This window comes from Pradoshia sp. TA40_28 (assembly GCF_059694525.1).
Genome location: NZ_JCATZO010000001.1, coordinates 346,030 through 403,700 on the forward strand (window position 1 = coordinate 346,030; position 57,671 = coordinate 403,700).

Genomic DNA, 57,671 nt, shown 5'->3' on the forward strand with positions numbered 1-57,671 from the left:
CTGGGTAGAGCTGTTTGGCATTTCTTGATAGTTTACTTTAATATTAGGATGCTTTTTCTCGAAGGCTTCTATAAGTTTTTCAGTACTGCCGGTTGTATCGGCTCCTCTGGCATATGTAATTTCGACTACCTTTTTGTTTGAATCTTTTTCATCTGTAGAGGTTTTTTCGGTATCCGAGCATGCTGTTAAGGCAATACCCAATAATGCAGCGGCAGAGATGGATAACCATTTTTTACGATTCATATTTCCCCTCCTATTTAATTGCTTACTACTTCTTTATAGATTCCTTAAGATATGGTTATCAAAACCTAATTATGGGATATATTTCTATTTTAGGTACTAAAGACCCATGTGTAATCCGCGATACAGGCGGTATTTCATTGGGTAATGGGGGATAATGGGTTTCTTGCTGGATTAATTAAAAGAAATGTACTATATTTGTAGCTGGATAGAGTTGCTGGAAAAAAGAAAAGGTTATCCAGAGGAAGCAGGTGAGACCGTAGATGAAGATATTAATAGCTCTTTTAGCTCCAGGATTATTAGTTGTCCTTTTTTCAAGAGTGACCTATAACTGTATAGTTGGTTTGTGTTTAACAGTTGCTCTGATTGCCGCTTCAGCATATAAAGGCTATACATCTTCGTGGCCTCTGATTATAATCGATGCCTTTTCATTAACAGCTGGGTATTGGTATTCCCAGCGTATGATAAAGAGAACACCTAAAAGTGCATAAATGACAGATAGAGTCTTCCGTATTTTCTAGGAGACTCTTTTATTTTTTTGTAGGATGGGCATAAATGATACTATGGAAAAATAAGAAAATGGGAATGTTTGTTCGCTTTTTGTTGGTTTGTTTATAGATGGTTGTGGTAAAATATTGTTATCAAATAAATCGAGACTTGAAACGGAAAGATGAAGGGGGCTTTTGTGTGAGTAAACAATTTGAGTTGGTTTCTAAGTATACTCCTCAAGGAGACCAGCCAGCTGCGATTAAAGAGCTGGTGAATGGAATTAATAATGGAGTTAAGCATCAAACGCTGCTTGGAGCCACAGGGACAGGAAAGACATTCACGATTTCAAACGTGATTAAAGAAGTTAATAAGCCCACCCTTATCATTGCTCATAATAAGACGCTTGCTGGACAGCTGTATAGTGAATTTAAGGAGTTCTTTCCGAATAATGCAGTGGAGTATTTTGTCAGTTACTATGACTACTACCAACCTGAAGCTTACGTCCCTCAGACTGATACGTTTATAGAGAAGGACGCAAGCATTAATGATGAGATAGATAAACTCCGCCACTCTGCGACATCCGCCTTATTTGAACGGAAGGATGTCATTATTATTGCCAGCGTATCCTGTATTTACGGCTTGGGTTCTCCAGAAGAATACGGGGAAATGGTTTTGTCCATTCGTACAGGTATGGAAATGGAACGGAACCAGCTGTTGCGTAAATTGGTTGATATTCAATATGAACGAAATGATATTAATTTTCAGCGTGGAGCATTTCGGGTAAGAGGAGATGTAGTAGAGATTTTTCCCGTTTCAAAAGACGAGCACTGTATACGGGTTGAATTTTTTGGCGATGAAGTAGAACGGATCCGAGAAGTAGATGCGCTGACCGGTGAAATTATTGGAGAAAGAGACCATGTGGCCATCTTCCCGGCATCCCACTTCGTTACACGAGAAGAAAAAATGAGAATCGCCATTCAAAATATCGAGAAAGAATTGGAAGAGCAACTGACCTTTTTAAGAGGGGAAGGGAAGCTCCTTGAAGCACAGCGGTTGGAACAAAGATGCCGCTATGATCTCGAAATGATGAGAGAAATGGGCTTTTGTTCAGGGATTGAGAACTACTCCCGCCATCTTACATTAAGGCCGCCGGGTTCTACCCCTTACACCCTTATCGATTATTTTCCGAAGGACTTTTTAATGGTGATTGATGAGTCTCATGTTACCGTTCCGCAGGTTCGTGGAATGTACAACGGTGACCGCGCTCGTAAAGAGGTACTGGTTAATCATGGCTTTCGGCTGCCGTCAGCAATGGATAACCGACCTTTGCATTTCCAAGAGTTTGAGGAGCATATCAACCAGATTGTCTATGTATCTGCTACGCCGGGTCTTTATGAACAGGAGCATTCACCGGAAATGGTCGAGCAAATTATTCGTCCAACTGGGCTATTGGACCCTACTATTGACGTTCGCCCGATTGAAGGTCAAATCGATGATTTATTAGGGGAAATCAACGAGAGAATTACACGAAATGAGCGTGTCCTGATTACAACACTGACGAAGAAAATGTCAGAGGATTTAACAGATTATTTAAAAGAGCTCGGCATCAAGGTTCAATATTTGCATTCTGAGATTAAAACGCTGGAACGGATCGAGATTATCAGAGACCTGCGTCTTGGAAAATATGATGTTTTAATTGGAATTAATCTGTTGCGTGAAGGGATCGATATTCCAGAAGTCTCACTTGTAGCTATTCTGGATGCGGATAAAGAAGGATTCCTGCGTTCCGAACGATCTCTTATTCAAACGGTCGGACGGGCAGCTCGTAATTCAAACGGTCATGTTATCATGTATGCAGATAAAATAACGAATTCAATGGAGATCGCGATATCAGAGACGAAACGACGTCGTGCTATTCAGGAAGAGTATAACAGGAAACACGGCATCACTCCTCAGACAATCCAGAAGGACATCCGTGATGTCATTCGTGCCACTCATATAACGGAAGATGGCGAAGAAGAAAAAGCTGCAAATAAATTTGAGAAACTATCTAAGAAAGAACGCCAAAAAGTTATTGCCAATATGGAAAAAGAAATGAAAGAAGCAGCCAAAGCGCTTGATTTTGAACGGGCTGCCGAACTTAGAGATTTAATTTTAGAGTTGAAAGTGGAAGGATGAACATAGGATGGCACTTGATAAAATAGTAATAAAAGGGGCCAGGACTAATAATCTAAAAGATATTGACGTGACAATCCCGCGCGATAAGCTGGTTGTACTGACCGGTTTATCAGGTTCGGGGAAGTCCTCCCTGGCTTTTGATACAATCTATGCGGAAGGACAACGCCGCTATGTGGAATCCCTTTCTGCCTATGCGCGTCAGTTCCTTGGACAAATGGATAAACCGGATGTTGACCTAATTGAAGGGCTGTCTCCGGCAATATCCATTGATCAAAAAACGACCAGCCGCAATCCGCGTTCGACGGTTGCGACAGTCACAGAAATTTATGATTATATGCGATTGCTGTATGCAAGGGTTGGTAAACCGGTATGCCCTATTCATGGGATAGAGATTACCTCACAAACGATTGAACAAATGGTAGATAGAATTATGTCCTATCCGGAACGTACAAAAATGCAGATTCTGGCTCCTATTGTTTCAGGACGAAAAGGAACCCACGTTAAAATGCTTGAAGATATTAAGAAGCAGGGCTATGTTCGTGTCCGTGTAAACGGCGAAATGTATGACTTGGATGATGATATACGTTTGGATAAAAATAAGAAACATACGATTGAAGTGGTGATAGACCGGGTTGTCGTAAAAGAAGGAATTAATGCCCGTTTATCTGATTCTCTTGAGTCTGCCCTTCGCTTAGGTGATGGCAAGGTCATTATTGATGTGATTGGCGAGGAAGAATTACTCTTCAGTGAGCATCATGCCTGTCCTTATTGCGGATTTTCAATTGGAGAACTAGAACCGCGTATGTTTTCATTCAATAGCCCATTTGGAGCCTGTCCTACTTGTGATGGGCTTGGCCATAAAGTAAAAGTGGATCCCGATGCGGTTATCCCTGACCCTGATTTAACATTGAGAGAGCATGCAATTGCTCCTTGGCAACCAACTAGTTCTCAGTATTATCCGAAATTGCTTGAATGTGTTGCTGATCACTATGGGATTGATATGGATGTTCCAGTCTCCCAGCTACCGGAAAGTCAGCTTAATAAAATTCTGAAGGGCTCCAATGGCGAGAAAATTTATTTCCGTTATGTGAACGAATTTGGCCAAGTACGTGAAAATAGAGTGGAATTTGAAGGTGTCCTGGCTAATGTAGAACGCCGATTTAAAGAAACGAGCTCCGATTATACACGTGATCAAATGGAAAAATATATGGCTGAGCAGCCGTGTCCAACCTGCAAAGGTTATCGTCTGAAGAAGGAAAGTATGGCCGTGTTGGTAGCCGGTCATCATATTGGAGAGATCACGGCGCTTTCAATCAAAGATGCTAATGAGTTCTTTGAAAATCTGAATCTATCCGAGAAAGATATGAGTATCGGTCGTTTGATTTTCCGAGAGATAAAAGAAAGAATGGGCTTTTTGATTAATGTCGGCCTGGAGTATCTGACACTAAACCGGACAGCGGGGACTCTGTCTGGGGGAGAAGCGCAGCGAATCAGACTGGCTACACAGATTGGCTCTCGCTTAACAGGCGTTTTGTATATTTTGGATGAACCTTCTATTGGTCTTCATCAACGTGATAATGATCGCTTGATTGCTACCCTAAAAAGTATGCGTGATATCGGGAATACACTCATCGTTGTTGAACATGATGAGGATACAATGCTGGCAGCGGATTATTTAATAGATGTAGGTCCCGGCGCTGGGGCACATGGCGGTGAGATTGTATCAGCAGGAACTCCTGAAGAAGTAATGGCTGATGACAATTCGTTAACTGGCCAATATTTATCCGGCGAAAAATTCATTCCACTTCCACTGGAACGCAGAAAAGGCGATGGCCGATTAATTCAGATCAAGGGTGCTAAAGAAAATAATCTCAAAAATGTGAATGTATCCTTCCCGCTTGGAACATTTATAGCCGTTACAGGTGTGTCGGGTTCAGGTAAAAGTACCTTGGTAAATGAGATTCTTCATAAATCATTGGCTCAAAAATTGAACCGGGCAAAAGCGAAACCTGGAAACTTTCGTGAGATAAAAGGTGTGGAAGAATTGGAGAAAGTGATCGATATTGATCAATCTCCTATCGGCCGTACCCCACGGTCTAATCCGGCAACCTATACAGGTGTATTTGATGATATCCGTGATGTGTTTGCTTCTACTAATGAAGCGAAGGTTCGCGGATATAAGAAAGGCCGCTTCAGTTTTAATATTAAAGGCGGACGTTGTGAAGCATGCCGCGGTGATGGAATCATAAGAATAGAAATGCACTTCCTGCCGGATGTCTATGTTCCTTGTGAAGTTTGCCATGGAAAACGGTATAATCGGGAAACGTTGGAAGTAACCTATAAAGGGAAGAACATTTCCGACATTCTGGATATGACTGTAGAGGAAGCACTTCAGTTTTTTGAGAACCATCCAAAAATCAAACGGAAAATCCAAACGATTTATGATGTCGGACTGGGTTATATTAAGATGGGTCAGCCTGCTACGACCCTATCCGGTGGAGAAGCGCAGCGTGTGAAACTTGCCAGCGAACTGCACCGCCGTTCCAATGGACGATCTCTGTATATCCTGGATGAACCGACAACAGGTCTGCATGTCGATGATATTTCACGTCTGTTAGTCGTGTTGCAGCGCCTGGTTGATAATGGTGATACCGTACTTGTGATTGAGCATAATTTAGATGTTATTAAAGCAGCCGATTATTTAATCGATCTTGGCCCGGAAGGCGGAGAAAAGGGTGGTACTGTTCTGGCTACCGGTTCGCCGGAAATCATTGCAGAGACACCTGAATCCTATACAGGCAAATATTTAAAACCCGTACTCGAACGTGACCGGGAACGTATGAAGAATAAAGTGATGGAAAGGCAAGCCTCCAGATAGATGGCTTGCTTTTTCTCCATATCTGCTTCTTTAGCTAAGGACTTCATTGCTCGCTTCTTATCTTTTGTCTGCCAAGGTGATTCCTATGTATTTGTTGGTCAATTAAGTAACGATAGATGATAGATGAGTTGACATAATTATAGAAACTTTCTTTTTTCCTATACGTATGAATAGGAAAGGAGAGAGTATCTATGACAACTACTAATCGATTCTTAGCTGCTATATGTTATTTTAGCATTTTCTTTTTAGGCTTCATCTTTCCGACGGTTGTTTATTTTGTCGCCGGTGATGATCGTGAGTTAAAAAGGCATGCTAAACGCGCTTTAATTTCACATTTACTTCCTTTCGTCATGGGCATTATTGTATTCTTTGTCTTTTTAGCTCAGCTTATTTCCACTCCGGAAATAACAATCTTTCCTATCACAGCCATACTAGCTATGATTCTTTTCGGATTAATTAGTTTTATTGTGATGATTTGGAATGTCATTCAGGGTATTACACTTTTAAAGGATTAACAGGTAACTATCATGTAAAGGGAGCTGGTATTGATGAATCAAGAGAAAAGACGAATTTTAGAAATGGTAAAAGAAGGTTTGCTTAACGCAGATGAAGCGCTCTTGTTGCTCGAACAAATAGAGAAGAAAGATAAGCTCATTAAAGAAGTGGACCAAAAAACAGAGACCAGTGAACTATCAACAGTCGTTAAATCAAGTGATTCGGATTATAAGGAAACCCAGGAAAAAAAATCTTCATCTACTATGGATAAGCTGTTGGGAATCGTAGATGATGTCGTGAAAAAAATTAAAGATGTAGATTTTGATTTGAATTTTGGCGCAGCGGTAGAGATTGAACATATTTATCATCAGGACAATGCTTCGGTGCGGAAAATAGATATTGACCTGGCTAATGGGAGTGTAAAGTTCCTTCCATGGGATAAGCAGGAGATTACGATTGAATGTCATGCAAAGGTATACAGAGCAGATCATACAGAAGAAGCGAGAACCAAACTTCTTAAAGAGATCACCTATTCATTGGAAGATGGAAGACTCCGATTTGCTTTGCAAGATAAATCGGTCAAATTACAGGCGATCATTCGTGTGCCTGATACGCGCTATGAAGAATTAAAAATTCGTTTATTTAACGGAACGATTACCGGTGAAAATGTTAAAGTTGATGCGATTATGACCAAAACGGGTAACGGACAGATTCAGTTTACTGATTTTAATGCTAGGGAAGCAGAATTTGAAACGGTCAATGGCGTTGTAAATATTAAAGGGTTTGATGTAGGCGAATTAGAAGTAGAAACCATGAATGGGGCTATTCAAATCCAGGGTGGATTCCGAAAAGGCGATTTGCAAACAATCAATGGAAGCATTCAATGTGAACAGACCAGCCGATATGCAGACACTATCCGAGCTAAAGCATCAGCAGGAAATATTAATCTTCAAATTCCAGCGAACACTGGTTGTAATGGAGAGTTAAAATCCAATCTCGGCAGTTTTAATATTGACCTTAAAGGAATTCATATTATTGAAGAGAAAAGTGACGTGGTTCAAAAGATGCTGCGTTTCCAATCGGAAGGTGAATATGAGCAATCCATTCAAATCCTGGCTGAATCAAGGGCGGGAAATATTAAAATCAGACATTAATTTTTTAAAACAATCAATTAATGGATTAAAGGAGCTGCAGAATTTTTGAAAGAGAAAAAGCGATTTGTTCGTTTGAGGTCAGATAAGATGTTAATGGGTGTTCTTGGTGGGCTTGCACAATATTTTGGTATTAAATCATCTCTTCTGCGTATCCTATTTGTAATCGGGCTTATTCCAACCAGCTTTTTGTTGATCATCCCCTATACGATTCTTAGTTATATTATGCCCAGAGAAGAATTGGAGGAGTTGAACGTATGAATTGGATCGTAAAAATCCTTGTTAATGCGGTTGTCTTTGTATTACTTACACAGGTATTTGAAGGTGTACATGTAACCGGGTTTGGTGCGGCAATCATTGCAGCCATTGTGTTATCTATCTTTAACGTCATTGTTAAACCAATTGTAACTGTCTTAACGTTACCTATAACGATTGTTACACTGGGCATATTTTTGCTTTTTATCAATGCAATTGTATTGAAGATTACGGATGCGGCAATGGGAGGCGCTTTTGACATCCATGGTTTCTGGCTGACCTTCCTAGTATCCATTATACTATCGTTTGTTAGTACTATTATGGAAAGTATAATGGACTAATAAAAAACCTGAAGCCTCTAGGTAACCCCTAAGAGGCTTCAGGTTTTTAGCGTTCTTGCTTTTCAACAATGATGGTGGTGTCAAAGCCAAGTCGTTTTAATTGTGTAGCTAGATTTGCAGCATTCTGCTTGTCCGAAAAGGCTCCGAGCTGTACCTTGTAAAGTGTTTTTTCCTGATCCGATTGTTTGGCAGGAAGTATGGCTCTCTTTTTTAATGAATAATGAGAAATGATGGTTTCAACAAGAGCTTGTGCACATTTTTTACGGTAATACGCACTTTTAAGCAGCTTCACTTCGTTTTTGTTTGTCATAAATCCGCATTCAACGAGCACGGCTGTCATTTTGGTTTCCCGCAGGACATGAAAATCAGCCATTTTTACCCCGCGATTTTGTAAGCCGGTTGTGGCAATCAAATTCTTCTGAAATTTTGAAGCCAGTGAGAAGGCTTCTGCAGGCTTGGATAAATGAACATAGGTTTCAATTCCCTCTGCTTGATGCCATTCCCCATTTCCGGTGGCATTGGCATGAATCGATAGGTATAAATCCGCATTGATCGAATTTGCCTGATTGGTTCTTTCCCCTAGAGGGACATCCGTTGAATCCGAATGGGCAAAATAGATCGATGCCTGATACGAGGTCAATAATTCTTTTACATATTGGGCTACTGCGCGATTAAATTCATATTCTTTCATGCCATCCGGAGATGATTTGCCTGGTGTTGTATAGCCGTGGCCTGCATCAATCATAATCTTCAACTTTGGATGCCCCCCTTGTCCTTTTCATACATAATATGAGACAAGCCATCAAAATGGACCATTTACGGGGCACTTATTGTTAAAAGATATTTTCTATTTAGCAAGGCTATTTTAACGAAAAGATGTTCTTCACTTTTTAGTAATCCATGAATAAGGTCTACAATCACCCTATATAAAAACGCTAGTGAAGTTTAATCAAGCATGGAAGCGGCAGCTTGATCGACAATGATCGTTACAGATGGATGCTGCTGTAGAATACTTGCCGGTAATTGTTCTGTTATATCCCCATTAATCAATTTGTATGTTGCTTCTGCCTTCGCTTCACCGGAAGCTAATAACAGGATCTCTTTGCTTTTCATAATAGTAGAAATCCCCATTGTTATCGCTTGTTTTGGTACCTCATCTATGTGATTGAAAAAGCGGGCATTAGCTTGTCGCGTGCTTTCCTTTAAGTCAATGATATGTGTTTTACTGGAAAACGGAGTCCCGGGCTCATTGAAGCCGATATGGCCATTTTCTCCAATTCCGAGTACTTGCAAATCTACATGGCCAAGTTCTTCAATGATAGTTTCATATCGCTCGCATTCCGCCATGAAATCATCTGCATCTCCATGAGGCAAATGGATATGATGATGAGGGATATCAAGATATTGAAATAAATTTTCCATCATATAGGAGTAATAGCTATTTGGATTCTCTTTTGATAGCCCAATATATTCGTCTAAATTAACAGTTTCAATTTGTTGATAGCTTGTCCCGTTTTTTTGATGGTCCTCAATCAAATGTTTGTAGAGACCAAGCGGGGTGCTTCCAGTAGCGAGGCCAAGAACAGCATTCGGTTTTTGCTTTATTTTGCCGATCACGATTTCGGAAGCCAGCTGGCTTAATTCATCATAGTTTTTTACTTTTATTACTTTCATGTTTGTTTGTGTCATTGTTGTTCACCTCTGTACGCTATTTTACCACGGCAGACTGTAGCGGATACATCGAAATTTGGATTCATGATGACAAGGTCTGCATCCTTTCCAACCGTAATGCTTCCTTTTCGATCAAATACATTCAGCTGTTTGGCTGGATTGACAGATGCCATCTGGACAACTTGCTGCAACGTATATCCAGTAAAACTGCATACATTTTTAATCGCTTCATTCATTTTAAGAATACTGCCTGCCAACGTACCATCTTCGAGACGTGCTTCACTGCCCTTCACCGTCACTTCTTGTCCACCTAAATCATATTGTCCATCAACCATTCCTTTTGCCCGCATCGCATCGGTAATAAGGATTGTCTTCTCTGGTCCTTTAACCTGTAGGGCAAGTTTAACCATTTCAGGTGAGACGTGAATCCCGTCCGCAATTATTTCGATATATACCTGGTCATGCAGTAAGGCTGCTCCTGCAGCACCAACGTCACGATGGTGTAATCCAGTCATTTGATTAAATAGGTGTGTAGCATGTGAGGCACCCTGTTCAATGGCTTCGGTTGTTTGATGATAAGTCGCATTTGTATGACCAAGGGAGCAAATAATAGATGATTTGTGCAGGTGCTCGATTAATTCGCTTGAACCAGGCTGTTCAGGTGCCATCGTAACGAGTTTAATCGCGTTTCCTGATGCTTCATTCCACTCTGAAAATAAACTCAATTGAGGATCAATAATGTGATGTAATGGCTGTGCTCCTGCTTTCAATGGACTTATGAACGGACCTTCTAAATGAACTCCCAGCATTTCCGTTTCTCCAGCAGGATTACCGTTATCTTTAAAGGAATCAATAGCTTGTAATGCTTTTTTAATATTGGATGGGCTTTGTGTCATTGTTGTAGCCAGAAAAGAAGTGGTTCCTTCTTTAGGAAGCTCTTTGACCATTACGCGCAGCGCTTCTTCTGTGCCGTCCATCGCATCGGCTCCAGCAACACCATGAATATGGATATCAATGAAGCCAGGTAAAACAAACTGGCCTTCTTTTAAGGTGAGAACTTCATCCGCGTGTTGGGGTGCATTTTCCACAAACCCAATTTCACTGATCTGATGATTTTCTATTAGTATGTAACCATTTTGGAGAATAGCGTTCTCTTGATAGATTGTTGCATTTCGAATTAATAGTGACATTTCTATTCAACTCCTAGGCTAGTTGTTCTATTCTAATCCTACCTATAACTTTTTAGAAAAACCAGAATTATATTATTGTTATTGTATGGTTATATAGGAAATAATGATAAAATGAAAGCACATTTATTAATCAAATAGTTCAGGGAGTGAATTTTTTGGCAAAAGTTAGAACAATCGACCTCATTGAGGAATTCCAGCTTGAATTGATTTGTGGCGAGGAAGGCATAAATAGACCTATCACAACGAGCGACCTTTCCAGACCTGGATTAGAAATTGCCGGATATTTTGATTATTACCCGGCTGACCGTATTCAAATCCTGGGGATGACTGAGTTATCGTTTTTTTCTAAGTTAACCAGTGATGAAAGAGTTTCGAGAATGAAAACGCTTTGCAGTGATATAACGCCGTGTATCATTATTACACGGGGATTAGAGGTGCCTAAGGAGTTACTAGTGGCTTCTGAAGCAGTATCTGTTCCAGTTTTGAGGACAAGCATGAAAACAACCAGGTTTTCCAGTAGATTAACTAATTTTCTCGAAAGCAAGCTAGCTCCTACGACTGCTGTTCACGGCGTTCTGGTTGATATATACGGTGTTGGCGTTATGATTACCGGGAAAAGCGGAGTTGGAAAAAGTGAGACTGCCCTTGAACTTGTAAAGAGAGGCCATCGTTTAGTTGCAGATGATTGCGTGGAAATTCGTCAAGAGGATGACGATACATTGGTTGGAAATTCCCCTGAGTTGATTGAACATCTATTAGAAATAAGAGGTGTAGGGATTATCAATGTTATGACGCTCTTTGGTGCGGGTGCAGTCAGAAGTCATAAAAAAATCTCCCTTGTCATTAATCTGGAGATATGGGATCAGCAGAAAAATTATGACAGACTGGGCTTGGAAGAAGAAAAAGTCCGGATCATTGATACAGATATCACACGGATGAATATACCTGTTCGTCCGGGCCGGAATATCGCAGTTATCATTGAAGTAGCAGCTATGAATTTCCGCCTGAAACGAATGGGCGTCAATACAGCTCAGCAATTTACGGAAAAATTGAATGAAGCGATTGAAAAGGAAAAATAAGTAGAGTGGGTGTAAGAATAAATGAATACGATTGATCGTGTTGCTATACAGATCGGTTCCATCCAGATTTACTGGTATGGGATTATTATAGGCTTGGGTGTATTTCTTGGACTATGGCTTGCTATGCGTGAGTCTGAACGCCGCGGGCTGGACAAAGACTTATTTGTTGACCTGTTAATCTATGCTGTGCCGATCTCCATTATTAGTGCGCGTATATACTATGTGATTTTTGAATGGTCCTATTATAAAGATCACCTCGGTGATATTTATAAAATATGGAATGGCGGAATAGCTATCCATGGTGCCTTAATTGGTGCGGTTATTACAACAATTGTCTTTGCGCGCTCCAGAAATATTTCCTTCTGGAAAATTGCTGATATTGCGGCTCCATCTCTTATTCTTGGGCAGGCCATTGGTAGATGGGGAAACTTCATTAACCAGGAAGCATATGGTGAGGAAGTTAGCCGTCAATTTCTTGAAAATTTAATGCTTCCTGACTTTATCATTGATCAAATGTATATCCAGGGAGTCTACCATCATCCGACTTTCTTGTACGAATCCCTGTGGAATTTCGTTGGATTTGCGTTATTACTTCTATTAAGAAGGGTTAATTTGCGTCAGGGTGAAATGTTCCTGACTTATGTAATTTGGTATTCAATCGGACGCTTCTTTATTGAAGGAATGAGAACGGATAGCCTCATGCTATTTGGCGAATTACGGATGGCACAGCTTATGTCTTTAACCCTGATTATTGGGGGAATTATTCTGTTTATCGTGAGACGGAAAATGGGCTATTCCGAGAAAAAATATTTAGATCTATAATGCTGATGGCTCATGTACCGCATCTTAGAAATTCATTTATCTGCAAGTTGTCCATCGTGAATGACTAAGGGGGTGGGATCATTGAAAAAAGAAACTGTATCAAAAGGTCTATTGGCAGGTTTACGTACAACCTGGATGCTCGGGAAAATTATCTTTCCCGTCACGTTTTTTATAACGATTCTGCAATATACACCGGTATTACCCTGGATTATTGAATTAATAAGCCCGGTTATGGAGTTGATTGGACTTCCTGGAGATGCAGCGATTCCATTGGTACTGGGGAACTTTTTAAACTTGTATGCCGGAATTGGCGGTATCCTAGCTTTGGATTCTTTGACTGTTAAAGAAGTCTTTATCATTGCCGTTATGCTTTCTTTTTCACATAATCTGTTTATTGAAACCGGTGTTGCTTTAAAGGTAGGCGTTAAACTATGGGTGGTTCTTCTTACCCGCATCGGGCTTGCTTTATTATCCGCAGTTGTCATTCATTTATTTTGGCAGGGTGGATCAGAGAGAATTTATTATGGCATCAGCGGCAATGAGGAAGCGGTTACCGGACTGATTCCGATTTTGTTGATGGCGTTGGAGAAAGCAGCTTATGGAACCATCAAGCTGGCGATCATTGTCATTCCTTTGATGTTAGTCATCCAGATTATGAAGGATTTGAATTGGCTAAATAAATTTTCAAATTGGATGAAGCCTGTCACAAGAATGCTGGGGATGAAAGAAAATACCTCTATGACATTGGTTGCGGGGCTCGTTATTGGTTTGGCTTACGGGGCAGGGGTTATGTTGGATGCCGTACGTGAAGATGGAGTTAGTAAAAAAGACATCACAATTGCTTTTATCTTCTTGATCGCTTGTCATGCAGTGGTTGAAGATACTGTTATTTTTATCCCTCTAGGCGTACCCGTTCTCCCATTGCTGCTAATCCGCCTGGTGACAGCCATTCTATTAGCTGTTATCATTGCCTATATTTGGAACAAAGTAGAATTAAAAAAGAGGAAGGAAGAACAGCGTGGAGCAGAAAATCACAACATTACTATTTGATTTGGATGGGACATTAATTGATACGAATGAATTAATTATTGCTTCCTTTTTACATACATTTGATCATTATTATCCCGGACAATATTCGCGGGAAGATGTCTATCCTTTTATTGGGCCATCACTGGCTGAAACATTTGGCGGCCTGGATCCCCATCGTAAGGATGAGATGATCGCCTTTTACCGCGAACATAATTTTGCAAATCATGATCTGCTTGTCCGCGAGTATGAAGGTGTGTATGAAACGATTGATATACTTAAAAAAAGCGGCTATAAAGTCGGCATCGTGACAACGAAGATGCGTAATGCAGTAAAAATGGGCTTGATTAAAGGTCGCCTTGACTCTTTCTTTGATGTGGTTGTTACACTTGATGATGTTAAAATGCCAAAACCGGACCCGGAGCCGATTCACTTAGCATTGGATAAGATTGGTTCAGTTCCATCAGAAACGATCATGGTTGGGGATAACAGTCATGATATTCTGGCAGGAAAAAACGCAGGAACGAAGACAGCTGGAGTCGCTTGGACGATAAAAGGAAGAGAATATCTCGAGCAATTTAATCCGGATTATATGCTTGAAAATATGCGCGATCTCTTAACCATCTTAAAGAAATGAGAAGAACCACTCGTTATCCGGTAAAAGGGGATGGCAATTCCCTCTGGTATGTTTATAAAACAGTTCCTTTTTGGAAGGTTGTTCGGAACTTTGTGGTTATACAACTTGCCAGATACACACCTTTTCTAGGCATGAAAAACTGGCTTTATCGGACATTTCTCGGGATGAAGGTGGGCAATAAGACTTCCTTCGCCTTGATGGTCATGCTGGATGTCATGTTTCCTGAAAAAATTTCGGTTGGACGTAACACAGTGATTGGGTACAATACAACGATTCTGGCACATGAATACTTAATAAACGAATATCGTTTAGGTAGTGTGGTCATTGGCGACGAAGTGATGATTGGAGCCAATTCCACCTTGCTGCCAGGGATTAAAATAGGCAATGGTGCGATTGTATCGGCTGGTACGCTCGTTCATAAGGATGTACCTGCAGGGGCTTTTGTAGGCGGTAATCCGATGAAAGTGATCTATAGTGCCGAAGAGATGAAAAAAAGAATACAAGAAGATACCTTTTTTCATTAAAAGAGTACCCCGTTCCTTTGGGAGCGGGGTTTTTTACTACCTACTTCAATAGGACTATTGAAGTAATCACTGGGTATAACATCCATATGACTTGAAATTTTTTAGTGAGAGCGATAGACTTTATTTAACTTCATCATATTAGCATATTAGCGAACTAAAGTATTTTAAAAATTACGATAAAGGACTGTTATATATGCCAAATCTATTTATGTTCGAAAAGCCCTTGGGCATGCGCGACACATTACCTGGTTTATTTAAGTTAAAACACACCATCAAACAAAGAATGATGGATGAAACAATCCAATACGGATATCGTTTTTTAGAAACTTCATCACTTGAATATTATGAGACAGTCGGGAAGGTATCAGCTATTCGCGACCTTCAATTATTCAAGTTATTAGATAAAGATGGTCATAGTTTAGTGTTGCGTCCTGATATGACTTCGCCTATTGCCAGGGTTGCTTCCTCCCATTTACTAAAGGAAGGTAATCCGATGCGGCTTGCCTATAGTGCAAATGTGTTTAGGGCTCAGGAGAAAGAAGGCGGCCGTCCTGCTGAATTTGAGCAATTTGGGATTGAATTAATTGGAGATCAGACCTTATCAGCAGATGCTGAAGTGCTTTCACTGCTATCCTCCGTATTAAAAGCTGCAGGGGTGGAACGCTATCATATTACGATTGGCCATATCGGATTTGTGCAGGATTTACTTCTTCATTTTGGCGGTTGCGAAGAAACGGCAGGAATCATGCGGAAATTCCTGTTTGAGAAGAATTACGTAGGTTTCAAAGAGTATGTTAATCAAATGCCGATTTCCTTAAAGGACCGTGAAATCTTACATCGATTCCTTGAATTAAAAGGAGGAAGAGAGATCCTGAAGTTGGCTGAAGAACTAACGGATCGGCAAATGGGTCAGGATGCTGTACAGGAATTGAAAAAACTAGCCGCTATCCTCCATTTAATCAATCATGATGAAATGATCACGTATGATTTATCACTAGTTAGCCATATGGACTACTATACTGGTATTCTATTTGAAGTTTTTGGGGAGAATGTAGGCTTTCCGATTGGAAATGGCGGACGGTATAACGAGCTTTATAAGCAATTCGGAACGGATGCTCCTGCTACAGGATTTGGTTTGCGACTAGATCGCATCCTAGAATCGCTTGACACAGTATTAAATGAAGAAACACCTACCTGTATCATTTATCATCCTGCTCAGCAATTAAGGGCAATGAAAAAGGCTGCTGAATTGAGGGGATCTGGTCAACGAGTCGTCTTGCAAAATGTAGATGGGATTAAGGAAGTAAATAAGTTTACAAGTAATTTTTCTAATATTGAGTTTATGATTGACATGACTGAAGAATCGAAGGGGGAAGGATGATGGATCAATTAACAATTGCCATGCCAAAAGGGCGGATATTGGATGAGGCCGTGGAATTACTAAGAAAAGCAGATTACCAAATTCCTTCTGACTTTGACGATTCAAGAAAGCTGATTATCAACGTAGAAAATGAAAATCTCCGCTTCATTCTGGCAAAGCCAATGGATGTTCCCACTTATGTGGAGTATGGAGTAGCTGATGTGGGGATCGCTGGAAAAGACGTACTTATGGAAGAAAAGCGTGACGTATACGAACTGCTTGATTTGGAGATCAGTGATTGCTATTTAGCGGTGGCAGGCCTGCCGAATACGGAAATGAGCAAGGTTGCACCAAAGATAGCCAGTAAATATCCCAATATTGCCTCTGAATATTTCCGTGAGCAGGGCGAACAGGTGGAAATTATTAAATTGAATGGTTCCATTGAGCTGGCTCCTATGATTGGTCTTGCTGATCGAATTGTCGATATTGTATCGACTGGACAAACCTTACGTGAAAATGGTCTGGTAGAGTATGCTACTATCCAAAATGTTACTTCACGATTTATTGCAAATCCGGTCAGTTATCGAATGAAAGAAAAAGTAATTGCTGAAATGGTCACTCGACTGGGAGCAGTTTTGCAACCCAAGGGATAACTGGAGGGAGAAAGCATGGAAATAAAATCGTTAACGAACGGAATATCGCTGAAACGAACGGTTGATGGCGGGAGCGATGCTCAACGAAAAGTGGTCCAACAAATCTTACAGGATGTAAACGATCAGGGAGATAAGGCTCTCTTTTTCTACACCAAAAAGTTTGATCACGCCGAGCTCGATTCTCTGAAAGTGACAAACGATGAAATTGAAATGGCCATTGCAAACATCCCGCCTGAGATGATTTCAATTATGAAGGAAGCTGCTTCTAATCTTCGAAGCTATCATGAAAAACAAGTACAAAATTCATGGATTGATATGTCTGCAACAGGGACCATGCTGGGATTAAAACGCACACCGCTCGATTCAGTCGGCATCTATGTTCCAGGCGGTACAGCTGCTTATCCCTCCTCCGTATTGATGAACGCTATTCCAGCTAAAGTGGCAGGTGTAAAGCGGATAGTAATGGTTTCGCCGGCGGGACAGGATGGTAAATTGCCTGATTCCGTGCTTGCTGCAGCCCACATAGCCGGCATCACAGAGATTTATAAAGTAGGTGGAGCGCAGGCGATTGGTGCCCTTGCCTATGGTACCGAGTCTATTGGAAAAGTAGATAAAATTACTGGTCCAGGCAATATCTATGTTGCTCTAGCTAAACGGGAAGTCTATGGAGATGTAGATATTGATATGATTGCCGGTCCGAGTGAAATAACGGTGCTGGCTGATGAAACGGCGGAGGCTCGGCATGTTGCAGCTGATTTGCTATCACAGGCTGAACATGATGAACGAGCATGCAGTGTACTGATCACCACGAGCCGAAAGTTGGCGTATGAGGTTAAAGCTGAAGTGGAGAAGCAATTGCTCTTGTTGCCACGCAAAGAAATTGCCCATGCTTCCTGGAACAATTTTGGTGGGGTTTATGTGGCAAACACAATGGATGAAGCAATTGAAGCAGTAAATGAGCTGGCACCTGAACATTTGGAAATACAAACAGCGGATGCAATGAATGTGGTCGGAGCGATTCGGCATGCAGGGGCCATTTTTATCGGTAAATATAGTTCTGAGCCAGTCGGGGATTATTTTGCGGGCCCCAATCATGTGCTTCCTACAAATGGAACAGCCCGTTTTTCAAGTCCTTTAAATGTAGATGATTTTCAAAAGAAAACGAGCTTAATTATGTACAGTCAACAAGATTTTGAAGCCCATGCCGCCAAGATTGCTGCTTTTGCCAGATTGGAAGGATTGGAGGCTCATGCCCGGGCTGTAGAATCAAGGTTAAATTCAAAGGAGGAAGGCCGATGAAACGAACAGCAGAAATAGACAGAAGAACAAATGAAACGAAAATCAAACTGGATTTTGGTCTTGACGGCGAAGGCAAGACAGAACTTTCAACCGGCGTTCCCTTTCTTTCGCATATGCTGGACCTGTTTGCCAAGCATGGTCACTTCGATTTACGCGTGGACGCTGATGGCGATATTGAAGTGGATGGGCACCATACAACTGAGGATATCGGTATTTGTTTAGGGCAGGCTCTTAGCCAGGCTCTTGGAGATAAACGAGGAATTAAGCGATACGGAAATGCTTTTGTACCGATGGATGAAGCGTTGGCACAGGTGGTCGTGGATTTGAGTAATCGGCCGCATCTTGAATTTAGAGCAGATATACCGGCACCTATGATTGGATCCTTTGATACGGAGCTTGTACACGAATTTTTATGGAAGCTTGCGATTGAAGCAAAAATGAATCTTCACGTCATTGTCCATTACGGCCGCAATTCTCATCATATTGTGGAAGCTATTTTTAAAGCACTTGGCCGTGCGCTGGACGAAGCAACATCGCATGACCCGAGAGTGAAAGGAATTCCTTCGACAAAAGGAATGCTTTAATGAGGGAGGATTAGCGTTTTGATTGGTATCGTTGATTATGGAATGGGAAATTTATTCAGTGTTTACAATGCGCTTGATAGGCTTGGAGCTGATGCTGTGATAAGCAGCGATCCGGCTGTGTTGGCCCGTTGTGAGGGGCTGATTTTACCCGGAGTGGGCGCCTTTCGTGATGCTATGACCGCTTTGAAGGAGCAAAAATTAGACGAGCTCTTAAAAGAATATGTGGAAAGCGGGAGACCATTGCTCGGCATTTGCTTAGGGATGCAGCTCTTGTTTGAAAGCAGTGATGAACATGGTTTCTCTGAAGGACTTCACTTTCTAGACGGACATATTGCGAAATTTACAGGGATCGATCAAACAGGCAAGACTTATAAAGTTCCACATATGGGATGGAATAAGCTTCGATTTAAGCAGGAGCATCCCTTGGTAGAGGGGTTAGAAGAAGATTATGTCTATTTCGTTCACTCCTATTATGCGCAAATAAAGGATCCCGCAGAATTAATGGCATCAGCCATGTATGATGTCGAGGTACCTGGAATAGTAGGAAAAGGAAATGTGATGGGGATGCAATTTCACCCAGAGAAAAGCGGTCAAATGGGAAAAGGCCTGCTTGAGAATTTCATCAAACTGGTAACGGAGAAGGCGGGGCGTTAGTGATGAGTACGAATTTTACAATCTATCCGGCAATTGATATGAGAGGTGGTAACTGTGTCCGCCTTCTACAGGGAGATTATGGACAGGAAACCGTTTATGGAGATTCGCCGTTTGATATGGCTATGTCCTTTGCTGACATGGGAGCCGAATGGATTCATATGGTTGATTTGGATGGTGCCAAAGATGGGAACCCAGTAAACGAACAACATGTCCTGAAAGCTGCCCAGGAATTAAAAGGTGTCTCCATTCAAGTGGGAGGCGGAATTCGGAATGAGAAACAAGTAGCCCGCTATTTGGAAAATGGGATTTCTCGTGTCATTCTTGGCAGCGTGGCTGTACGAGAGCCTGAATTTGCAACAGAGATGATTCAGAAATATCCTGGGCAGATTGCGATTGGTTTGGATGGGAAAAGCGGTAAGGTAGCAACGGACGGCTGGTTAAAAACCAGTGAATGGACAGTTGTGGATTTAGGAAAGTTTTTTGCGGATAAAGGAGCCGAATGGTTCATTTTCACAGATATCGCCAATGATGGTATGCTGACTGGACCAAGTGTGAAGGAAACAGCTGAATTGGCGCGTGAAACTGGAAAGCATATTATTGCATCAGGTGGAATGAGCCAGCTTGAAGATATTGTTTCTTTAAAAGCGTATCAATCAGTTGGAATCGAAGGAGTCATCATCGGGAAGGCTCTCTATGAAAATCGCTTTACCTTGCCGCAAGCATTAGCGAAGGCGGTTGAATTCAAATGATAACAAAGAGAATCATTCCCTGTTTGGATGTAAAAGAAGGCCGTGTGGTTAAAGGAATTCAATTTCTCGGGCTTCAGGATGCAGGTGATCCGGTTGAATTAGCTAAAATGTATGATGACCAGGGCGCAGATGAATTAGTGTTCCTCGATATTTCGGCCTCGCACGAAGGAAGAAAGACGATGGTTGAAGTCGTCCGGGAAGCTGCTTCTGTCCTGAGTATTCCATTTACAGTCGGCGGCGGTATTAACTCGGTTGCTGATATGAGAACCATCTTGCGCGCCGGCGCGGATAAAGTATCTTTGAACACAGCAGCCGTACTTCATCCCGAGCTGATTGCTGAGGGAGCTACTTATTTTGGTAACCAGTGTATCGTTCTGGCGATTGATGCAAAGTACGATACGGATCTGGAAGGGTTTCGAGTCTACACGCACGGCGGTCGAAAAGCTACCGAATTAAATGCGGTTGATTGGGCTAAACAAGCTGTAGCGCTCGGTGCCGGTGAGATTTTGCTGACAAGTATGGACCGTGATGGAGAAAAAAGCGGTTTTCATGTTGAATTAACTAAAGCAGTCAGTGAGGCTGTTACGGTCCCCGTGATTGCATCCGGCGGAGCAGGAAACAAGGATGATTTTGTGGAAGTTTTTACAGATGGAAAAGCGGATGCAGCTCTGGCAGCTTCCATTTTTCATTATAAAGAAACAAGCGTACAAGAAGTGAAACGCAGACTGCGAGAACAAGGAGTGCTTGTGAGATGAATATAATTCAAATTCAATATGATGTGAATGGCTTAGTGCCAGCTATTGTTCAGGATGAACAAACGAAAGAAGTTCTGACATTGGCTTATATGAATAAGGAATCGTTAGAGAGAACCATTCAAACAGGAGAAACTTGGTTTTACAGCCGTTCCCGCCAGCAGCTTTGGCATAAAGGGGAAACAAGCGGAAATACTCAAGAAGTCCGGGCCATTCGCTATGATTGCGATCAGGATGCATTGGTTGTATTGGTCAAGCCTGCAGGACCTGCCTGTCATACCGGGACAGTAAGTTGTTTTACTGAAACGTTATATCAGGCTGAAAAAGAAGCGACTCAACCTTCCGATGAGAAGGAAGACTTTTTGTTTGAACTTGAAAAAATCATTGCAGAACGAGAAGTGGAGCGCCCAGAAGGTTCTTATACAACCTATTTATTTGAAGAAGGGGTAGACAAGATTCTTAAAAAAGTAGGCGAAGAAGCAGCCGAAGTCATCATCGCTGCCAAAAACCGCGACTCGGAAGAACTGAAATGGGAAGTATCCGATCTATTCTTCCATGTCCTTGTCCTCTTAAAAGAACAGAATCTACCATTCTCCGAAATTCAAAAAACCTGCGTGACCGCCATCTTACCAAACAGAATGACGATAAAACTGACTCAAAAGGGTGAAAATACCTTTTGAGTTTTTTGTTTGTTTGGAGGAGTGTGGTGTTGTGGTCTTGGATGGGACGGGGTGTTTGGCTTTGATCCGTCTTTTCCACGGCTATGGTGTGGCTATGGACCGGCTATGCTGGGGGAAAGGCCGGTCAAAGGCGGTTGAAAGCCCGGGTAAAGGGACTATGCCTGGGCTATGGCGTGGCTATACCCGGGGAAAGGCCGGTCAAAGGCGGTTGAAAGCCCGGGTAAAGGGACTATGCCCGGGCTATGGCGTGGCTATCCCCGGGTAAAGACCGGTCAAAGGCGTGTGAAAGCCCGGGTAAAGGGACTATGCCCGGGCTATGGAGCGGCTATACCGGGGTAAAGGCCGGTCAAAGCGGGGTGAAAGCCCGGGTAAAGGGACTATGCCCGGGCTATGACCCACCTATACCGGGGTAAAGACCGGTCTAAGACCGGTCAAAGCCGAGGTAAAGGTGTGTCAAAGGCGTGTGAAAACTCCATGAAAGATCCCCTCCAAGCCTCTGTCTTATGCTCCTCACTCCTGTGCGAGGCCCTTCCGCTTTTCGTGAGATCCAGCTGCGGCTCCTAGTCCCTCGAGTCATAAGGATAGCCACTGCGGGATGGGAAAACGCCTCCCTACGTGCCTCTCCTTATGCTTGTCGGGCCTGACCAGTCGCCTCCGCTTTTCTTCCTATAATTCTCTTAATATGGTATAATTGTAGGGTTAAAGTATATGTGCTTGGAGGACTAGATGGGGAATAATTTTAATTTGACTAAGAAGGCAAAAGTTGTGTCGTTTAACCCCACGGGAGAGTTCTATTTTACAAAAGGAATTAAAGCTTTCCAGCGAAGGGAATTATATAGAGCTAAGAAATATATGAACCGTGCGCTACAGTTGGAGCCGGGTGAGCCGATGATTGCTTGCCAGTTGGCTGTGATTTGTACGGAATTAGGTGAATATCAGTATTCGAATGAGCTGCTTGAGAATATTCTTCAGGAGTTGGATCCGTTCATGACGGAGTGCCATTATTTCCTGGCGAATAACTTTGCTCATATGGGTTTATTTAAAGAGGCCTATAAGCATGCTAATGAATATTTAAATAAAGATGAGTTTGGTGAATTCAGTGAGGATGCAGAAGATCTCCTGGATTTAATTACTTTTGAGACGGACGAAACAGAAGAGACCCTGGAGGTTCAGGACGATTTGATGATGCGGCAGGAAGTTGCACGCGAATTGCTAGAAGCGGGTAATTTTGTGAAAGCCGTTGAGAAGATTGAAGAGTTGATTGAACTATATCCGGAGTTTTGGTCGGCCTATAACAACTTGGCATTGGCTTATTTTTATGTCGGTAAAACGGATGAGGCCTTTGCAACGCTTAATCGTGTACTTGAAAAGAACCCTGGTAACTTGCATGCCTTGTGCAATGGAATGGTCTTTCATCATTACCAGATGAATCAGGAAAAACTGGAAGAAGTTTTTGCGGTTCTAAAGAAAGTCCGACCGATTCTAGAGGAACATCGTCTGAAACTAGGAGCGACCTTTGCACTGACCGGTTATTATGAGGAAGCGTACAAGTGGCTTCGTCAACTGCAAAAGAGGGGCTATGAAGGAGACGGTACATTCTATTACTGGCTTAGTAAATCAGCTCATCAGATCGGACAGAAGAGAGTGGCAGAGCAGGCCTGGGCTAAAGTGGTCGAATACAGTCCAGACAAAGAAGGCTTTGAGCCTTGGGGTGAAATGGTCGATGATGTAGATTCCGGATTTGAGGAGCATATGCCTTCCATCATTAACAAGTTGGAAAGTGAGTATGTAGAGGAGAGATTGTTTGGTCTCTTTTTAGCCAATCATTCAGGAGATCTTCAAAAAATCAAAGTCCATGCCTCTTATTTAACTAACAATCGTTTCGGTGCGATGGAGCAAGCCTATAAAAACCATAGTGAACGTTCTGAAAGCCAACCATTTTTTGCGGCAGAAGTTGCTGAAACCTTATACAGGATCTACCAGCCTGTGAAACTGATTGAAGCTGGTCTTTATTTGTTATGGTTTTCTGTATATGCACAGGGGCAAGAAACAGGTGTTTCATTCTCTAACCCCCATGCTTGGTCAGCGGCCATTGATTATGAGTGGCACAAGCTGCGCGGAGAGAAGCAATCGCAAAAAGTAGTGGCTGATCGTTATGGTGTATCCATTTCTACACTTTCCAAGTATGTAAAACTTGTAGCCAATTTGTTGCAATGAGCAAATTTTTGGACTGTAGATGTATAGTTTAATACGATTAGTTCGAGGATAATACTTGAGATGAAATAAATGGATGTAACAGAGGTTACAAGTCCTATAATAGATGTTTGTGATGGAGGAGTGTTTCATAATGTCAGAGGAAAAAATCTATGATGTGATAATTATTGGAGCGGGACCTGCAGGTATGACAGCAGCTGTATATGCTTCCAGAGCTAATCTTTCCACTTTAATGCTGGAAAGAGGAATTCCAGGCGGGCAAATGGCGAATACAGAAGAAGTTGAAAATTACCCTGGATATGAAACTATTTTGGGGCCGGATTTATCAACTAAAATGTTCGAGCATGCGAAGAAATTTGGTGCTGAATATGCATATGGTGAAGTGAAAGAAATTATTGATGGAAAAGAATATAAAACGATTGATGCAGGTTCCAAGCAATATAAAACACGTACCATTATTATTTCTACCGGTGCTGAGTATAAAAAAATCGGTGTACCGGGTGAAAAAGAGCTTAGCGGTCGCGGTGTTTCCTACTGTGCCGTTTGTGATGGAGCTTTCTTTAAAAATAAAGAACTTGTTGTAATCGGTGGAGGAGATTCTGCTGTTGAAGAAGGTGTATACTTAACTCGTTTTGCATCTAAAGTGACGATTGTACACCGCAGAGATGAGCTTCGTGCACAGAAAATTTTACAACAGCGTGCTTTTGAAAATGAGAAAGTAGAATTCATTTGGAATTCTACGTTAAAAACCATTAATGAAAAAGATGGCAAGGTTGGGGGAGTAACGCTTGTGTCCACTGTTGATGGAACTGAGCGTGAGTATCCGGCAGATGGAGTATTCATTTATATTGGAATGCTGCCATTAACGAAGCCATTCCAAAGCATCGGAATTACGAATCAAGCTGGATATATTGAAACGAATGACCGTATGGAAACTAAAATCCCTGGTATTTTTGCAGCTGGAGATGTTCGTGAAAAGAATTTACGACAAATTGTTACAGCAACTGGAGATGGCAGCATAGCGGCTCAATCAGCTCAGCATTATATAGAAGAATTGATGGATCAATTAAAAGCAGAAGCTCAATAAAGATCGACTGGAAGTTGAGTAATAAATTTACATTTAGTCATTATTACTTAACCTGGTTGTAATCAAAGTGCAATACAGTTGGGGTAGAATGAGAGTAAGAAATTGACCCCCTTTTATATACTTTTTTTGGCATAGGTTATTAAAACCTATGCCGCTTTTTTTGTAGAATGTCGAAAAATATAAAGTACAAACCGAAAAATAACGATGATTACCGTACATTGTTCATGCACATCTAAAATAGTATAATAAGGATAAGTCTAATTAATTTGTGCTATTGCAATTGAGGTGAATAGTTTGCAAAGAGTAACCAATTGTATGTTAATGGCAAATGGGCAAGCCCTTATGCTCCAAAAGCCCAGAAGAAACTGGTGGGTTGCGCCCGGAGGCAAAATGGAATCTGGAGAATCGATACATGACTCTGTCATTCGTGAATTCTATGAAGAAACCAATTTGAAAATCGAGCGCCCTGAGTTAAAAGGCATTTTCACCATGGTTAATATCAAAGATGACGAAATCGTTCATGAATGGATGCTGTTTACTTTTCGTGCGTATGCATTTGAAGGAGAAGCTCTTCAGGAGAATGAAGAGGGTATTCTAAAATGGCACCGTTTAAATGATATTTTGACATTGCCGATGGCCGAGGGAGATCGCAAAATATTAGATCATATGATGAATGGACAAGGTATATTAATAGGAACTTTTAAATATACAGAAGATTTTACCTTACTTGATTACAAGCTGGAAAGAAACGGGGAATAAATAATGGAAGAAAAGAAAGTCGAAACTGCAGCATCAGAGAGTCGGCTGGTTATTATTACAGGTATGTCAGGGGCCGGTAAGACGGTTGCGATACAGAGCTTTGAGGATCTGGGTTTCTTTTGTGTGGATAACCTTCCTCCAACGCTTCTTCCTAAATTTCTGGAGCTTATGAATGATTCAGGTAAAAAGATGAATAAAGTAGCCTTAGTGATGGATTTAAGGGGAAGGGAATTCTTTGAACATCTGTTTAAAGCATTGGATGACCTCAATGAATCCTCCAAGTTTGTACCGGAAATCTTATTCCTGGATGCTGATGATTCAGTTTTAGTGAGAAGATATAAGGAAACAAGGCGGACTCATCCGTTGGCTCCGTCAGGGTTGCCACTGGAAGGGATTAAGCTTGAGCGCGATTTGCTGGAAGAATTAAAAGGAAGGGCTCAAACAATTTATAATACATCAAACTATAAGCCGAGAGAGCTGCGCGATAAAATTGCTAAGCAATTTTCTGTTAACCAACGGGTGGAATTCACCATCAATGTAATGTCATTTGGCTTTAAACATGGCATTCCTATTGATGCGGATTTAGTTTTTGATGTGAGATTCCTTCCAAATCCTTTTTATATAGAAGCTATGCGGCCGCAAACAGGGCTGGATGAAGAGGTATCCTCCTACGTATTGAAATGGAGTGAAACCCAGAAATTCATTGAAAAATGGGTGGATTTATTGGATTATATGATTCCTCAATATAAAAGAGAGGGAAAATCCCAATTAATTATCGCAGTCGGATGTACGGGAGGGCAGCATCGTTCTGTAACATTGGCTGAATATTTGATTAATCGATATAAAAATGAGTACCACACTAGTGTAACGCATCGTGATATTGATAAAAGGAAGGTACGTACAGATGACATCCAAATCAGCACAACCTAGGGTAGTCATCATAGGTGGAGGTTCTGGTCTTCCGGTTCTGCTAAGAGGGCTTAAAGTATATCCGCTTGATATTACCGCCATCGTGACGGTGGCTGATGACGGCGGTAGTTCCGGCAGGCTGAGAGAGGAACTTCATATTCCGCCGCCAGGTGATATCCGCAATGTTTTGGCAGCCATGTCTGATGTTGAACCATTGATTGAACAAATGTTTCAGCATCGATTCACGGGCTCTGAACAATTATCGGGTCATGCGCTTGGGAATTTGATTCTTGCAGCGATGACTTCTATTACTGGTGACTTTGTACATGCTATACAAGAGATGAGCAAGGTTCTGAATGTAAAAGGACAGGTGTTACCTTCGGCGAACCAAAGTGTCATCTTGCATGCAGAACTTGAGGATGGAACAATTGTTTCCGGGGAATCAAAAATTCCATACTCCGGAAAACGAATCAAGCGGGTATTTGTCAGTCCTGAGTATATTCAGCCGCCTAAGGAAACGATTCAAGCGATCAGGCAGGCAGATTTAATTTTGATGGGACCAGGAAGCCTTTATACAAGTATATTGCCTAATTTGGTTGTGCCAACGATTGCCTCTGAGATTGCAAATTCAAAGGCATCTAAAGTTTATATCTGTAACTTGATGACTCAGGCAGGGGAAACCTTGAATTATACGGCAAGTGATCATATGAGAGTCCTCAACGAGCATTTAGGTGAATCTTGTATTGATACCATTTTAGTCAATAAAGAGGATATCCCTGCGCATCTAAAATTAAAATATAAAGAAGAATATGCCCAGCCGGTTATCTTTGATATAAATAGACTGGAACAAATGGGATTACACGTGATTAAGGATAATATTGTAACGATCCAAAATAACCGAGTCAGACATGATACGGTCGTCGTGGCATCCATTATCTACAATTTATTGAAAGAAAAAGGTATTCAGGCAGTTAATATGAATAAATAACATGCAAGTTGTAAAGGGATTGAGGTGTAAAAAGGGATGTCGTTTGCGTCGGAAACAAAAAAAGAGCTAACGAATTTAGAAGTTAAAGATTGCTGCGCACGATCAGAGTTATCTGCGCTAATCCGGATGAACGGATCCTTATCCTTTTCCAATCGTCATCTTATTGTGGATGTTCAAACAGAAAATGCAGCTATTGCCCGGAGAATCTATACGTTACTAAAGAAGCTTTATAGCCTCCAGGTTGAATTGCTCGTTCGTAAAAAGATGAAACTGAAAAAGAACAATGTCTATATTGTACGATTTTCTGAGAAAGCGAAGGAAGTACTTACGGATTTGAATATCATCGAAAATGGCTTCAACATTGTTCATGATATATCGGAGGAGCTTATTCATAAGAAATGTTGTAAACGTTCCTATTTACGTGGCGCATTTCTTGCAGGTGGATCTGTTAATAATCCAGAAACATCCTCCTATCATTTGGAAATATCGTCTTTATATAAAGAGCATAATGATTCTTTGTGTGAGTTAATGAACTCATTCGGATTAAAAAGCAAAACGCTTGAAAGAAAAAAGGGATTTATCACCTATCTGAAGGAAGCAGAGAAAATATCTGAATTCCTGAATATTATTGGAGGGCATAATGCACTCTTGAAATTTGAGGATATTCGTATTGTAAGAGATATGCGAAATTCTGTTAATCGGCTTGTTAATTGTGAAACCGCGAACTTGAATAAAACAATCAGTGCATCTTTGCGCCAGGTTGAAAATATACGATATATAGAAAATACGGTAGGTCTTGATATTTTGCCTGATAAATTACGTGAAATTGCGAGGCTCCGGGTCGAATATCAGGATGTAACCTTAAAAGAACTCGGAGAAATGGTCTCCAGTGATAAAATAAGTAAATCAGGTATTAATCATCGTCTTCGCAAAATTGATGAAATCGCAGAAAGACTGCGAGCCGGTGAATCTAAATAAGTGTTTTATTTTAATATAAATAACTTAATATGGGGAGGAAATGGTTGTGGTTGAAAAAGAAGTAACTGTCCAGTTAAAAACAGGTTTACAGGCACGTCCGGCTGCCCAGTTTGTTCAAGAGGCAAATCGTTTTTCATCTGATATCTATATCATTGATGCAGAAAAAAAGGTCAATGTAAAAAGTATTATGGGGTTAATGAGCTTGGCAATCAATTCGGGCAAGACAGTAACCCTATCAGCAGATGGCCAAGATGAAGAAGAGGCAGTACAGGTTTTAGAAGCATTCATGACAGACACAAATTAATCATACATCCAAAAACCGAACCATGATTCTCAATAGAAAAGAGACGGCACTTTTATAAGCCGTCTCTTTTTTGTGTTTATTTACTTATTACAATTTTGCCAACAGTACGATCCTTACTTTGTCCCGTCAACTTGATTTTCACGCCAAATTCAGGAATGTTGCGGCCTGCATCCGGTTTGCCCGGGTTTGAATAATCCCTGCTGTCATCGAATACTGTATATGGCTTCGTATCGTAATCGGCCAATGTTAACCCACTTATGCTCTTATAATCCAGATACATTTTATCTGTTTTATCTAATCTAAATGCAGCATCATGAATTTGATATCGAGTTGCAGCTAAGGATTTGTCACTCCATTTTAATGTTCCTTGGTCAGCATCGACTACTCCCAGGAAGCCTTCGCCTGGGTGACTGCCTGTCCAGTTATCTGAATAGCTGTCATCCACATACCAAACGACTAATCCACCATCATATTTCATTAGACTGGCTCCGCGTTTGATATGAGCAAGTCCCAAATCAACTCCCTGATGATTTCGCCATTCTGCCAAATAGTATTGATCGCTTGTGTAAAAGCCTTCATTCTTTGTGAAGCCATCCAATGTAAAGGCTGAGGTTGAAGTATCTGCATTATCTTTTACAAGTTCCTGACCATCTGCAGTAACCGTGATATCGTCTACATAAAAGCCTTGTTCAATAGCAGCTACATCCGTCCAGTAATTAAAGCGTAATTCGATTTTCTTGCCGGCATAGGCAGTTAAATCAAATGTACCATCCACCCAGCCGTTAGATTCCCCGGTTATCCCATTACCAGGATTTTGTTTGTTAGGATTGGTAGTAGTGGTTAAATTACCTTGTATTCCTGTCCAATTTGTTTGCCCCTGTTCACGTACTTGAACAGACGCATAGTCCCAATCTTGTTCAATTTGGTACCATGTCTTGAAAGATAATTGGGCGGATGACTTATTTGTTAGATCAAGAGAAGTAACCAAAGAGTTATTTAGGTTATTACCTTTTCCGCTATGATATTCATACTTCCCGCTATAAGGAGTATTTACTGTGGTTTTCTTTTGTGGCAAATTAACTTTAAGCGCATCCAGATTTCTTCCCTTTGTATTGGCTTGGTCGAGAAGGAATTCAGATCCTCGTCTAGTCAGATCATCCACATCAACCTCTTCATAATTCAGCCAGTTTCCTCCAAGGCTGTTTTGGAGAGATTCTTTAGCGTATGGGCTAAAACCAGTTGGTTCTCCTCCGGGAACTTTACCTGCCCAGCTGCCGCTAGCCATGATTGACCAATAGCCAATGGCTTCACCGGAACCAGAGTATTGTGTATCATATTCATCTGGCAGGCCTAAATCATGGCCATATTCATGGGCGAATACTCCGGCAGCCCCATCAATTGGTTGAACTGTGTAATCGTAAGCTGACATTTGTCCATTACCAATTGGGAATACCGCACCCAAATTCGAACGATGGGACCAGATTGCATCTCCACCTAGTGTACCGCCGCCCGCTTCTTCACCTACAGCAGAGTGGACAATCATTAAATGGTCGACTAAACCATCTGGTTCACGTTTATTGCCGTCCCCATCCAAATCGTAGCGATCTTCCTGGTCATATTCAGTAAGGTCAATATTTGGATCGCTTCCTGCTGCTTCAAGTGCTTCCTTTACAAGGCTACGTGCATCCTTGTCATTTCCATCAGGAGTGGGATAATTACCGCCATACTCAGCGGCAGGTTTTTTAGCCTTATACCAACCTGCTACTTCACCTTCTACCGTATAGCTGCCGCCTGATTGCTGCTCATAATATTGCTTCATGGAAACTAGGGTTTCGCCATTAGGACCTTTATATCCTTTTTTGCCAAAAACCATTTGTTGATAATGATCCTTCGTATAGTCTTTATAGTACATATCGGTATCTTCTGGTCTAACATTGTCACCATTATAATCAGGGAATTCAATCATTAGGACTAAAACTTTATCTTTTACTACAGAGCCTCTATATTTCTCTTCTTTAACGGGTTGAACAACCTTATCGTTAGGATTGGTGCCTTTACCCGGTTTTTTACCTTTTTTCTTTTTGTTCCACTTCTTCTGTAACTCTTTCATTTGCTTATCGAATTTTTTTGATGAGTCCTTTTTAGCATTTTCTTCTTTTTTCTTTAAGTACTTTTTCAACTGTGCCTGTGCTTCTTTATCCGTTGCATTTTTCTTGATGGTACCTTCCTTTTTAAGCATTTTAATTAATCGTTCTTCATTAGCAATACTTAAATCAAAAGAGCTTCCTGTATAGGTAACTGAATGATTTTGATTGGCGTCAATTGCATGTTTACTTGTTGTCGAAATTTGGTGGGCAGAAGTGGCTGGTGCAAAGGCACTGAATGTTAAAGCAGCAGCAAAGGCTGATGCCAAAATTGATTTTCCCCTCAAATGGTTTCCTCCTCATAATTTTAGTTAACATTCTATATATTCTGAATATTTTATAAAAAACCTCTTTAATAATTAAAAATGGTAGAATAGAAGGAGGTTGGGGAAAGGGAAGTGGGTAATTTGGCATAAAAAAACCACCCTTTTGAAAGAGTGGCTTCGTCTTATGATTATCTATCTTCTGTCAAACTTCTAGCTAATTCTTTTGGTTTCTTGTTTTTCATCAGGATTGGATAGAGAACAAGTCCAAGGACAAATAATCCGATTCCGAGAGAGAAAGTTTTCAAATCTGCTGTACCAGTTTTAATAACCCATATTGTATAAACAAGAGCCAAAGTAGAAATGATGCCATCTACAATCCGAGATCTTTTCATCCCAATGTAGGTTTCCCCGGTGAAAATTAATTTTAGTTGATAAACTACACTAACAAAATACGGGATCAGATACGCTAATGTAGCAACGACCATTGCAAAATCGTAGGCTTCCATAATTGTCCCTGATATAGTGGAAAATAGAAAGAATTGAGTTAAAAGATTCGTAATTGTCAATGAGTTGACTGGGCTTCCCTTTTTATTGGTTTTACCGAAAAAGGCTGGGAATAGATTCGATTTAGCAGCCTGATAGGGAACTTCAGAGCTAACTACAATCCATCCGACCGTTGAACCAAATAATGAAATCAATGCTAGGAAACCTAGGATATAAGCGCCACTTGAACCAATTGCCGCCTGAAGAGCATCAACAAGTGGTTTTTGTGATTGTAGCAATTCTTCTTGTGATAGTGCCCCCATTGTTAACAGTGTTATACCAATATAAATGGCAATAGCGATAATCAGGCCAGTAATGGTTGCTTTTTTAACATCCGCCTGAGACTTTGCCCGATTCGATAACATAACAGCTGCTTCAACTCCGATAAAGGCCCAAAGAGTGGCAATGGCTGCATTATTGATTTGTCCACCTAATGAATAGGACGTGCCGGAAGCATCTATAAAATCTTTACCGTTCATCAAATTAGCAGAATCGAAGATAAATATTGTTACGACAATAAAGAGGGCAAATCCGAGTACTTTTGCGATGGTTGCCATCAAATTCATTTTTCCTGCACTATCGAAGCTTTTGCATAAAATAAAGTGAATTCCCCATAGCATAACTGTACAAACAGCAAAATTTAAAAATTTGCCTAGTTCCAGATCAAAATTGCCGCTTGAAAATAGGATGTACTGGCTCTGCATGATTGGGAAGAAAGTAGATAAATATCCGGCGAAAGAAATGATAACTGATGCCGTGGCAGCCCAGTTAGCAGCCCAATACCCCCAGGCAATACTGTAACCAGCAATTTTACCTTTCTTAGGTGAGCTAAACATAGCTTGTGCATAGCTTTGTGGTCCTGTTTTTAATTCGGGTTTTCTTACAGCCAAGTTTCCAAATACAAGAGCAATCATTAAGACCCCTGCTCCTGTTAAGATCCATGCCATAGTGGCTCCAATAGGACTTGAAACACCAGCCAGGTTCGCCGGCAGCATAAATATTCCTCCACCGACCATGTTGCCTACTACAAACATGGTTAAGATCCAAAATCCCCATTTTTTATTATTCATGATGAATGACTCCTTTGTTTTCAAGATAGGATAAACCATGCAAACCGTTGAAAAAACAGGATCCTGTTATAAACCTATACCCAATTTATCTATATTGTATGAAGGGTAGCTAATCGGTTGCTGGTCATGCATACACAGTTCGGATCACCTATATAAGCTCTTATCTAATTAATTTAATGACATTATCTTAACATCAAACCTTTACTTTGGTAAAGTGATAAACAATTAGAGAACTAAAATAAATACACGACTTTGAATGGAAATAAAAGGGTGAAAGAATTCGTTTCTCTTCATAGACAAAGAAAAAGTATGATAGCTAATCTTTTAGGGCAAATAAAAAAGCTGCCGATTAGATCGACAGCTCTTCGGGTTATGATTATTTTTTGTTTTCTTCAGTTACATTGCGAGTGATGATTTTATCAACTAAACCATACTCAAGGGCACGCTCAGCTGTCATAAAGTTATCACGCTCTGTATCGCGGGCGATGGTTTCAAGATCTTGGCCAGTACGTTCAGCTAAGATTTTATTTAAGCGTTCACGCATAAAGAGAATGCGTTTTGCAGCAATTTCAATCTCAGTTGCTTGTCCTTGTGCTCCACCAAGAGGTTGGTGAATCATGACTTCGCTGTTTGGTAAGGCAAAACGTTTACCTTTTTCACCTGCTGCAAGAAGGAAGGCGCCCATGGATGCAGCCATTCCGATACAAATAGTTGAAACTTTTGGCTTGATGTATTGCATTGTATCGTAGATTGCCATACCTGCTGTAATACTTCCACCTGGGCTGTTGATATAAAGATAAATATCTTTCTCAGGATTTTCAGTTTCAAGGAATAATAATTGAGCAACGATGGAGTTTGCAACATTGTCGTCAATAGCACTTCCAAGCATAATGATACGATCCTTTAACAAACGGGAATAAATGTCGTATGCGCGCTCCCCACGATTTGTTTGTTCAATAACTGTAGGAATTAAATTCATTTATTTCTCCTCCTTATATGTAAAAAAAATAATTAACACATTTAGCTTTGACTTTATCATACACTTTATGGTCAATAAAGGTCAAACAAAAGACGCTTACATTTACTATATGTTTTTTCGCCATGGCTGATGTCTCATTTATAGGGGTTAAGGACACAGTTTGAATGAAGAACAGCAGTTGATTGATTTATGTATAGAAGTAAAATAATCCCTGATATCCATCTTACCCAACATAAAGGCTTGTAAACCTAAGGAATAGTTCTTGCAAAAAGACTTTCCCTTCCTTATAATATAAATTTGTAGGCTAACATTTGCCCTCGTAGTTTAATGGATAGAACATAAGATTCCGGTTCTTACGATGGGGGTTCGATTCCCTCCGAGGGCGTATATAATTACTAGATAAGAAGTCCCTATGCTCGAGAAGAAGTCAGCATAGGGACTTTTTTTATTGTTTAACTCAAATCTGCTGTTGTTTCTTCAATAATTTGCAAAAACCCCTCTTTTTTCTTGCTCTGAGACTTTCTGTTTACTACTATTAATATAAGTGGATTGTAGAGTTTTTTGAAGGTGGGATACGACAAATAAAAGCAGAGCAGGATCAGTCTATTGCAAAGCAGCTGCTACAATCTTTTGGGATATTTATCTCAAGAAGGACAATCGCAATATATCTCAATCAGCTTCCTATTCCGTCCTCCTCAAAACGAAAACGTTATGAGCTTTAGTGAATAAATTAATTTAATAGGTAGATACTAGAAGGAGCAGGGGGAAGAAAAGTGAGTGTACCAATCATTCATTTCTATACAAAAAAGAATTGCCCGTTATGTGAAGAGGCAAAGGATCTTTTAAAGCTCCTGCAGAGAGAAATAACGTTTACTCTTCTGGAAGTCGATATCTATTCCAATGATAAGTTATTGGAACAATATGGGCTTATGATCCCTGTAGTCGAGATAAATGGTCAAGTTATTCAATACGGTCATGTAAATCTAGATGAGATTCGTTGCTATTTAACGTGATGTTCACATTTACATTCTTGCAACTATTCGAAACTCCTGATAGAATGGAATTACATCAGGAGCTATTTTTTTACATAATCAGGGACACCAAATGTCTCGCTAGGACATAAAATGACCAATGTATATTAAAGGAGTTTGAAGGGTATGGATGGAATGCTCCATTTACAGAAGAAATTAATTCCGGATATATTTGAGGTCATGCAAAAAAGATACAACATCCTAAGGACTATTCGCACCTTACAACCGGTTGGCAGACGCAGTTTATCGCTGACGCTAAACATCACAGAGCGTACTTTGCGCAGCGAGGTAGAATTTTTGAAAGATCAAAAACTTATCCTTATTGCAAGCTCAGGAATGACGGTTACAAAAGAAGGTGAAGAGATTCTGGATCATCTTGGTGGTGTAATAAGGCAATTATCGGGTATAGATGATATGGAGCGCCTTTTACAGGAAAAGCTTAATTTAGAGAAAATCATCATCGTTAACGGTGATAGCGATCACTCCCCGTGGGTTATAGATGAACTTGGACGTGCAGGTGCATCGCGTATGAAAAGTCTTCTAACGGGTAAAAATATCATTGCTGTGACAGGTGGAACAACAATGGCTGCAATAGGCAGAATGTTGCCGAGTGTATCCGAACTTCCTAATGTGGATGATATTTTGTTTGTACCAGCGAGAGGTGGTCTTGGTAAAGGTGTGCAGTATCAAGCCAACACAGTATGTGAACAAATGGCTGAAAAGATGCATTCACGATATCGTGTCCTGTATGTACCGGACAATCTTAGCGAAACAGCGTACAATACGCTAACCAGTGAACCTGCTATACATGAAGTATTGGAACTGTTGGAATCAGCCAATATTGTTCTTCATGGTATAGGAGAGGCCAAAACAATGGCCGAAAGAAGGAAATCATCCGATGATAGTCTCCAGGAATTAACAAATAAAAAAGCAATTGGAGAAGCATTTGGATATTATTACGATGAAAATGGCAACATAATACAGAAAGTCCATACAATCGGCCTTCAATTAGATGATCTGGTTAATGCGGAACATGTTATCGCGGTTGCCGGAGGAGCCTCAAAAGCAAAGGCGATAAAAGCCTATATTAAAATGGCACCTAAAAAACCGATTTTAATTACGGATGAAGGTGCAGCAATTCAGTTACTTAAGGGATAACACCCTTTTGAATATAATTTAAAATCTATTTCTAAGATTCCAAAAGGAGGAACCTTCTAATGGCAGTAAAATTAGGTATTAATGGTTTTGGTAGAATTGGACGTATCGTATTCCGTGCGGCGTTAAATAATCCGGAAGTAGAAGTTGTAGCAGTTAACGATTTAACTGATGCAAAAATGCTTGCGCATCTTTTAAAATATGATTCAGTTCATGGAACTTTAGATCAAGATGTAACAGTTGACGGAGACTACTTAGTAGTTGCTGGACAACGTGTAAAAGTTCTTGCTGAAAGAGATCCAGCTCAACTTGGTTGGGGAGATCTTGGAGTAGATATCGTTGTAGAATCTACTGGACGTTTCACTAAACGCGCAGATGCTGCAAAACACCTTGAAGCTGGCGCTAAAAAAGTTATCATTTCTGCACCTGCATCTGATGAAGATATCACAATCGTTATGGGTGTTAACGAAGATAAATATGACGCAGCTAACCATGATGTAATTTCTAATGCATCTTGTACTACAAACTGCTTGGCTCCATTTGCAAAAGTATTGAACGATAACTTCGGTATCAAACGCGGAATGATGACTACAATTCATTCTTACACAAATGACCAACAAATCTTAGACTTGCCACACAAAGACTACCGTCGTGCTCGTGCTGCTGCTGAAAGCATGATCCCTACAACTACTGGTGCTGCTAAAGCTGTTGCTCTAGTATTACCTGAATTGAAAGGTAAATTGAACGGTATGGCTATGCGTGTGCCAACTCCAAACGTTTCTGTTGTTGACCTTGTTGCTGAATTAGAAAAAGAAGCAACTGCAGAAGAAATCAATGCAGCATTGAAAGCAGCTGCTGAAGGTGAATTAAAAGGAATTCTTGAGTACAGCGAACTTCCATTAGTATCTCGTGACTACAATGGAACTACTCAATCTTCTACTATTGATGCTCTTTCTACAATGGTTATGGAAGGCAACATGGTTAAAGTACTTTCTTGGTACGATAACGAAACTGGTTACTCCAACCGTGTAGTTGATCTTGCAGCTTACATTGCTAAAAAAGGTCTTTAATTCTTTAGTAGTGAGAAACTGATTTTAACGGTATAATGAATGTGTTTCAGGGGGAGAGGGGAAGATTCCCCTTTCCTCTTGTTTTTATTTTAACGGCAATTAATCAGAGTTTGGGCAGACCTGATTAAGTCTTTAGCTGGTCCCTTATTTTAAAGGAGGTTCATTTAAGTGAACAAAAAATCGATTAAAGACATTGATGTACAAGGAAAAAAAGTATTTTGCCGCGTTGACTTCAACGTACCAATGCAAGATGGCAAAGTAACAGATGACACAAGAATTCGTGCAGCTTTACCGACAATTCAACTCCTAGTTGAAAAAGGCGCAAAAGTAATTCTTGCGAGCCATTTGGGCCGTCCTAAAGGTGCAGTAAAAGAAGAGTTACGCTTAACTCCAGTTGCTGCACGTTTAAGCGAATTGCTAGGCAAAGATGTTAAGAAAACAGACGAAGCATACGGAGAAGCAGTACAAGCTGAAATCGGGCAGATGAAAGATGGCGATGTACTTCTTCTAGAAAACGTACGTTTCTATCCTGGTGAAGAAAAGAACGATGCAGAATTAGCAAAAGCATTTGCTGATCTTGCAGATGTATACGTTAATGATGCATTCGGTGCAGCTCACCGTGCACATGCTTCCACAGAAGGAATCGCGAAACATATTCCTGCTGTAGCTGGTTTGCTAATGGAAAAAGAATTAGAAGTGCTTGGAAAAGCTCTTTCTAATCCGGAACGTCCATTCACAGCGATCATTGGCGGAGCTAAAGTAAAAGATAAAATAGGTGTAATCGATAATCTTCTTGATAAAGTGGACAACCTAATCATTGGCGGTGGACTTGCTTATACGTTCATCAAAGCTAAAGGTAATGAAATTGGCCAATCTTTATTAGAAGAAGATAAGATTGAATTAGCTAAGTCCTTCATGGATAAAGCAAAAGAAAAAGGTGTTAATTTCTTAATGCCGGTGGATGCGGTAATTGCAAAGGAATTCTCACCTGATACAGAATCTAAAGTCGTTGATATTGATGCGATCCCAGCTGATTGGCAAGCGCTTGATATCGGTCCGAAAACAGCCAAATTATACGAAGACACTATTAAAAATTCCAAACTCGTGATCTGGAATGGACCAATGGGTGTATTCGAATTTGATAAATTTGCGGGCGGTACAAAAGCAGTAGCTGAAGCACTTGCAAATGCGGAGAATACATATTCCGTAATTGGTGGCGGAGATTCAGCTGCAGCGGTTGAAAAATTCAACTTAGCAGATAAAATGAGTCACATCTCTACTGGCGGCGGTGCTTCCTTAGAGTTCATGGAAGGTAAAGAACTTCCAGGTGTTGTAGCTTTAAACGATAAGTAAAAACATTATACGGACACATATAGGAGGATGAGGAAAATGCGTAAACCAATTATCGCAGGAAACTGGAAGATGAATAAAACGGTTAGCGAAGCTTTACAATTCGTAGAGGAAGTTAAAGGTTCCATTCCTTCTCCAGAAAAAGTGGATGCGGTTGTGTGTTCTTCTCCACTATTTCTAGAATCACTTGTGAAAGCAACAACAGGAACTGACCTTAAGGTCGGTGGGCAAAATATGCACTTTAAGGAAAGTGGCGCATTTACGGGCGAAGTAAGTCCGGAAGCACTTTCAGATTTAGGGGTAGAATATGTTATCATTGGACATTCCGAACGTCGTGAAATGTTCAATGAAACAGATGAATCAGTTAACCAGAAAACATTAGCTGCTTTTAAACACAATTTGATCCCTATCGTGTGTTGTGGGGAAACATTGGAGCAGCGTGAAGCTGGTGAAACGAAAGCTTTTGTAGCTGATCAAATTAATAAGGCATTTCAGGGCCTTACTGAAGAACAAGCTAAGAAAACAGTTATTGCTTATGAACCAATCTGGGCAATTGGTACAGGTAAATCTTCCACAGCAGCTGATGCTGATGAAGTTTGCGGTCACATCCGTCAAACAATCGCTGAAAGCTTTTCTACAGACGTGGCAGAGGCAATTCGGATTCAATATGGCGGTTCTGTTAAACCTGAAAACATCAAAGAATATCTTTCCGAAGATAATATCGATGGTGCTTTAGTTGGCGGAGCAAGCCTTGAACCAACTTCTTTCTTAGGACTATTGGAGGCTGTTTCTAAATGAGTAAGAAACCAGTGGCATTAATCATTCTCGATGGATTTGGATCCCGGGAAGTAATACAGGGAAACGCAGTGGCACAGGCTAAAAAGCCTAACTTTGACCGTTACTGGGCAGAGTATCCACATAATTTCCTGACAGCGAGTGGCTTAGCAGTTGGTTTGCCGGAAGGACAAATGGGTAACTCAGAAGTTGGCCATTTAAATATCGGTGCAGGCCGAATTGTTTATCAAAGCTTAACTCGTGTGAATCTTGCCATTCGTGAAGGTGAATTCGAAAAGAATGAAACTTTCTTAGGCGCGATTCAGCATGCGAAAGAAAATAATAAGGCTCTTCACTTGATGGGATTATTATCTGATGGTGGAGTACACAGCCATATTCAGCATTTGTTTGCTTTACTTCGCTTATGTGCAAAAGAAAACTTTACAAATGTTTATGTGCACGGCATTTTAGATGGACGTGATGTTGGTCCTCAAACTGCTGAAAAATACATTCAACAAACTGAAAATGTATTTAAAGAGCTAGGTTTCGGCCAGTTCGCGACTATCTCAGGACGTTATTACTCCATGGACCGCGATAAACGCTGGGACCGTGTGGAAAAAACGTATCGTTCTATGACTTATGGTGATGGACCTGTCTATTCTTCCGCTATGGAAGTAGTAGAGGATTCCTACCGTAATGGGATTTTTGATGAATTCATTCTACCATCTGTTATTACGAAAGGTGATGGACAACCAATAGCGAAAATTGAAGAAAATGATTCTGTTATTTTCTATAATTTCCGTCCTGACCGTGCCATCCAAATATCGAACGTATTTACAAATGATGATTTCCGTGGTTTTGACAGAGGCCCAGGCTTCCCTAAGAATTTGTATTTCGTTTGCTTGACTCACTTTAGTGAAACGGTTAAAGGATATGTTGCATTTAAACCAACAAATCTGGATAACACAATTGGTGAAGTCTTATCACAAAATAACTTAAATCAGCTTCGTATTGCTGAAACTGAGAAATATCCACATGTTACATTCTTTATGAGTGGTGGACGTGAATCTGAATTCCCAGGCGAAAAACGTATTTTGATTAATTCTCCAAAGGTTGCCACGTATGACCTTAAACCTGAAATGAGCGCTTATGAAGTGACTGAAGCCCTTATGAAGGAATTGGATGAAGATAATCATCATGCGATCATCCTTAACTTTGCTAACCCTGATATGGTGGGGCACTCCGGAATGCTAGAACCTACAATCAAAGCAATTGAGACTGTGGATGAATGCCTTGGAAAAATCGTCGATAAGATCCTATCTATGGGAGGTAAAGCCATCATTACAGCTGACCATGGTAATGCTGATGAGGTGGTTACTCCATTGGGAGATCCGATGACGGCTCATACAACAAACCCTGTTCCGGTGATTGTCACAGATAAAGAGGTAGACCTTCGTGACGGCGGAATTCTGGGTGACTTGGCTCCAACTATGCTTGATCTATTGCATGTAGAGCAACCGAAAGAAATGACAGGAAAATCTTTAATTAAAAAGTAAGTTGTACAAACTATACAATGTGCACGATAATTTACAATTAAAAGGAGAGAAAATTTAATGCCAATTATCATTGATGTATACGCACGTGAAGTTTTAGACTCCCGTGGTAACCCAACAGTTGAAGTAGAAATCGAAACAGAATCTGGCGCATTTGGTCGCGCTATGGTACCAAGTGGTGCTTCCACTGGTGAATACGAAGCAGTAGAACTTCGTGATGGCGATAAAGATCGTTACCTTGGAAAAGGTGTTCAAAAAGCAGTAGATAACGTAAACAATATCATTGCTGAACAAATTATCGGTATGCATGTTCTTGATCAAGCTGGAATCGATAAAGCGATGATCGATCTTGATGGTACTGAAAACAAAGGAAAATTAGGCGCTAACGCTATTCTTGGTGTATCCATGGCTGCTGCTATCGCTGCTGCTGATTACCTAAACATTCCTTTATACCGTTACCTTGGCGGATTCAACACGAAACAGCTTCCAACTCCAATGATGAACATCATCAACGGTGGTTCTCACGCTGACAACAATGTTGATTTCCAAGAATTCATGATCATGCCTGTTGGAGCTCCTACTTTCAAAGAAGCTATCCGTATGGGTGCTGAAGTATTCCACAGCTTGAAAAAAGTTCTACACGACAAAGGCTTAAACACTGCTGTAGGTGACGAAGGTGGATTCGCTCCAAACCTTGGTTCTAACCGTGAAGCTCTTGAAGTAATCATCGAAGCAATCACTAAAGCTGGCTACGAAGCTGGTAAAGATATCTATCTTGCAATGGACGTAGCTTCTTCTGAGTTCTTCAACAAAGAAACGAAGAAATACGATCTAGCAGGCGAAGGACGCAATGGTCTTTCTTCTGAAGAAATGGTTAACTTCTATGAAGAATTAATCAACGAATTCCCAATCATCTCTATTGAAGATGGTTTAGATGAAAACGACTGGGAAGGCCACAAATTGTTAACTGAGCGCATTGGCGATCGTGTACAACTTGTTGGTGATGACTTGTTCGTTACAAACACTAAAAAGCTTGCTGAAGGTATCGAAAAAGGTATCGCTAACTCTATCCTAATTAAAGTTAACCAAATCGGTACTTTAACTGAAACTTTTGATGCAATCGAAATGGCAAAACGCGCTGGCTACACTGCAGTTGTATCCCACCGTTCCGGTGAAACAGAAGATTCTACAATCGCTGACATTGCAGTAGCAACAAACGCTGGCCAAATCAAAACTGGTTCTATGAGCCGTACAGACCGTATCGCGAAATACAACCAACTTCTTCGTATCGAAGACGAGCTTGGCGATTTAGCTGAATACAAAGGTCTTCAATCTTTCTACAACTTAAAAAAATAATGAAATAATGGGACGCCATTATTCTTCATTACTTTCGGAACGCTTTCTTCCTTAACGGAAGAAGGCGTTCTTTTTTGCAAAAAAAAAGAGTAGCAACAATTGCTACTCTATGTTATTTAAATTACTCCAAATTATCTACTGCATACTGAGCTTCTTCTGCAGTAAATTTTTCTCCATACTCAGAAACTAATTGATCATAAATAGCACTCTCTGACATATTCATGGTCTCAGCATAAATTTTTGCTTTCTCTAGTGCATTTGCTTTCCAATCAAATTCAAGATTATCAATCGCATATTGAGCTGCATCCGCAGGGAACTTTTCTCCATACTCAGAGACTAACTGATCATAAATAGCGTTTTTGGACATATGCATGGTCTCAGCATACTGTTCAGCTTTTATTAATGCAGAACGATATTCTCTTGAAACACTAACTTCTTCAGTAGTGGCTTCATCTTCTACTTTTTCAGTAGTCGTAGTTACTTCTTCAACAGTTGGTTCTTTATCTGTTACTTCTTCGGATGTTGATTCTTCTTTTTCTTGTTCATTTTCAGTGTTATTAACTACTACATCTGTTTCTTTTACATCAGTAGAATCAACAGTATTACTCACTTCATTATCACCGGAAGTACCCGCTGCTATAAATATAATTGCAATTAACCAAACCCACCACTTTTTATAAAATGGCTTTTTCTTCTTATCCTTAAACCCCATTATATATCCTCCATTTTTATTTTCTTAGAAAATTATATTAACATATTTTTACTTAAAGCAATGACTACTTTCCTTACAAATATGGATATGTTTGGTAGTTATAAATCTTATGTTATAAATAATGAATTTTAGTTCACTAACCATATAAAAGAATGAGAAATTATAAGGTTTGTCATCGCTGTAATATGTATAAAGGAACGATGAGTCATCCACTTAACTCCTGTAAATGGACTTTATACTTAGTAATAGGGGTTGTATGTATTGTTTTCTGAAATATCAATTATTAAAATTGAAATATACTAAAATAACTTAATGGAGAGATGAGGAGCATGAAACGCAGTCGTAAGATTGTTTCAAAGTTAGTCGGTTTAGTGTTACTGATTGTTTTTTGTTGGTCTGGCATTTATCTGACCGAATATGCACTTGATGAATATCAAATGTATAAGCTGGAGAAGCAAATGGATTTAGATAAACAAGAGGCTATGGCTATATCCCTTTCTGAAAAAACGGGTAAAGTTGATTTTACCAAGTTGAAAGAGAAGAATGCAGAAACCCTTGGATGGATCGCGATTGATGGGACAGCAATTGATTATCCAGTTGTACAAGCAGGTGACAACTCTTATTATTTAAATCATGATTTTAATAATAAGAAATCTATTCAAGGAAGCATTTTCATGGATTATCGTAACCAGATGGACATTGAAGATCAACATACCATCCTCTATGGACATAATATGAAGAATGGCACGATGTTTCATGACTTAAATAAGTACAAAGAAGAGAGCTTTTTAGATGGACATACATATGTGACCTATTACGGCCAAATGAGCTATTATAATTGGGAGATTTTTTCGACCTATAACACAGATTCAAGTTCTGACTATCTGCAAACAGAGTTTGACTCAGGAGAACAGTATGTATCTTTCATAAATCAATTGATCTCTCAATCTGATTTTGCCTATAATGGAGAACCATTTTCCGAAGAGGATCAAATATTGACGCTTTCAACATGCAGTGAAGGTGTAAAAAATGGACGAAGGGTTGTGCATGCGAGATTAATAGAAGAGATTGCTTATGAAGAGTAAGGTCGATCCTATTATAAGATAGAGGCTGCAATGTATAAGCAGCCTCTTATCGTTTTATTACTCAAAGCCAACAGTCATTGCATCAGGATGAGATCCAGAACGGCTGTCTTGATTAATTTGATCGATTCTTGCCATTTCTTCTGGAGATAGTTCAAAATCAAAAATTTGGGAGTTTTCAATAATTCGATGTTCCTTGACCGACTTTGGAATCGTTACGACGCCATGTTGTAGATCCCAGCGCAAGATTACTTGAGCAACAGATTTATTATGCTTTTCGGCAATATCTATAAGAACTGGATTGTCCAAAAGCTTTCCACGCTTTAATGGAGACCAGGCTTCCAACTGAATCCCTTCTTTTTTGCAGAATGCCCGTAGGTCTTCCAGTGTTAAATGAGGATGGAATTCGACCTGGTTCACCATTGGTTTAATTTCAGCAGAAGCGATTAAATCTTCAAGATGATGAACTAGGAAGTTACTTACGCCTATCGCGCGTACCCGTCCATCTTTATAAAGCTTTTCAAAGGCTTTCCATGTTTCTTTATATTTATCCTTACCAGGCCAGTGAATTAAATAAAGATCTAAGTAATCCAATCCTAGTTTCTCCATACTTTCATCAAAAGCTTTTAAAGTAGATTCATACCCTTGCTCACTATTCCATAGTTTTGTAGTGATAAATAAATCTTCGCGTGGAACACCTGATTCTTTGATCGCTTGTCCGACGCCTTCTTCATTCCCATAAATAGCGGCAGTATCAATACTGATATATCCATTTTGAATGGCTGCTTTAACAGATTGTATGACTTCTTCACCTTCTTGAACTTTATAAACGCCCAAGCCAAGCCATGGCATTTTTACGCCATTATGTAAGGTAACCGTATCTTTTATATTGGTTGGCATAACTGATTCCTCCTGTATCTTTTGTTTTTTCTTTCTATTCTATCATTATAAGGGATGACTGAATAATTTAATAATTTATTGGTTGAGAGAGACGAGTGCCTCTATTGATTTTATCTAAGGATGGATATGTATATTTATTTCACTCAAAAAGGAGTAAGAAGAAATCATTTCTCTCCTTATTAGACTGAAAAATACTTCTTTTTGACCTTTTAATGATAAAAGTCTACCAAAAAAGTATTGATCTATATTACTCGTTAGAATAAAAAAGGTGTAGAAAATGAATTCATCTTCTACACCTTTCTTAAGGTTAGGGACTTATTAAATTGTTATGATTAAGAATTATTCTTTCGTTAAATCTTTAAATTGTTTAAATTGGTTATCTACTTCTTGTTTCGGAGGAGCGGTAAGTAAGCTGACAATAATAATAGCTAGTACGCTTGCTCCAAAGCCAGGAATCATTTCATAGAGCGTATCTGAGAGACCGAGGCTTGACCAGACAATAACGGTGACTGCCCCTGCAAGGATACCGGCCAATGCTCCCCATTTATTCATACGTTTCCAGAAGAGGCTTAACAGAATTAGGGGACCGAATGATGATCCAAAGCCTGCCCATGCATAGCCAACTAGATCAAGAATTGTAGAGTTCTTTTCCCAGGATAAAAATAATGCAACAATCGAAACAAGTAAAACAGATAATCTTCCTAAGAACACAAGCTCTTTATCAGAAGCTGAACGTTTGAAGAAAGCTTTGTAAATATCTTCTGTTAAAGAACTGGATGTAACGAGAAGTTGTGAAGAAATCGTACTCATAATCGCAGCTAAAATGGCTGAGATTAAAAATCCAGTGATTATTGGATGGAATAATACTTCCCCTAAAACGATAAAGACTGTTTCTGGATTTTCTAATGGAGAGCCAGTCTGTGAGAAATATGTTATTCCGATAAATCCAGTCAGCATGGCACCAATAATGGAGAAGATCATCCATCCCATACCGATTCGACGAGCCTTTTTAATTTCTTTAACCGATGAAATGGCCATAAAGCGAACAATAATATGAGGCTGGCCGAAGTAACCAAGTCCCCAGGCAACGGAAGATAGGATACCAAGCACGGTAGTCCCTCTGAATATATCTAATAATGCTGGATCGATGGATCGAGCTGTATCAATGGATTCGCCAAATCCACCCACTTCAATGAGTGTGACGATCGGAACGAGAATGAGTGCGATAAACATGATGATTCCTTGCACAAAATCCGTCCAGCTGACGGCAAGAAATCCTCCAAACAAGGTGTAAGCTACTACTACCAAAGTAACAACGATTAATCCAGTATGGTAATCAAGCCCGAATGTGCTTTGGAAAAGTACACCACCAGAAACCATTCCAGACGATACATAAAAAGTAAAGAAGATAAGAATAACAAGTCCGGATATTAAGCGTAGCATTTTCGATGTATCGCCAAAGCGGTTCTCTAAATAACCGGGTATCGTAATTGAATCATTTGCTATTTGTGTATACGTCCGCAGCCTTGGGGCTACATAAATCCAGTTGGCCCAGGCGCCCATAGTTAAACCGAGAGCAATCCATACCGCACTTAGACCTGATGCGTACATGGCTCCGGGTAAGCCCATTAATAGCCAGCCGCTCATATCTGCAGCGCCTGCACTCAGTGCTGTCACAGCAGGCCCAAGTGTTCTGCCGCCTAGCATATAATCAGATAAATTGGATGTTTTTTTATAGGCAAAATATCCGATTCCGAGCATTAAGATCATATAAATAATTACGGAAGTCAATAAAGCATAATCCATCTGTGAGCCCCCTTGGTTTCTTTATCTTTCTAATTTGTCCTCTTAATTCCCCTTAAAAAGTAGAAGTAAATTAGTTTGGTATAGTTTATCAGAAAAATTAAAATAATTCACTTAATATATAATCCTCTAAATACCATATTATTGAAAAAGTGGTAGAGTTATAGGATACTGGATGCATAGTTTTACAAGAAAGGATAGGATCGATAAAAAATGAAAGTTTACATGCTGAAAATCAGTTTGTTGTTGACGCTTGTATTAGGACTTTTTGCCACCGGTATCTCGGCTGCCAATACCACATATAAAAACCCGCCATTTCAAACAATCAATACAATGTTAACTGAAGCCGCTATTAGGAATGATATTCCGCCTGAAGTGGTTAAAGCAGTGGCGTTTGAGGAAAGTGGTTGGAGACAGTTTACGGATAAGGGTCAACCTCTTATATCCAGTGATGGTGGAATTGGTATCATGCAAATTACCAATAAGACAGAACTTAATCAAGGTAGGTTAAAAACCGATATTAAATACAATATCGAGGAAGGCGTCAAAATCCTCAGTGCTAACTACAACCGTAAAGACCTCCCTAAAATTAAAGGTGCAGATCGGAAAGTGATTGAGAACTGGTATTTTCCGGTGATGGCCTATAATGGTACAAAGCCAGAGAATAGTCCGCTTTATCAAGCCACAGGAAAAAGAAATACGTCTGCTTATCAGGAAAAGGTATTCAAAAAAATAGAAGATAATATTATCTGGGGAAGGATATTAATAGATTATCCATTTTCAGTGAAGGATTTTACCTATAAAACAAATAGCACAGCAAATATTAAATTCAACAAATTGAGTTATACCTTAACCAATCCAATCACGACTTCACACTCTGCATTTAAATCGAACAATAAAGTGATCGTTACTGGAAGTAATGTTAAATTGAGAGACAGACCAAGTACGGATGCTAACTCCAAAGTTGTCAAAACTCTCGCCAAGGGCACCATTTTAACAATCGATGGAAGCATAGCATATGATCAATCTCCAACAAGTAAAAATCAATTTGTCTGGTATCCGGTCAAAACATCAAATGGAGTAAAAGGGTATATCGCCTCCTCCTATTTGTCCAAGTATGTACTGACAACGGGAACAGTGACGAACAAATCAACCACGGTAACAGGTAATGTTGAAAAAGGATATACTCTTTCGGTAAAAGCTGGATCTAAAGAACTTGGTACCTACAAGGCAAAGGCAACAGGATCCTATAAAATTACAATCAAAGCGCAAACAGCGGGTACAAAGCTGAAAATAATCGCAAAAGATCAAGCTGGGATTGTGCATGACATAAAAGATAGTACGGTAAAAGATGTGATTCCTCCTGCTAAACCCAGTGCAACTACTGTTTCAGATAAATCCACATCAGTAAGCGGCAAAGCAGAAGCCGGCAGTACAGTTATCATCAAAGCAGGAAATAAAACCTTGTCCGGAAAAGTAAGTGCTAAAGGGCAATACACAATTAAAATAACCAAACAAAAAGCAGGTGCCAAATTAATCCTTACAGCTAAGGATCCAGCTAATAATGTGAGTCCGACGCAAACGATTACGGTGTTGGATAAAACGGCACCATCTGCACCTAAAGTAAATGCTATGACATCTAAGTCAAAGGCTGTTACCGGTAAAACGGAAGCAAATGCAAGTGTTACGGTCAAAGTAAATAATAAAACGCTTGGAAGTGCAAAGGCAAACAACAAAGGGACTTTCACTGTAAACATAAAAGCTCAGAAAAAAGGTACAACCCTTTCTGTAACGGCTAAGGATAAAGCTAACAATACAAGTAAGGCGACACAAGTAAAGTTAACTAAGTAATACGGGACTGAGAATAGGGGGAATCCTCTTATTCTCTTTTTTTGTGATGATAAGGAACGAGTTTATTTTAATAAAGAATGAGGAAAGGATGGTACGGGTTATTTCGAGGAGTTTGAGCAATTTTATATTTAGCAAGGTAGGGATTACTAAGATGTACAGAAAATGAATGGAATAAAGGCTAACATGATCCGCTAATCGTGAAAGACAACCTCATTAATTAACAAATGTTTTAATGAACCATCATGAGGTAAATATCCAAAAAGGCACAAAAAACCGATTGCGCTGGGCGCAATCGGCATTTATTTTTGGTCGGTCTCTGAAGAGTCTATTTTAATCCATTCATCAGCCCATTCAGCGATAGCCTGCATCATTGGCTTCATTGATTCTCCTGTTTCTGTTAAAGAATATTCAATTCGGACTGGCGTTTCCGGATAGACGTCACGTTTAACGATTCCTTGTTTTTCTAAGTCTTTCAGCCGTTCAGATAGAACTCTTCCACTGACGCCGATTGATGACTCCAGCGTGCAAAAACGTTGGGGACCAGATTGTAATTGATAGATAATTAAACCGCTCCAGCGGCGGCTGAGAATCTCCATGGCCTTTTCGAACTTAGGACAAATGTGAGATTGATTCATATGACTTCACCCCTATTGACTATATTATAACGCATTATTGAAAAATTATATAATAAATTATCAGAATTTATTTACTTGACATAACTTTGTTACTAAAATATAATTACTTACATAAAGTAAGTTATGTACCAAATGGATATTTGAATACGACTTATTGGGAGAGAGAAGAATGAACTTTCATCAAAAAACAAATACGTTTGTGGAAAGTCTTGAATTGAAGATACTTAATATGGAAAGGTCACTGGCCTTTTACGAAAACATCATTGGCTTTAAGGTTCTGGAACGTGAGAGTCACCGGGCTGTTTTAACAGCGGACGGAAAAACACCGTTACTTACCTTGCTGCAACCTGAAAATGTGACACCAAAAGAGGCTCATAAATCCGGTCTGTACCATTTTGCCTTATTGTTACCTTCACGAGCTGATTTGGGAAGCTTTTTGCATCATGTCGCAAAGATTAATTACCCATTGGGAGCTTCGGACCACCATGTAAGTGAAGCACTATATTTACAAGATGTAGATGGGAATGGAATTGAAATATATGCGGATAGGCCTGAGTCGTCGTGGATATGGAAGGATAAAGAGGTCCATATGGTTACTGAGCCTTTGAAAGCAGAAGAGGTATTAGCAGCAGGAGAAAGCAAGATGTGGGAGGGGCTTCCGTCTGAAACCGTAATGGGGCATATTCATCTGCATGTTGGAAATCTTGAGCAAGCGGAAGAGTTTTACGGAGAAGGATTAGGTTTTGATGTGGTTATCCGTTATGGCGGGCAGGCATTGTTTATGTCCAAAGATGGTTATCACCATCATATCGGTTTAAATGTTTGGAATGGAAAGGATATACCGGCTGCTTCAAAGGAAAGTGTGGGACTGCATGCCTTCACCATTCATTATCCAGATGATAAGCGAAGGAAAGATGCTATATCTCGTTTGAAAGAAATCGGTGCTGAAGTTCGAGAAGAGGATGGCTATTGGGAAACATCAGATCCGTTTGGTTTAACTATTCGGTTATCTGTTTAAATAACATAGGTATCAACTGGTATTCTATATAAAAATTGAGGAGGAATAAAATCATGAGCGAAACAAATAAATTTTTATCAGGTATTGAGTCTAGACGTTCACTTTATGCGATTAACGATGAAAAGGTAGTATCTGAAGAGAGAGTGCGGGAGATTGTTGAATTTGCGGTAAAACATACACCATCTGCTTTTAACTCGCAAAGCTCAAGGGTTGTTGTTTTATTTGGAGAACAAAGTAATAAATTTTGGGATATCACAACTGAAACATTAAGAAAAACGGTACCTGCCGAGCATTTTGCCAGCACGCAAGAAAAAATGGATATGTTTAATGCCGGATATGGCACGATTCTTTTCTTTGAAGATCAAGCTGTCATTGAAGGCCTGCAGTCTCAATTTGATTTATATGCAGATAAATTCCCGATTTGGTCAAATGAAGCCTCCGGTATGTTGCAACTTGTAGTATGGACAGCTCTTGAAACAGAAGGTTTAGGTGCGACGCTTCAACATTATAATCCATTAATAGATGAAGAAGTGAAGGCAACCTGGAATATACCGGCAACCTGGAAGTTAGCAGCCCAAATGCCATTTGGCAAACCAATTGCGCCAGCTGGCGAGAAACAATTCAATCCAATTGAAGACCGTGTAAAAGTATTTAAATAATCATCTCGTTTAGACTAAAAAAGACGCTCCATTTGAAGTGACTCCCAGGAAAGTTAGATTACCATTCTAACCTTCCTGAGACACTAAAGGGAGCGTCTTTCTAGTTAATTTCGATCTTGGTATTCTCGTTTAAGTTCAGTTTGAAAACGATCCAGAAAAATGCCAATCAAGAAAAAGGCGATTAAGATGGAGTAGGATGTTTTAAAAACAGTTTGAACCGATTCTGGACTCCAAACAGAGGACCAGAAAGTGTCTCCGCTAAGAAATCCGTAAACGAGAATTAATATATGTAACGCAAACCAAAAGAGGGTCAGAGTACTCGTGTTTGAACGAATGATTACAACAATTAAGCTGATTAGTATGGCTAAAATGGCCATGTAGAGGTATGGACTAATAGACAGCCAATGTATCGATAAGAGTTCAAAAATGAATAGACCAATTAAATAAAGATGAACGGAATAGGTCATAAAAAAGATGAATGGTGTTCCGTGATGTTTAGATCTGATTAAAAGTACACCAGCGATGAGCAAAAGGGCTCCTATTAACGGGGCACCCCATGCAAAGAACATCATTAAACTGCCAAATATAAATCCGATCATGTTTGCGTAATTTATCTTATTTAACCAATCAGTAAACATACCCATGTCCCCCTCTATTACGGGAATTATAGATCTTTATTTGATTATACCCTGCTCGCGGTGAAATTAACTATTTACTCCTTGTTAGTTATTGTGAAAAAAAGGTGGGTATGGTAAAGTGAAAGTATTGATAAGACCGTAATTAGGAGGTATTTGTTCGTGTTGCATACTACACTCATCGTATTATTGGTTATTACATGCATCAGTTTGATTGTCGTAGTCTTACTGCAATCCGGTAAAAGTGCAGGGTTATCCGGTGCTATTTCCGGTGGGGCTGAACAGCTTTTTGGTAAACAAAAGGCAAGAGGACTTGATTTATATTTACATCGCGCTACTATTATTTTATCCGTATTATTCTTTGTTTTAACAATTCTTGTTTCTTTTTTCGCAAAGTAATACGAAGTAAACAAACATTGCCTGGCAGCTTTGCCAGGCTTTTTTGATGTGTATAACGTTCTTATTAATAGCGTTTTGTTACTCTAACGTCGTAAACTGGTAGTACACAGTATAAGTTCAAACAAATAAAGGGAGATTTTATGTATGAAAATAACTCAGCCACAACCATTCACATTTGAGGGAGGAAACCGGGCTGTCTTATTGCTTCACGGTTTTACTGGGAATAGCGCTGATGTACGAATGTTAGGCAGATATCTTGAAGGCAAAGGATATACATGTCATGCACCACAGTATAAGGGGCATGGCGTACCTCCGGAAGAGTTGGTCAATTATGGACCAACTGATTGGTGGAAGGACTGTATGAGAGCCTATGATAAATTACGGGCAATGGGCCATAAAGAGATTGCGGTGGCCGGTCTTTCATTAGGAGGGGTATTTTCCTTAAAATTAGGTTACACTGTACCTGTTAAGGGTATCGTACCGATGTGTGCGCCTATGTATATAAAAAGTGAAAAAGTCATGTATGAAGGTGTCCTGGAGTATGCGCGTGAGTATAAAAATCGTGAAGGAAAAAGCCATGAACAAATAGAATTGGAAATGGCTCGTTTTCAAAAACGCCCAATGGAAACCTTGCGAGCATTACAGGAATTGATCAGTGATGTACGAGAGCATGTGAATCAAATCGATGTGCCGCTATTTGTCGCTCAGGCCCGTCATGATCATATGATCAATACAGACAGCGCCAATATTATCTATAATTCGGCGAACACAGAACAGAAGAGTTTGAAATGGTATGAAGAATCAGGCCATGTCATTACACTCGATAAAGAACGTGATCAGCTTCATCAAGATGTTCTTGCGTTTTTAGAGAGTCTTGATTGGGCAAATTAATATATAGATCAATGATAAAGGAAAGAAAGGAGGGGTTTGTGTGGATGACATGATTCGTCAACATGTAGACAAGCTGCATTCTTATATGAAAGAAGAAGCTTACAAACCCATGACCGTACAAGAATTAGAGGCAGCAATGGGGGTAGAGGACTCCGAGGATTTCAAGGATTTTGTGAAGGCTCTCGTATATATGGAGGAGCATGGCCAAATCGTGAGAACCCGTTCCGACCGTTATGGGCTGCCGGAGAGAATGAACCTTGTAAAAGGAAAAGTTTCTGGACATGCTAAAGGATTTGCTTTTGTGATTCCTGAAGAGAAAGGCATGGATGATATCTTTATTCCTCCGCATGAATTAAACAATGCGATGCACGGAGATATTGTAATGGTACGTGTCTCTTCGCAATCATCTGGGCAAAGACGTGAAGGAACCATTGTTAAAATTGTTGAACGTGGTGTCCAAAATGTTGTAGGTACTTACACGGAAACAAGAGGGATTGGTTTTGTTATCCCGGATGATAAGAAGATGGCCAATGATATCTTTATCCCTAACGAGGCAAAGAATGGTGCCGTTGAAGGCCATAAAGTGGTTGTTAAAATAACAAACTATCCGGAAGGCAGAATGTCAGCAGAAGGAGAAGTTATCACGATCTTAGGGCATAAAAATGATCCTGGTGTTGATATTTTATCCATTATTCATAAATTTGGTTTGCCAGGGGAATTCCCGGAAGAAGCGTTGGAACAAGCCAATCAAACACCTGAAGTTATAGATGAAAAGGATCTGGTGAATCGTCGTGATCTGCGGAATGAAACCATTGTGACGATTGATGGAGCAGATGCGAAGGATTTAGATGATGCCGTAACGGTAACCAGACTTGAAAATGGCAACTATAAGCTTGGTGTACATATTGCGGATGTTTCCCATTATGTAACAGAAGGGTCACCAATTGATGTTGAAGCGGCTGAACGCGCGACAAGTATCTATCTGGTGGACCGGGTTATTCCGATGATTCCGCATCGTTTATCAAATGGAATTTGTTCATTGAATCCGCGTGTGGATCGGTTAACGTTATCTTGTGAAATGGAAATCGATTCAGAGGGAACAGTCGTTTCTCATGAGATTTTCCAAAGTGTGATTAAAACAACGGAGCGTATGACGTATTCAGATGTGAATGAAATTCTCGTTGATAAAAACGAGGAATTAATCAAACGCTATGAACCGATTGTTCCAATGTTTGAAGAAATGGAAAAATTAGCAGAAATTCTCCGCGGAAAAAGAATGCGCAGAGGAGCCATTGACTTTGATTTTAAAGAAGCTAAAATCCTCGTTAATGAAAATGGAGAACCAACTGATGTCGTTCTTCGTACACGTTCTGTTGCAGAGAAATTAATTGAAGAATTTATGCTAGCAGCAAACGAAACAGTAGCCGAGCATTTCCATTGGATGGATGTGCCGTTTATTTATCGTATCCATGAAGATCCAAATGAAGATAAGCTGAGAAAATTCTTTGATTTTATCGTGAATTTTGGCTATATCGTGCGTGGTACGGCAAATTCCATTCATCCGCGTGCTTTGCAGGAAATCATTGAAGCTGTGCAAGGAAAACCGGAGGAAATGGTCGTATCGACTGTCATGCTTCGTTCCATGCAACAAGCGAAATATGATCCTGAGAGTCTAGGCCATTTTGGATTGTCGACAGATTATTATACGCATTTTACATCACCAATCCGTCGTTATCCGGATTTAATTGTTCACCGCTTAATCCGTACGTATTTAATTAATGGCGATTTAAGCAAAGAGACACAGGAAAAATGGAATGAGAAGCTTGGTGAAATTGCTCAGCATACTTCTTCCATGGAACGTCGAGCAGTAGATGCAGAGCGGGAAACGGATGATTTGAAAAAAGCTGAATACATGGAAGATAAGGTGGGTGAGGAGTTTGACGGGATCATCAGATCTGTCACAAACTTCGGTATGTTCGTTGAACTTTCCAACACCATTGAAGGTCTTGTCCACGTCAGCTATATGACAGATGATTATTATCATTTCGATGATCGTCAATACGCAATGATTGGTGAACGTACGGCTAAGGTGTTCAGAATCGGCGACGAGATCACTGTTAGGGTCATTAATGTAAATAAAGACGAACGTGCCATTGACTTTGAGATTGTAGGAATGAAAGACAATCGTGAACGAGTTTCTGGTGAAAAACGTATTTTTAGAGCAGAACCGGGTAAAAACCGCCGTAAAGATTCATCAAGGCCACAAGGCGGCGGTGACAAGCGTAAACCAGGAAGCCAGGGCAAAGGCAAGCCAGGAGAAAACGCCGATAAAAAAGGACCAAGAAAGAAAAAGAAATTTTATGAGAACGCACCGGCTGCAAAGCGCAAGTCCGGAAAGAAGAAAAAACGCTAATAATCACGAAGGAGAGCTGACAAGAGTTAGCTCTCCTTTTATTTGTAGGTAATGGCTAGTTAAAATCATTAAAGGATCTTTCAAGAATTTTGCTAATTTAGTCATATTACTGTACTTTAGAAATTATAATTTATATAATACATATCATATGTCTTTAGTATGAATTAAGGGGGAGAGTTTGAAATGGACACAACTTTAGTTATTATAAATATTCTGATCTTACTTGCATTAGTCGGCTTATTGTTCTATATGCAAAAGAAACATGTATCCTTTTCGAAACGTGTATTTACAGGTCTCGGATTAGGAATTCTCTTGGGGGTATTCCTTCAATTGGCATTCGATAGCGATAGTACTGTCGTAGCGGATACAAAGAATTGGTACAGTATTGTAGGGACGGGCTATGTCAGCCTTTTGAAAATGATTGTCATGCCATTGATTGTCGTGTCGATTATTTCCGCTATTATCCGTCTGAAGGGATCAGCAGGAGTTGGTAAAATTAGCTTCTCCATTATTGGGGTCTTGGTTTTAACCACTGCCATAGCAGCAGCTGTCGGAATTGGCAGCGCCCTTACATTTGATTTATCAGCGGATCATCTTGAATCTGGGGAAGCAGAGGATGCCCGTTCTGCTCAGTTAGAAGAAACTATGATAGAAGTAGAAAATCAAAGCTTTCCAGAACGAATTTTACAGGTCATTCCAACGAATCCGTTTCTTGATTTAACTGGTCAAAGGCCTACTTCCACCATCGCAACAGTTATTTTTGCAGCTTTTATCGGGATTGCGGCCATGGGTGTTAGAAGAAAGGCACCGGCGGAGTTTGAAACATTTGAAAAAATCATTAATGCTTTATATAAAATTGTGATGAGAGTTGTTACATTGATTCTTCGCTTAACACCATATGGTATTTTAGCGTTAATGGCGAATACTATTGCTAATACGGATGTACAGGGAATTATTGAATTATCCACCTTCGTCATTGCTTCTTATGTAGCGTTGATTGTCATGTTCCTAATTCATTTGGTTATTTTGTTCTTTACGGGTTTAAATCCAATACAATATGTTAAAAAAATAGGCCCATTACTTACATTTGCGTTTACTTCGCGTTCAAGTGCAGCGTCTATTCCTATTAATGTAGAAACTCAAACTAAACAATTTGGTAACTCAGAAGGAATTGCGAACTTTGCTGCCTCTCTTGGGGCATCCATTGGTCAAAATGGATGTGCAGGAATCTATCCAGCTATGTTGGCTGTCATGATTGCGCCAGATCCGCTTGATCCTGGATTCCTTATCCAATTAGTCATCATAGTAGCTATTAGTTCGTTTGGTGTAGCCGGTGTTGGCGGTGGAGCTACCTTTGCCGCATTAATCGTCTTATCCAGCATGAACTTGCCAATTGGGATTGCAGCCTTACTAATCTCTGTAGAACCATTGATTGATATGGGTAGAACAGCTCTTAATGTCAGCGGTTCGACTACAGCAGGCTTGGTAACCGGCCGTGTAACAGGTGAATTGGACAAAGATGTGTACAACGGTAAAATGGTTGAAATGAATTCAGTTGAGGCATAAAGGAAAGAGGGAGAATGCAACTTTATGCATTCTTCCTTTTTTATTGTTTCGTGAGGCTTTAAGTCGGGAAAGGAATAAAGGGTATAACTCCATGTTTCATTTTCTAAAGAGAAGGATAACGAACATTTCAATCGAATACTATATAGGTATGGAATTTAGGGAAATGGAGGAATACTAGAATGAGTAAGATTGCGATTCAAACAGCAAAAGCACCGGCGGCAATTGGGCCGTATTCACAAGCGATTCGAGTGAATGGTTTTGTTTATACATCCGGACAGCTTGGATTAGATCCTGAGACGGGTGAATTAAAAGATGGGGTCCAGGAACAAACACATCAAGCATTTAAAAACATACAGGCTATTCTGGAAGAAGAAGGGCTTGATTTAAATCATATTGTGAAGACAACAGTATTCCTGAATGATATGAATGATTTTGCGGCAGTCAATGAAGTTTACGCCACCTATTTTAGCGGCAGTTTTCCTGCAAGAAGTGCTGTAGAGGTGGCTCGTCTACCAAAAGACGGACTTGTAGAAATAGAAGCAATTGCTGTAGTATGATAGAAGGAGAGCCTATAGTGCTTAGGCTCTCTTTTAACCTAACCCATATATAGAGAGAGGGGGCTATCAAATGCCAAAGGGTACAGGAAAGGTAATCGGTCAAAATAAAAAGGCCTATCATGATTACTTTATCGAAGAAACCTATGAAGCAGGAATTGTTTTGCAGGGGACTGAGATTAAATCCATTCGAAATGGTCGAGTTAACTTAAAGGATTCTTATGCAAGGATTATTAATGGAGAAGTCTTCTTAATGGGAATGCATATTAGCCCATATGAGCAGGGAAACCGTTATAATCACGATCCGTTGCGTGTG

Annotated in this window: 58 protein-coding genes and 1 tRNA gene (2 of these 59 only partly in view); 47 read left to right on the forward strand and 12 right to left on the reverse strand. The window is 40.1% G+C overall.

Annotated features, from left to right (window positions below; genetic code table 11):
* Positions 1-243, reverse strand: the beginning of a protein-coding gene (locus AC58NB_RS01550; RefSeq protein ID WP_497425045.1) for an ABC transporter substrate-binding protein. It extends 1,044 nt beyond the left edge of the window; the window shows 243 of its 1,287 coding nt (coding positions 1-243); the start codon lies at positions 241-243; its stop codon lies off the left edge, out of view.
* A 260-nt stretch (positions 244-503) separates the two neighbouring features.
* Here AC58NB_RS01550 and AC58NB_RS01555 point away from each other — a divergent pair, with 260 nt between their 5' ends.
* The 7 genes from AC58NB_RS01555 (at position 504) to AC58NB_RS01585 (ending at position 8,027) form a co-directional block, all read left to right on the forward strand.
* Positions 504-731 carry a CsbA family protein gene (locus AC58NB_RS01555; RefSeq protein ID WP_497425046.1) on the forward strand — a complete coding sequence of 76 codons (228 nt, stop codon included), beginning with the start codon at positions 504-506 and terminating at the stop codon, positions 729-731.
* 196 nt (positions 732-927) lie between these two features.
* A complete protein-coding gene (uvrB, locus tag AC58NB_RS01560; RefSeq protein ID WP_497425047.1) occupies positions 928-2,907 on the forward strand; it encodes an excinuclease ABC subunit UvrB in 1,980 nt (659 codons plus the stop codon).
* A gap of 7 nt (positions 2,908-2,914) precedes the next feature.
* Positions 2,915-5,785 carry an excinuclease ABC subunit UvrA gene (gene uvrA / locus AC58NB_RS01565; protein ID WP_497425048.1) on the forward strand — a complete coding sequence of 957 codons (2,871 nt, stop codon included), beginning with the start codon at positions 2,915-2,917 and terminating at the stop codon, positions 5,783-5,785.
* Positions 5,786-5,976: 191 nt separating this feature from the next.
* Complete coding sequence (locus AC58NB_RS01570; RefSeq protein WP_497425049.1) at positions 5,977-6,300, forward strand: magnetosome magnetite crystal formation protein family; 324 nt, start codon at positions 5,977-5,979, stop codon at positions 6,298-6,300.
* Between the two features lie 33 nt (positions 6,301-6,333).
* Entirely contained in the window at positions 6,334-7,434 is a 1,101-nt protein-coding gene (locus tag AC58NB_RS01575; RefSeq protein ID WP_497425050.1) for a DUF4097 family beta strand repeat-containing protein, read from the forward strand.
* A gap of 45 nt (positions 7,435-7,479) precedes the next feature.
* A complete protein-coding gene (locus AC58NB_RS01580) occupies positions 7,480-7,692 on the forward strand; it encodes a PspC domain-containing protein (protein ID WP_497425051.1) in 213 nt (70 codons plus the stop codon).
* Complete coding sequence (locus tag AC58NB_RS01585; RefSeq protein WP_497425052.1) at positions 7,689-8,027, forward strand: phage holin family protein; 339 nt, start codon at positions 7,689-7,691, stop codon at positions 8,025-8,027. The genes AC58NB_RS01580 and AC58NB_RS01585 overlap by 4 nt, the downstream gene beginning before the upstream one ends.
* A 46-nt stretch (positions 8,028-8,073) precedes the next feature.
* Here the strand turns inward: AC58NB_RS01585 and AC58NB_RS01590 are convergent, their stop codons facing one another.
* From AC58NB_RS01590 to nagA, 3 genes are all read right to left on the reverse strand, one after another.
* On the reverse strand, positions 8,074-8,772 hold the full coding sequence (locus AC58NB_RS01590) for an N-acetylmuramoyl-L-alanine amidase (protein WP_497425150.1): 699 nt from the start codon (positions 8,770-8,772) through the stop codon (positions 8,074-8,076).
* A 200-nt stretch (positions 8,773-8,972) separates the two neighbouring features.
* On the reverse strand, positions 8,973-9,701 hold the full coding sequence (nagB, locus tag AC58NB_RS01595; protein WP_497425151.1) for a glucosamine-6-phosphate deaminase: 729 nt from the start codon (positions 9,699-9,701) through the stop codon (positions 8,973-8,975).
* 11 nt (positions 9,702-9,712) lie between these two features.
* On the reverse strand, positions 9,713-10,888 hold the full coding sequence (gene nagA, locus AC58NB_RS01600) for an N-acetylglucosamine-6-phosphate deacetylase (protein WP_497425053.1): 1,176 nt from the start codon (positions 10,886-10,888) through the stop codon (positions 9,713-9,715).
* A gap of 155 nt (positions 10,889-11,043) precedes the next feature.
* Between nagA and hprK the strand changes: the two genes are divergently transcribed.
* The 21 genes from hprK to AC58NB_RS01705 all read left to right on the forward strand — a co-directional run bounded on the left by hprK (position 11,044) and on the right by AC58NB_RS01705 (position 28,946).
* Positions 11,044-11,967, forward strand: a complete 924-nt coding sequence (hprK, locus tag AC58NB_RS01605; protein ID WP_497425054.1) for an HPr(Ser) kinase/phosphatase — start codon at positions 11,044-11,046, stop codon at positions 11,965-11,967.
* A 21-nt stretch (positions 11,968-11,988) separates the two neighbouring features.
* Positions 11,989-12,789 (forward strand): prolipoprotein diacylglyceryl transferase, encoded by an 801-nt coding sequence (gene lgt / locus AC58NB_RS01610; RefSeq protein ID WP_497425055.1) that lies wholly within the window; start codon positions 11,989-11,991, stop codon positions 12,787-12,789.
* 81 nt (positions 12,790-12,870) lie between these two features.
* Positions 12,871-13,839, forward strand: coding sequence for a nucleoside recognition domain-containing protein (locus AC58NB_RS01615; RefSeq protein ID WP_497425056.1), 969 nt, complete (start codon positions 12,871-12,873; stop codon positions 13,837-13,839).
* A complete protein-coding gene (ppaX, locus tag AC58NB_RS01620) occupies positions 13,808-14,452 on the forward strand; it encodes a pyrophosphatase PpaX (RefSeq protein WP_497425057.1) in 645 nt (214 codons plus the stop codon). The genes AC58NB_RS01615 and ppaX overlap by 32 nt, the downstream gene beginning before the upstream one ends.
* Positions 14,449-14,976, forward strand: a complete 528-nt coding sequence (locus AC58NB_RS01625; RefSeq protein WP_497425058.1) for an acyltransferase — start codon at positions 14,449-14,451, stop codon at positions 14,974-14,976. The genes ppaX and AC58NB_RS01625 overlap by 4 nt, the downstream gene beginning before the upstream one ends.
* 193 nt (positions 14,977-15,169) lie before the next feature.
* Positions 15,170-16,357, forward strand: a complete 1,188-nt coding sequence (locus AC58NB_RS01630; RefSeq protein WP_497425059.1) for an ATP phosphoribosyltransferase regulatory subunit — start codon at positions 15,170-15,172, stop codon at positions 16,355-16,357.
* The gene (gene hisG / locus AC58NB_RS01635; protein WP_497425060.1) at positions 16,354-16,989 is read left to right on the forward strand and encodes an ATP phosphoribosyltransferase; all 636 of its coding nucleotides are present in this window, start codon (positions 16,354-16,356) and stop codon (positions 16,987-16,989) included. The genes AC58NB_RS01630 and hisG overlap by 4 nt, the downstream gene beginning before the upstream one ends.
* Before the next feature lie 15 nt (positions 16,990-17,004).
* Positions 17,005-18,288 carry a histidinol dehydrogenase gene (gene hisD / locus AC58NB_RS01640; protein ID WP_497425061.1) on the forward strand — a complete coding sequence of 428 codons (1,284 nt, stop codon included), beginning with the start codon at positions 17,005-17,007 and terminating at the stop codon, positions 18,286-18,288.
* On the forward strand, positions 18,285-18,872 hold the full coding sequence (gene hisB / locus AC58NB_RS01645) for an imidazoleglycerol-phosphate dehydratase HisB (protein ID WP_497425062.1): 588 nt from the start codon (positions 18,285-18,287) through the stop codon (positions 18,870-18,872). Before hisD ends, hisB begins: the two co-directional genes overlap by 4 nt.
* An 18-nt stretch (positions 18,873-18,890) precedes the next feature.
* On the forward strand, positions 18,891-19,526 hold the full coding sequence (gene hisH / locus AC58NB_RS01650) for an imidazole glycerol phosphate synthase subunit HisH (protein WP_497425063.1): 636 nt from the start codon (positions 18,891-18,893) through the stop codon (positions 19,524-19,526).
* A 2-nt stretch (positions 19,527-19,528) separates the two neighbouring features.
* The gene (gene hisA, locus AC58NB_RS01655) at positions 19,529-20,275 is read left to right on the forward strand and encodes a 1-(5-phosphoribosyl)-5-[(5-phosphoribosylamino)methylideneamino]imidazole-4-carboxamide isomerase (protein ID WP_497425064.1); all 747 of its coding nucleotides are present in this window, start codon (positions 19,529-19,531) and stop codon (positions 20,273-20,275) included.
* Positions 20,272-21,030 (forward strand): imidazole glycerol phosphate synthase subunit HisF, encoded by a 759-nt coding sequence (gene hisF, locus AC58NB_RS01660; RefSeq protein ID WP_497425065.1) that lies wholly within the window; start codon positions 20,272-20,274, stop codon positions 21,028-21,030. The genes hisA and hisF overlap by 4 nt, the downstream gene beginning before the upstream one ends.
* Positions 21,027-21,707 (forward strand): bifunctional phosphoribosyl-AMP cyclohydrolase/phosphoribosyl-ATP diphosphatase HisIE, encoded by a 681-nt coding sequence (gene hisIE, locus AC58NB_RS01665; protein ID WP_497425066.1) that lies wholly within the window; start codon positions 21,027-21,029, stop codon positions 21,705-21,707. The genes hisF and hisIE overlap by 4 nt, the downstream gene beginning before the upstream one ends.
* A 168-nt stretch (positions 21,708-21,875) precedes the next feature.
* Complete coding sequence (locus AC58NB_RS01670; RefSeq protein WP_497425067.1) at positions 21,876-22,046, forward strand: hypothetical protein; 171 nt, start codon at positions 21,876-21,878, stop codon at positions 22,044-22,046.
* A 387-nt stretch (positions 22,047-22,433) separates the two neighbouring features.
* Positions 22,434-23,924, forward strand: coding sequence for a tetratricopeptide repeat protein (locus AC58NB_RS01675; protein ID WP_497425068.1), 1,491 nt, complete (start codon positions 22,434-22,436; stop codon positions 23,922-23,924).
* Between the two features lie 130 nt (positions 23,925-24,054).
* Positions 24,055-25,008 carry a thioredoxin-disulfide reductase gene (trxB, locus tag AC58NB_RS01680; RefSeq protein ID WP_497425069.1) on the forward strand — a complete coding sequence of 318 codons (954 nt, stop codon included), beginning with the start codon at positions 24,055-24,057 and terminating at the stop codon, positions 25,006-25,008.
* 294 nt (positions 25,009-25,302) lie between these two features.
* Positions 25,303-25,767, forward strand: coding sequence for an 8-oxo-dGTP diphosphatase (locus AC58NB_RS01685; protein WP_497425070.1), 465 nt, complete (start codon positions 25,303-25,305; stop codon positions 25,765-25,767).
* A 3-nt stretch (positions 25,768-25,770) separates the two neighbouring features.
* Entirely contained in the window at positions 25,771-26,697 is a 927-nt protein-coding gene (gene rapZ / locus AC58NB_RS01690) for an RNase adapter RapZ (RefSeq protein ID WP_497425071.1), read from the forward strand.
* Complete coding sequence (locus AC58NB_RS01695) at positions 26,672-27,664, forward strand: gluconeogenesis factor YvcK family protein (RefSeq protein WP_497425072.1); 993 nt, start codon at positions 26,672-26,674, stop codon at positions 27,662-27,664. The genes rapZ and AC58NB_RS01695 overlap by 26 nt, the downstream gene beginning before the upstream one ends.
* A gap of 36 nt (positions 27,665-27,700) precedes the next feature.
* Positions 27,701-28,642 (forward strand): DNA-binding protein WhiA, encoded by a 942-nt coding sequence (gene whiA / locus AC58NB_RS01700; protein ID WP_497425073.1) that lies wholly within the window; start codon positions 27,701-27,703, stop codon positions 28,640-28,642.
* Positions 28,643-28,688: 46 nt separating this feature from the next.
* Positions 28,689-28,946, forward strand: a complete 258-nt coding sequence (locus AC58NB_RS01705) for an HPr family phosphocarrier protein (protein WP_497425074.1) — start codon at positions 28,689-28,691, stop codon at positions 28,944-28,946.
* Positions 28,947-29,022: 76 nt separating this feature from the next.
* Here the strand turns inward: AC58NB_RS01705 and AC58NB_RS01710 are convergent, their stop codons facing one another.
* From AC58NB_RS01710 to clpP, 3 genes are all read right to left on the reverse strand, one after another.
* Complete coding sequence (locus AC58NB_RS01710; protein WP_497425075.1) at positions 29,023-31,377, reverse strand: immune inhibitor A domain-containing protein; 2,355 nt, start codon at positions 31,375-31,377, stop codon at positions 29,023-29,025.
* 167 nt (positions 31,378-31,544) lie between these two features.
* Positions 31,545-32,969 (reverse strand): amino acid permease, encoded by a 1,425-nt coding sequence (locus tag AC58NB_RS01715; RefSeq protein ID WP_497425076.1) that lies wholly within the window; start codon positions 32,967-32,969, stop codon positions 31,545-31,547.
* 376 nt (positions 32,970-33,345) lie between these two features.
* The gene (clpP, locus tag AC58NB_RS01720) at positions 33,346-33,948 is read right to left on the reverse strand and encodes an ATP-dependent Clp endopeptidase proteolytic subunit ClpP (RefSeq protein ID WP_497425077.1); all 603 of its coding nucleotides are present in this window, start codon (positions 33,946-33,948) and stop codon (positions 33,346-33,348) included.
* A 313-nt stretch (positions 33,949-34,261) separates the two neighbouring features.
* On the opposite strand from clpP, the gene AC58NB_RS01725 reads away from it, so the two are divergent.
* From AC58NB_RS01725 to eno, 9 genes are all read left to right on the forward strand, one after another.
* A tRNA-Arg gene (locus AC58NB_RS01725) sits at positions 34,262-34,333 on the forward strand.
* 220 nt (positions 34,334-34,553) lie between these two features.
* The gene (locus AC58NB_RS01730; RefSeq protein WP_497425152.1) at positions 34,554-34,670 is read left to right on the forward strand and encodes an RNA polymerase factor sigma-54; all 117 of its coding nucleotides are present in this window, start codon (positions 34,554-34,556) and stop codon (positions 34,668-34,670) included.
* Positions 34,671-34,721: 51 nt separating this feature from the next.
* Positions 34,722-34,961, forward strand: coding sequence for a glutaredoxin family protein (locus AC58NB_RS01735; protein ID WP_497425078.1), 240 nt, complete (start codon positions 34,722-34,724; stop codon positions 34,959-34,961).
* Between the two features lie 144 nt (positions 34,962-35,105).
* Entirely contained in the window at positions 35,106-36,137 is a 1,032-nt protein-coding gene (locus tag AC58NB_RS01740; RefSeq protein ID WP_497425079.1) for a sugar-binding transcriptional regulator, read from the forward strand.
* A 59-nt stretch (positions 36,138-36,196) separates the two neighbouring features.
* Complete coding sequence (gene gap, locus AC58NB_RS01745) at positions 36,197-37,204, forward strand: type I glyceraldehyde-3-phosphate dehydrogenase (RefSeq protein WP_497425080.1); 1,008 nt, start codon at positions 36,197-36,199, stop codon at positions 37,202-37,204.
* Positions 37,205-37,372: 168 nt separating this feature from the next.
* Positions 37,373-38,557: a phosphoglycerate kinase gene (locus AC58NB_RS01750; RefSeq protein WP_497425081.1), complete on the forward strand. Its 1,185-nt coding sequence runs from the start codon at positions 37,373-37,375 to the stop codon at positions 38,555-38,557.
* Positions 38,558-38,593: 36 nt separating this feature from the next.
* Entirely contained in the window at positions 38,594-39,352 is a 759-nt protein-coding gene (gene tpiA, locus AC58NB_RS01755; protein WP_497425082.1) for a triose-phosphate isomerase, read from the forward strand.
* Positions 39,349-40,884, forward strand: coding sequence for a 2,3-bisphosphoglycerate-independent phosphoglycerate mutase (gene gpmI / locus AC58NB_RS01760; protein WP_497425083.1), 1,536 nt, complete (start codon positions 39,349-39,351; stop codon positions 40,882-40,884). Before tpiA ends, gpmI begins: the two co-directional genes overlap by 4 nt.
* Positions 40,885-40,941: 57 nt before the next feature.
* Positions 40,942-42,237, forward strand: a complete 1,296-nt coding sequence (gene eno / locus AC58NB_RS01765) for a phosphopyruvate hydratase (protein WP_066106229.1) — start codon at positions 40,942-40,944, stop codon at positions 42,235-42,237.
* A 121-nt stretch (positions 42,238-42,358) separates the two neighbouring features.
* Here the strand turns inward: eno and AC58NB_RS01770 are convergent, their stop codons facing one another.
* Positions 42,359-42,949 carry an Ltp family lipoprotein gene (locus tag AC58NB_RS01770; RefSeq protein ID WP_497425084.1) on the reverse strand — a complete coding sequence of 197 codons (591 nt, stop codon included), beginning with the start codon at positions 42,947-42,949 and terminating at the stop codon, positions 42,359-42,361.
* A gap of 329 nt (positions 42,950-43,278) precedes the next feature.
* Here AC58NB_RS01770 and srtB point away from each other — a divergent pair, with 329 nt between their 5' ends.
* Positions 43,279-44,034: a class B sortase gene (srtB, locus tag AC58NB_RS01775; RefSeq protein ID WP_497425085.1), complete on the forward strand. Its 756-nt coding sequence runs from the start codon at positions 43,279-43,281 to the stop codon at positions 44,032-44,034.
* A gap of 57 nt (positions 44,035-44,091) precedes the next feature.
* Here the strand turns inward: srtB and pgoN are convergent, their stop codons facing one another.
* Together pgoN and putP are read right to left on the reverse strand one after the other, a co-directional pair.
* Positions 44,092-44,931 carry a glyoxal/methylglyoxal reductase gene (gene pgoN, locus AC58NB_RS01780; RefSeq protein WP_497425086.1) on the reverse strand — a complete coding sequence of 280 codons (840 nt, stop codon included), beginning with the start codon at positions 44,929-44,931 and terminating at the stop codon, positions 44,092-44,094.
* A gap of 339 nt (positions 44,932-45,270) precedes the next feature.
* Positions 45,271-46,737 carry a sodium/proline symporter PutP gene (putP, locus tag AC58NB_RS01785; RefSeq protein WP_497425087.1) on the reverse strand — a complete coding sequence of 489 codons (1,467 nt, stop codon included), beginning with the start codon at positions 46,735-46,737 and terminating at the stop codon, positions 45,271-45,273.
* Between the two features lie 210 nt (positions 46,738-46,947).
* Between putP and AC58NB_RS01790 the strand changes: the two genes are divergently transcribed.
* A complete protein-coding gene (locus AC58NB_RS01790) occupies positions 46,948-48,585 on the forward strand; it encodes an Ig-like domain-containing protein (RefSeq protein WP_497425088.1) in 1,638 nt (545 codons plus the stop codon).
* 299 nt (positions 48,586-48,884) lie between these two features.
* Here the strand turns inward: AC58NB_RS01790 and AC58NB_RS01795 are convergent, their stop codons facing one another.
* Complete coding sequence (locus AC58NB_RS01795; protein WP_497425089.1) at positions 48,885-49,220, reverse strand: winged helix-turn-helix transcriptional regulator; 336 nt, start codon at positions 49,218-49,220, stop codon at positions 48,885-48,887.
* A 169-nt stretch (positions 49,221-49,389) separates the two neighbouring features.
* Between AC58NB_RS01795 and AC58NB_RS01800 the strand changes: the two genes are divergently transcribed.
* The gene (locus AC58NB_RS01800; RefSeq protein ID WP_497425090.1) at positions 49,390-50,238 is read left to right on the forward strand and encodes a VOC family protein; all 849 of its coding nucleotides are present in this window, start codon (positions 49,390-49,392) and stop codon (positions 50,236-50,238) included.
* A 53-nt stretch (positions 50,239-50,291) separates the two neighbouring features.
* Complete coding sequence (locus tag AC58NB_RS01805) at positions 50,292-50,897, forward strand: nitroreductase family protein (RefSeq protein WP_497425091.1); 606 nt, start codon at positions 50,292-50,294, stop codon at positions 50,895-50,897.
* A 104-nt stretch (positions 50,898-51,001) separates the two neighbouring features.
* Here the strand turns inward: AC58NB_RS01805 and AC58NB_RS01810 are convergent, their stop codons facing one another.
* Complete coding sequence (locus AC58NB_RS01810) at positions 51,002-51,535, reverse strand: hypothetical protein (protein WP_497425092.1); 534 nt, start codon at positions 51,533-51,535, stop codon at positions 51,002-51,004.
* 162 nt (positions 51,536-51,697) lie between these two features.
* Between AC58NB_RS01810 and secG the strand changes: the two genes are divergently transcribed.
* From secG to smpB, 6 genes are all read left to right on the forward strand, one after another.
* A complete protein-coding gene (gene secG / locus AC58NB_RS01815; RefSeq protein WP_497425153.1) occupies positions 51,698-51,931 on the forward strand; it encodes a preprotein translocase subunit SecG in 234 nt (77 codons plus the stop codon).
* A gap of 144 nt (positions 51,932-52,075) precedes the next feature.
* Positions 52,076-52,822 (forward strand): alpha/beta hydrolase, encoded by a 747-nt coding sequence (locus AC58NB_RS01820; RefSeq protein WP_497425093.1) that lies wholly within the window; start codon positions 52,076-52,078, stop codon positions 52,820-52,822.
* Between the two features lie 49 nt (positions 52,823-52,871).
* Complete coding sequence (gene rnr / locus AC58NB_RS01825) at positions 52,872-55,235, forward strand: ribonuclease R (protein WP_497425154.1); 2,364 nt, start codon at positions 52,872-52,874, stop codon at positions 55,233-55,235.
* Positions 55,236-55,418: 183 nt separating this feature from the next.
* Positions 55,419-56,801 carry an L-cystine transporter gene (locus AC58NB_RS01830; protein WP_497425094.1) on the forward strand — a complete coding sequence of 461 codons (1,383 nt, stop codon included), beginning with the start codon at positions 55,419-55,421 and terminating at the stop codon, positions 56,799-56,801.
* Positions 56,802-56,980: 179 nt separating this feature from the next.
* On the forward strand, positions 56,981-57,358 hold the full coding sequence (locus AC58NB_RS01835) for a RidA family protein (protein ID WP_497425095.1): 378 nt from the start codon (positions 56,981-56,983) through the stop codon (positions 57,356-57,358).
* 70 nt (positions 57,359-57,428) lie between these two features.
* Positions 57,429-57,671 carry the 5' portion of an SsrA-binding protein SmpB gene (gene smpB / locus AC58NB_RS01840; RefSeq protein WP_497425096.1) on the forward strand. The gene runs 222 nt beyond the window's last position, so only the first 243 of its 465 coding nucleotides appear in the window; the start codon lies at positions 57,429-57,431; the stop codon falls past the right edge of the window.

Excerpts from the sequence above, each read along its gene's own strand:
- hisB (WP_497425062.1), top strand. The coding sequence starts at position 18,285 with ATGAAACGAACAGCAGAAATAGACAGAAGAACAAATGAAACGAAAATC.
- AC58NB_RS01795 (WP_497425089.1), bottom strand. The coding sequence starts at position 49,220 with ATGAATCAATCTCACATTTGTCCTAAGTTCGAAAAGGCCATGGAGATT.
- hisA (WP_497425064.1), top strand. The coding sequence starts at position 19,529 with ATGAGTACGAATTTTACAATCTATCCGGCAATTGATATGAGAGGTGGT.
- eno (WP_066106229.1), top strand. The coding sequence starts at position 40,942 with ATGCCAATTATCATTGATGTATACGCACGTGAAGTTTTAGACTCCCGT.
- AC58NB_RS01575 (WP_497425050.1), top strand. The coding sequence starts at position 6,334 with ATGAATCAAGAGAAAAGACGAATTTTAGAAATGGTAAAAGAAGGTTTG.
- AC58NB_RS01695 (WP_497425072.1), top strand. The coding sequence starts at position 26,672 with ATGACATCCAAATCAGCACAACCTAGGGTAGTCATCATAGGTGGAGGT.
- srtB (WP_497425085.1), top strand. The coding sequence starts at position 43,279 with ATGAAACGCAGTCGTAAGATTGTTTCAAAGTTAGTCGGTTTAGTGTTA.
- AC58NB_RS01570 (WP_497425049.1), top strand. The coding sequence starts at position 5,977 with ATGACAACTACTAATCGATTCTTAGCTGCTATATGTTATTTTAGCATT.
- AC58NB_RS01625 (WP_497425058.1), top strand. The coding sequence starts at position 14,449 with ATGAGAAGAACCACTCGTTATCCGGTAAAAGGGGATGGCAATTCCCTC.
- AC58NB_RS01585 (WP_497425052.1), top strand. The coding sequence starts at position 7,689 with ATGAATTGGATCGTAAAAATCCTTGTTAATGCGGTTGTCTTTGTATTA.
- rnr (WP_497425154.1), top strand. The coding sequence starts at position 52,872 with ATGATTCGTCAACATGTAGACAAGCTGCATTCTTATATGAAAGAAGAA.
- hisD (WP_497425061.1), top strand. The coding sequence starts at position 17,005 with ATGGAAATAAAATCGTTAACGAACGGAATATCGCTGAAACGAACGGTT.
- AC58NB_RS01715 (WP_497425076.1), bottom strand. The coding sequence starts at position 32,969 with ATGAATAATAAAAAATGGGGATTTTGGATCTTAACCATGTTTGTAGTA.
- AC58NB_RS01555 (WP_497425046.1), top strand. The coding sequence starts at position 504 with ATGAAGATATTAATAGCTCTTTTAGCTCCAGGATTATTAGTTGTCCTT.
- AC58NB_RS01830 (WP_497425094.1), top strand. The coding sequence starts at position 55,419 with ATGGACACAACTTTAGTTATTATAAATATTCTGATCTTACTTGCATTA.
- AC58NB_RS01770 (WP_497425084.1), bottom strand. The coding sequence starts at position 42,949 with ATGGGGTTTAAGGATAAGAAGAAAAAGCCATTTTATAAAAAGTGGTGG.
- hisIE (WP_497425066.1), top strand. The coding sequence starts at position 21,027 with ATGAATATAATTCAAATTCAATATGATGTGAATGGCTTAGTGCCAGCT.
- rapZ (WP_497425071.1), top strand. The coding sequence starts at position 25,771 with ATGGAAGAAAAGAAAGTCGAAACTGCAGCATCAGAGAGTCGGCTGGTT.
- AC58NB_RS01590 (WP_497425150.1), bottom strand. The coding sequence starts at position 8,772 with ATGATTGATGCAGGCCACGGCTATACAACACCAGGCAAATCATCTCCG.
- AC58NB_RS01810 (WP_497425092.1), bottom strand. The coding sequence starts at position 51,535 with ATGTTTACTGATTGGTTAAATAAGATAAATTACGCAAACATGATCGGA.
- gpmI (WP_497425083.1), top strand. The coding sequence starts at position 39,349 with ATGAGTAAGAAACCAGTGGCATTAATCATTCTCGATGGATTTGGATCC.
- hisF (WP_497425065.1), top strand. The coding sequence starts at position 20,272 with ATGATAACAAAGAGAATCATTCCCTGTTTGGATGTAAAAGAAGGCCGT.
- clpP (WP_497425077.1), bottom strand. The coding sequence starts at position 33,948 with ATGAATTTAATTCCTACAGTTATTGAACAAACAAATCGTGGGGAGCGC.
- tpiA (WP_497425082.1), top strand. The coding sequence starts at position 38,594 with ATGCGTAAACCAATTATCGCAGGAAACTGGAAGATGAATAAAACGGTT.
- putP (WP_497425087.1), bottom strand. The coding sequence starts at position 46,737 with ATGGATTATGCTTTATTGACTTCCGTAATTATTTATATGATCTTAATG.
- AC58NB_RS01740 (WP_497425079.1), top strand. The coding sequence starts at position 35,106 with ATGGATGGAATGCTCCATTTACAGAAGAAATTAATTCCGGATATATTT.
- whiA (WP_497425073.1), top strand. The coding sequence starts at position 27,701 with ATGTCGTTTGCGTCGGAAACAAAAAAAGAGCTAACGAATTTAGAAGTT.
- gap (WP_497425080.1), top strand. The coding sequence starts at position 36,197 with ATGGCAGTAAAATTAGGTATTAATGGTTTTGGTAGAATTGGACGTATC.
- uvrA (WP_497425048.1), top strand. The coding sequence starts at position 2,915 with ATGGCACTTGATAAAATAGTAATAAAAGGGGCCAGGACTAATAATCTA.
- AC58NB_RS01630 (WP_497425059.1), top strand. The coding sequence starts at position 15,170 with ATGCCAAATCTATTTATGTTCGAAAAGCCCTTGGGCATGCGCGACACA.
- pgoN (WP_497425086.1), bottom strand. The coding sequence starts at position 44,931 with ATGCCAACCAATATAAAAGATACGGTTACCTTACATAATGGCGTAAAA.
- nagA (WP_497425053.1), bottom strand. The coding sequence starts at position 10,888 with ATGTCACTATTAATTCGAAATGCAACAATCTATCAAGAGAACGCTATT.
- AC58NB_RS01805 (WP_497425091.1), top strand. The coding sequence starts at position 50,292 with ATGAGCGAAACAAATAAATTTTTATCAGGTATTGAGTCTAGACGTTCA.
- AC58NB_RS01820 (WP_497425093.1), top strand. The coding sequence starts at position 52,076 with ATGAAAATAACTCAGCCACAACCATTCACATTTGAGGGAGGAAACCGG.
- AC58NB_RS01800 (WP_497425090.1), top strand. The coding sequence starts at position 49,390 with ATGAACTTTCATCAAAAAACAAATACGTTTGTGGAAAGTCTTGAATTG.
- lgt (WP_497425055.1), top strand. The coding sequence starts at position 11,989 with ATGAATACGATTGATCGTGTTGCTATACAGATCGGTTCCATCCAGATT.
- hisG (WP_497425060.1), top strand. The coding sequence starts at position 16,354 with ATGATGGATCAATTAACAATTGCCATGCCAAAAGGGCGGATATTGGAT.
- nagB (WP_497425151.1), bottom strand. The coding sequence starts at position 9,701 with ATGAAAGTAATAAAAGTAAAAAACTATGATGAATTAAGCCAGCTGGCT.
- AC58NB_RS01670 (WP_497425067.1), top strand. The coding sequence starts at position 21,876 with ATGGCGTGGCTATACCCGGGGAAAGGCCGGTCAAAGGCGGTTGAAAGC.
- AC58NB_RS01790 (WP_497425088.1), top strand. The coding sequence starts at position 46,948 with ATGAAAGTTTACATGCTGAAAATCAGTTTGTTGTTGACGCTTGTATTA.
- AC58NB_RS01835 (WP_497425095.1), top strand. The coding sequence starts at position 56,981 with ATGAGTAAGATTGCGATTCAAACAGCAAAAGCACCGGCGGCAATTGGG.
- trxB (WP_497425069.1), top strand. The coding sequence starts at position 24,055 with ATGTCAGAGGAAAAAATCTATGATGTGATAATTATTGGAGCGGGACCT.
- AC58NB_RS01675 (WP_497425068.1), top strand. The coding sequence starts at position 22,434 with ATGGGGAATAATTTTAATTTGACTAAGAAGGCAAAAGTTGTGTCGTTT.